Genomic DNA, 43,210 nt, shown 5'->3' with positions numbered 1-43,210 from the left:
GCCTTTAGGGTGGTTTTAGCGGTGGGGCTCACCTGTTCCCATTCCGAACACAGAAGTTAAGCCCACCAGCGCCGATGGTACTGCGAAAGCGGGAGAGTAGGTCGCCGCCAGTTTTTATTTAAAAGTCTCATACATTCATTTGTATGAGACTTTTTTTTGCAATAAATGCAAGATTCTATATTTAAAATTCAAAGTTCAAGATATAGGGTTGAACGTTTAACATTCGGTACGGATACGGGGGTAAGGTTAAGGTTAAGGTTAAGGTTAAGGTTAAGGTTAAGGTTAAGGGTTAAGGTGGGATTTGAGGGATGCGGGTTATAGATTCCGGCAGTTTTAATAAACCAATACCATATACATCGGTCTGGTTTAAAGGCGATAGATGCTGATTAGGCTTATTCAAGTATAAATCATCAAACATCATTTATGATTTATTACCTATTGCTCATTACTGATTACTCATTACTCATTACCAATTATTCTGGCTGTAAGTTTGTTTTTAGATACGCTTTTCCGGTAAACGAAATCCCATAGCCCTGATAGCAGCGGCATCCTTTTTTGTCTGGAATAATTTTTCTAAATTTTTATAAAGGGCCGGCGACAAAAAAGATACAGCGGATAGCAGGAAAAAGCTCCTGAGAAAAAAAGAGTGTAAGTTTAAAATCTCGTGGAGTCACGAGCACCCAAGCCATTCATTTTTAATCCATATTTCCATTGGACGTAGGCGAAAACCTGATAAAGTCTGTACTCGAACTTTATACAGTATTTTTCGGAAGGATCATACTGTATCGATGATTCTATAACGTTTCTGTAACGGCCTGATGTAAAATAGGAATTCCATTCTGTGACCAGGAAGGTGTTTCTGCTTTTGAGATAACTTTCAGAGTACTGCGAAATGGGTTGTGCGATAGCGTTTAAAAAATAATCATATTGGGTATCAATTACGGTGAGTTCCCATTCTCCATCGTCATTTTTTTCCGGTTTCATTACTGCTTCTTCTTCATCTTTCTGTGGCTTTTTCTGGGCATGATTAAGCATTGGAAAAAGTGTAAGGATGAATATTATAACTAAGTTTTTCATTGTGATTGTATTAAACAAATAAGGCACTCCAATAAGAGTGCCTTTTATGCTGTAAGTTGAGTTTTGTTATGGTTCCTTTTGAAGAACTACAAATGCAGGAAAGTGATCACTGTAGCCTCCTGTAAATTGGTCTCCGTTCCAAGAGCGGAACGGGTAACCGCGGTAATTTCCTTCTTTATTGACTAAATAGGGTGGCGCAAATACCTCGGTTTTGTATACAGAGTATTCTTTGGTTACTTCTTTTGAAACAACGTTTTGAGATACGATAATCTGATCAAATAAATTGGGTGCATCCTGATACGCCAGTGATGCCACACCTTTTTTATATAAAGGATACATTAAATTCAGATAAGGTGTGCTGTCACTTAAATCTTTTATGTTAGCCTGGGCTTTCAGATTGTTTTTTAAACTTGAACTGACCGGATCGTCGTTGAAATCGCCCATTGCAAAAAGTTTTACGGTAGGATCTTCCGCTCTTACACTGTCCATTTGCTTTTTAAGTAATTGTGCTGCTGCATTTCTTTTTGGAAGTGAAGCTGCCTCGCCACCTCTTCTTGATGGCCAGTGATTCATAAAAACGGTGATTTTCTCGTTGTCTAAAAGTCCGCTTACAACAAGAATGTCTCTTGTGTATTCTCTTTTTCCTTCTTCATTAAAAACTTTAAGTTCTTTTTTAAGTGAATTGGTTACTTTAAATCTTTTCTTCTGATAAATTAATGCAACATCAATTCCTCTGTAGTCATACGAGTTATAATGTACAATTCCGTAATCAAATTTAGCTAAAGTAGGGTGTTTTACCAAATCTTCGATAACCTGACGGTTTTCGACTTCAATAAGACCTACAACAGCAGGAGCTGTTTTGGTATATTGTGCTCCCAGTTCAGCAATTACTTTGGCTTCATTGGCTAATTTCTGCTTATAGACTTTTGTGTTATAATTTTTTCCGCTTGAAGGTGTAAATTCATCTGCTCCACTTTGGTAGCGTACTGCTTTTTTTCCTTTCAAAGATTCGTCATTCCAAACGCCTTCATATTTTTCTGATTCAAGAAATTTTATGCTGTCCAAAGGAATGCTGCGGTGAAAAGCAGGATTTTTTATGTCTTTCGTTCCATCAATATAATCTGCAGATTTTATGGTGTCCCAAAGGTTTTCTACGTTTAGAAAACCTACTGTAGCAACTTTTCTAAGCTTTCCCTGCTGTGCAAAACTAAAGGCTGTAATTACAAGCATTAGTATGCTCAATGATTTTTTCATTATAGATATTACGTTTAATTAATGTGCAAATTTAAATTATTTTAAAACACTGCGTTTTAAATATTTGTAAATTTATACCGCAAATTTTTATGACAAGGTATACTGTATTATTAAAATTTAACAATGTTAAGAAAAAGTAACATTAAAATAATTTTTAAATAAATAATTTAATTAAATTTGTGCCCCCAAAAGTTTTTAACTTCTTGAGAATTAGCTAGAAAGTATTAAAAAAGTATATACATGTTTAAAAAACTATCATTAATCTCTTTATTTACTTTACTTCCTGCATCCTACTATTATGCACAGACCACAGTCTATGCATATCTGAAAGATGCCGATGGTAAGCCTGTCGAAAAAGCGGAAGTAGATCTTAAAGGAAATGAAAATGATGTAACAGCAGACAAAATTGGATATTTCCAATTTGTAGACCTTATGCCGGGACATTATCAAATGGTCATTACAAAACCTAACTATGAAACTAAGGTAGTTGATTTTGATGTGACCAGTGATGAAAAAAGAAAAGATTTAGGTGTTATGGTTCTTGGTTCTGCTCTTACAGGTGCAGATCAGGGATTGGCAATCATCGACAGTGATGATGATGAAGATTCAAACAGCCAGGCATCTACTGTAGGGCTTTTACAGTCTTCGCAGGATGTTTTCAGCAGAATTGCTTCTTTTGATTTAGGTTTCTATTGGTTCAGACCAAGGGGAATTGATGGCAGATTGGGTGAAAATATGTTGAATGGAGTTTCTATGGTAAAATCTGATAACGGAAACGTAGATTTCGGAAACTGGGGTGGTCTTAATGAAATTACAAGATACCCTGAAATTTCTCAGAATCACGCTCCATCAGAATATGCCTTCGGTGGAAATTCTTCTGTAATTTATAAGAATACCAAAGCAAGCGAATACAGAAAAGGCTTTCAGGGAACTTATTCTATTACCAACAGAAACTACAGAAACCGTTTTTCTTTGAGATATACTTCAGGGATGAGCAAAAAAGGTTGGGCATTCACTATAATGGGTGCAAGAAGATGGGCCGAAGAAGGAATTCAGGAAGGTACTTTCTATGATGCTTACGGCGCCTATCTTGGAATTGAGAAGAAATTTAATGATAAGCATACCATGACTTTCAACTTCATTGGTGCGCCTTACCGAAGATCAACTTCGAGCCCGAGCACACAGGAAGTTTATAATTACAGAGGAGTTCATTATAACTCTTACTGGGGTTATCAGAATGGTGAGCAGAGAAGTGAAAGAGTAAGAAGAGGCTTCCAGCCGATTCTGCAACTTCAGGATTTCTGGAAAATTACTCCTAAAACCAATCTTTGGACTTCAGTGTCTTATCAGTTTGGAAAAGATAAAGGTTCACGTTTAGACTGGCAGAATGTTCAGAATCCTTCGCCGACATATTACAGAAACCTACCAAGTTATTATGATTTCTTAAATCCGGATGCATCGGTTCCAATTCCTGGAGGTACTGATGGTACAACAGCACAGCAGGCATTTACAACATCTTTGAATGCATGGCAGAATGGTGATGCCAATATCACTCAGCTTAACTGGGACAGACTTTACAGAAGAAATTTGGATCAAGCTCCAAAGAATTACTATGGACAAATGGGCAGAAGAGCTTTGTACTACATGGTAAACGATGTAAGTGACGATAAAATCTTCAATGCTGCAACCCACCTGACGCACAACTTTAATGACACTTCAAAATTTATCTTAAACGTTTCTTATCAGAATTACCGTACTGAGCAATACAGAGAGGTAAATGATCTTTTAGGTGCAGATTTCGTTTTAAACAGAGATCCTTTTGCAGCTACAAATCAGCCGGGAAAATCAGGATTGTTTAACGAGCTTGATGATAACGTTACGAAAAAAGTAGGTGATAAAATGACCTACGATTATATTTTCAGAAGACAGGAATTTAAAGTAAATCCTGGTTTTAAATTTACTTCAGGAAAGTTTGATGTATTTGTTTCTGCATTGGCAGGATATTCTTCTTCAAGCAGAGAAGGTCTTTTCAAGCATTACTTATATAATGATTCTTACGGAAAAGGTAAAAACTACAATTTCGTGAATTTTGGTTTGAAAGCACAGGCAATCTACAGACTAAACGGAAGAAACTTCTTCGTTTATAACGGTGCAATGTACAATCAGGCTCCTTTCTTGGAAGATTTATTCTTCAACCCAAGAGTAAATGGCTCTGTAGCTCCGAATATCAAGAGTACAGTCGTAAATGCTAACGATTTGAGTTATGTGGTAGCTACACCTTTTGTTAAAATGAGACTGACAGGTTTCCTGGTTAATACTGAAAATGAAACTACTGTGCAGAGATTCTTTGCAGATGGTATTCCATTGGCTGGTGTAGATGCAGACGGTAATGCGACAAACGTTCAGAGTGCATTTGTAACACAGGTAATGACTGATGTGAAGAGAAGAAATATGGGTGGGGAATTTGGTATTGATGTAAAAGTTTTCCCAACACTATCTTTACAGGGGGTTGCAAGTTATGGTGAATACACTTATCAGAACAATCCTACAACATATTTTGCTTCTGACGCAGTAGGTGCATTCTCAAACGGACTTTCTTATACCAATTTGGGTAAAGCGTATATTAAAGATTACAGACAGGGAGGTACACCACAACAGGCTTATTCATTAGGTTTAAGATATAACTCACCTAAATACTACTGGATAGGTGCCAACTGGAATTTCCTTGATGATAATTACATTGATCCTGCAGCCTTGGTTCGTACAGAGTCTTTTGTTCAGGGCGATTTTGGAACTCCTTTCAATAATCTTACCCAAGATCAGTTGAGAACTGTTTTGCAGCCGAACAAACTTCCGTCTGCACATTTCTTCAATGTAAATGCAGGTAAATCATGGATTATTGGAAAATACTATGTTCTTATTTCTGCTTCAGTAAACAACGTATTTGATAATACAAAATACATCACTGGTGGATTTGAGCAGGTTCGATACTCGAAATATGACACTTTCCAGCAGGATTACAGCAGAGAATTTACTTTGTTTGCACCAAAATACTGGTACACACAGGGAAGATCATATTTTGTAAATTTACAGTTTAGATTCTAACATTAATTATCTTAAAAATTACTACAATGAATATAAAAAAATACTTAAGTCTGGTAACAGGTGTTGCATTATCTGCAATTGCTATTACTTCTTGTACACAAAAAGATGAGTGGGAAACACCTCCTATCAATTGTGAAAATAAATTCCCTACAACCAATACCACTTTGGCAGCATTTAAATCATTAGCGCCAACTTCTGGATATCTGTTGATTGCAGATGACAAAATTTTCGACGGTTATGTAGTGTCTTCTGACGAAAGCGGAAATTTCTATAAAACAATTTCTATTCAGGATAAAGCTGAAAATCCTACCGCAGGTATTTCTATGGAAGTAGACAGATCAAGCAATTATGCAGATTTTCCTGTTGGTGCTCATGTAAGAATCAATGCAAGAGGGCTTAGACTAGGTCTGGATAGAGGAACAGTGAAAATAGGTTCTGTAGATCCTACTTACAACATCGGTAGAATTCCGGCATCACTTTTAAGCAAATATATCGCTGGTGTCTGCAACGGAAATGGTCTTGAAGTAGCTACAATTAAGCCTCTTGAATTAGCTGATATCAACGCAGCTAAAAACGAGCAATACATTAATATGTTGGTAAAAGTTCCTTCAGCTCAATTTACCACAGGAGATCTTTTCCCTACTCCAAAAAGTTTTATTGACTATGTAGGAGGTGCAGGTGTAGATACGGACAGAACTATTGAAGATGCTTCAGGAAATTCGGTAGTGATCAGAAACTCAGGATTTTTCAATGAAGGATCTAAAAAACTTCCTACAGGAAACGGTTCTGCTACATTTGTGGTAAGCAGATACAATTCAACATGGCAAATGTTGATCAGAAATTCTGCAGATCTTAATTTTGCCGGTACAAGAGTAGACTCTGCTCCTCCGAAAGGTGGAACTACAATTACATATTCAGGTGCTTTCTTAGAAAATTTTGAGAGCTATTCAGCGACCAATCTTGAGGTATATCCTAAATTTGTAAATGATCCATTGGTAGGAAACAGATACTGGCAGTTAAAGACTTTCAGTGCTAACAAATATATCCAGCTTTCAGCAAATGCGGGTTCTGGTGCTTATGTAACTTATTTTGCAGTTCCAATAGATTTCACTGCAGCAAGCCAGTTTAAATTTGATGTCAATGTTGGCTTTTTTAACGGAAATGTTTTAAAAGTTTATACTACTACAAACTATACCGCACTTGGTGATATTTCTACTGCCACAAAAACAGATATTACTTCCAGTTTTACTATTCCTCAGGCTCCAGCAGCTGCTTACGGAGTATTAACTCCAGCCGGAACATATAATATCCCTGCTGCACTTACAGGAAATGGATTTATCCTTTTTGAATATTCAGGTAATGCATCTGGTGCATCTACTACAATTCAGTTAGATAACATTCAGGCTTTGTAATCGAGAAAAGATTAAGATAAAAAAAGGAATCATTCGAAAGAATGGTTCCTTTTTTTGGTATATTATCTGTTTAAAATCAAAGCTTGTGAAGTTTAACTGAATTTTTTTCCGTCTCCATACTTGTACAGACTACCGACGAAATAAGAGTTTTTTTTTATTGTAAGTGCTTTTTTGAATATGTTCTAAAACTAAGTTTGAATCTAAAAATGTGATAGTTCGTCTTCCCTGGAAATATGTTTATCATTTTCTAAAATGATGCTAAATGGGTCACTTCTAAGGAGTTCAATATTTATGAAATAATAATTAGGCTACAAAAGATTCAGCTCCTTCACAGCTGTACAAACCTTTCCTTTTCGGAGCCTTTGATCAAATTAAACACAAAAAAACCACTGAATACTCAATGGTTTTATAGTTTTAAAGGGGGAAATTAAAATTTAGAAATCAACTTCGTTAACCTCTTTGCCACGCTGGAAATTCATTGTTTGCTGATTTCCCTTGTACGCAATATTTACTACATTGATCTGCTTCGGAAATGCTCCGAGTAAAATTGTATTCTTTATTTTAAGTGAATTTACATCCGAAACACCATTCGCTTCAAAATATACCCAAACTGTTTCTCCGCTCACCTGGCTCCCTGTAAAAGTGAGTGTTTTTGGTGATCCGTTGACGTACACATCGAAATTGTTATTCACATATTTCTTTACTTCAGCTTCAAATCCTGCTGTGTTTCTGTTGATTTTAATGGCATCAGAAATATGGCCCGTATTTATTTTTGAGGTAAATTTTAATGTTTTACTACCCTCGATATAATCTGCCTTTGTCATTGAAGAGTAAAAGTCAAAGACTGCGAAACTCATCAAGGAGAACAAAGCTAAAAATCCTGTTAAATATAAAATTTTTCTCATTTCAGTTAGTCAATTTTTAAATCATTTGTGTTCGGTTTAAAATCTCAAATTATGTGCCAATCAGAAGTTTACGTTCACGGAATACTTGTCGTAAAAGGCTTTGATATGTGCAACAGCCTCGTCAGCAGTGTCTACCACACGGTAAAGATCGAGATCGGGCTCAGAAATCATTTTATCTCTAAGCAAAGTTTCTTTAAACCAGTCCAGAAGACCACCCCAAAATTCAGAACCAACAAGTACAATCGGGAATTTCCCTATTTTATTGGTTTGAATTAAAGTTAAAGCTTCTGTGAGCTCGTCCAAAGTGCCAAAACCTCCCGGCATCACAATAAATCCCTGAGAATATTTAATAAACATCACTTTCCGGACAAAGAAATAATCGAAATTCAGAGAATACATTTTGTTGATGTACGGATTGAAATGCTGCTCAAAAGGCAGGTCGATATTCAGACCAATTGATTTTCCCTTGGCATTAAAAGCACCTTTGTTTCCGGCTTCCATAATTCCGGGACCGCCACCGGTAATCACTCCGAAACCAATTTTCGTAATCTTTTCGGCAATTTCGACAGCCATATTGTAGTATTTGCTGTCCACCGGTAACCTTGCTGAACCAAAAATAGAAACACAAGGTCCGATTTTAGCCATTTTTTCGTAACCATTCACGAACTCTGCCATTACTTTAAATACCATCCAGCTGTCCTTAGTCACGGTTTCATCCCATGTCTTGTCTTTCAGGCTGTTGTGTAGCTTTGTTTCATTAATGTCAAATTCAGGGTTTTGTAAACTTTCGTCCCTGCTTCCTTCAATTCCCATTCTTTTTTAGTCTCAAATTATAATTAAAATTTTTCTTTTTTAAATTAAACTCACGATTATCAATATAATATGTGAAAAAATGATGTGTTTATTTAAAATGTTTTTCAGCTTCAAGCACAGATTCCGGCCTTCCTACATCGATCAGAATGCGGTCATGTAAAAATCCGTGGATCTGCTCTGTCTGCATCAGATCAAGATACTCTTCCATCACCGAAAAGTTTCCTGTTCTTTTAATTTTATCAAAAATGACAGGATTTATGCAGTGAACTCCACTGAATGCAAACGGTTTAAAGCCTTTATTAAATTCTGCTAAACGCTGTTCGCCAGTTTGTACATTGAGCCATCCTCTAAGCACAAAATCATCATTAAAAAGAAGTTTTCGTGAGCTTTCACGATCTGACACTGCTAAAGTAGCAAAATCTTTCATCTTTTTGTGATATTCCACCAAATCATTGATGTTGATTTCTGTAAGAATGTCGGCGTTCATAATAATAAAATCTTCACCGTGATCTAAAAATCTTTTGGCAAAGACCAATCCACCGCCGGTTTCGAGAAGTTCTTCAGACTCGTCGGAGATCTCTATTTTAGCATTAAAATTATTATTAGATTTTAAAAAATCTACGATCTGATCACCAAAATGATGAACGTTGATTACAAAATCACTGATTCCGAAACTCTGCAGATATCTGATATTTCTTTCTAAAAGCGGTACATCATTTACCTTTGCCAAAGCTTTTGGATGACGATCTGTAAAGGGTTTCAAACGGGTTCCCCTGCCGGCTGCAAAAATTAATGCCTTCATGTAATATAGGTAATGAGTAATTGGTAATGAGTAATGTAAAAAATATAAGTAATAACAGCGAAGCTAAAGATATTACTTATTGCACATTACAAATTACTTATAATTAAGTTGGTGCTGCTCATCATGGTGCAGGCTGATTTCTACCTGTTCGCCATATTTTTCTTCGATGAAATGAGCGATTTTGATGGCTGAATATACAGATCTGTGCTGTCCGCCGGTACACCCGAAATTGATCTGAAGATTTTCGAAACCTCTGCCCAGATAATTGTCGATGTTGATGGAAACCATGCTTTTTATAAGTTCTAAAAACTTAGGCATGTCTGTTTTTGTTTCGAGATATTCCTGTACACCGATGTCGTTACCGGTCTGGATTTTATATTCTTCCACTCTTCCGGGATTCAAAATTCCGCGGCAATCGAAGGTAAAACCTCCGCCGTTACCAGATTCGTCTTTTGGAATTCCTCCTTTTTTGTATGAAAAACTGTGAATGTCTATGTGTAACATAATTTATATTTAAAATTAACCATTAAGGCTTAGTTAAGTTGTTAAGGTTCATTAAGGGTTCTGATAAATCAAAACTTTAGTCTGGAAGCATTTTGAAATATTCGTTTATAAATGGTTTTAATGATTTGGTAATATTTGTAGTGAAAAAATTTATCAATAAACCTTGAGTTTTTTTAAGTACCTTCATGTAAGTAAGTAATTGTGCTTCATGGATTGGTAGAACTTCTTCACTTGCTTTCAGTTCCAAAACGATACAGTCATTTACCAGTAAATCGACAATTAATTTCGTATTTATTTCTACGCCCTCATAGTTGATCGGAACATATAACTGCTGTTTAACATCGAAACCGTTTTTAAGAAGTTCAATTTTTAGGCATTCTTCGTAAACACTTTCCAGTAATCCCGGCCCAAGATTCTTATGAACTTTAATCGCCAAGCCGGTGATTTCATAAGATAATTGAGTAACACTTTTCTTTGTCATCATCTTAATATTCTTAACTTCTTAATTAAGGCTTAAAGGTTCAAAATCTCTTCAATTTTTAATCTTGTCTTTTCAGAATTGAGTTGTGTAATTACATTTTTCAACTCAGGATATTTTGTCATCTCTTTCCAGTTTTCTGTGAATTCTGTGATGTTTTGAATTCCTTTTTCTAAACTTGAAATGAAATGTGCTTTTTTCTGAACCAATCCTCTCAAACCGTAAGCACCCAAAACCTGTAAAAATCTCATCAGCTGAATTGGTTTTACCGAATTCTTTAGTTGAGCTTTTATTTCTTCGTTATCAAACTGTTTGATGTAGAAATCAAGCATTTCATTTTTAAAACTCTCAGGGAAATTGGCTTTTGCCTGAAATAAAAATGAAATCACATCATACATCAACGGCCCTTTCATGGCAGACTGATAATCAATGAATGAAACTTTGTCTTCATCATTCACCATAATATTTCTTGCCTGAAAATCGCGGATCATCAGACCTTTCGGCTCCAGATTTTCGATAAGTTTTACGATTTCTTTAAACTCTTTCAGCAAGGTTGATTTATGATATTCCAGGTCTAGAACGTCTGCGATGAAGTTTTTGAAATAGTACAGATCGTGTGTTACAGGAAGCTCATCATATCTTTCATATTCGAAAGTTTGGGTGTAGTCGATTTTTTCTGCAGTTTTAATTTGGAGTGTGAAAAGCTTTTCAAGGGTTTGTTTTACCAGACTCTGTACTCTTTCCGAAAGTCCTTGCTCTGCAATAATGTCTGATAAAGTCTTTTTTCCTAAAAACTCCTGAATGTAAAACTTTCTGTCTTCTGAAATGGCAAAAATCTCAGGTGTATTTAAATTCAGATTCCCGAAGACGTCAGAGAAATAAAGGAAAGCTTCGTTTTCTCTAAGATTTTCGTTGAAGGTGATAATGTAATCTCCCGTTGGGTTTGAAGCCTTGAAATTAACCCTTGCAGAACCGCTTTGAGCTAAAACTGTACACGCATCTGCGGGTTGGCCGAAATGGTTTTCGAAAAAATATTTTGCTTGTTCCTGAGTCATAATAAGGTAACAAATATAACGATTTACCACCGAATATTTTATCTTTGTGCTATGCTAAAAGACTTTAAACCTGTACTCGGGATTCTGCTGCGTTTCATCATCATTTATGTGGTGTTTATTTTGGCGTATCAGTTTTACCTGAACAGTTTTCAGGCGGAAGGGCTCGATCCTTATTCCCGAATGGTGGCAGATCAGGCGGCTTTTTTACAGAATCAGTTTGGGTATGTGACGCAGTTGTACAATGATGTCCCGAATGAGCAGGTTTGGTTTTATGTGAAAGAAAAATACGTCAGCAGAATGGTGGAAGGCTGCAATGCGATTTCCGTAATCATTTTATTTATGGCGTTTGTGTTTGCTTTTTATAAAGGTGCTAAAACTTTTTTGTTTACGCTGGCCGGTTTTGTTTTCCTGTACATCATGAATGTTTTGAGAATTGTCGGACTTAATATTGTGGTGAGAGATCATCCGCAGTACAGTAAAATCGGGCATGATTATATTTTTCCGGCGATTATTTACGGATCAGTTGTTGTGCTTTGGCTGGTCTGGATTAAATTTTTTGCTTTAAAAAAATGAAAATTGTAAGCTGGTTTTTGGTTTTGGTCGGAATCGCGGGAATTGTTTCTGTGAGAATTTTTGAAGATTCATTATTCTATGATCCTTTTCTGAATTACTTTCACGATGCTACAAAAAACGCCCAATTTCCCGAGTTTGACTGGTTAAAATTGATTTTGAGTCATCTTTTCAGATTTATTTTAAATCTAATATCGTCCTGTATTATCATTCATTTTATATTTAAAAATAAAAACTGGACGGTGCAGGGAGCTATTTTAATTGCGATTATTTTTGCCATTACTTTTCCGATCTATTTGTACTGTGTTTCAGACAGATTTGAAATCGGATATCTTTTTTCTTTTTACATAAGAAGGTTTGTGATACAGCCTTTGATTCTGCTTCTTATTATTCCTCTTTTTTATTACCGTAGACAGTTGCAGATGAGAAATGATGATTAAACAACTGAGTTCGGGTTAAGTTATAAGTTTAAATTTTACAGAGTTAAATCAATAGCGTCGCAATTTAGCCGACGTTCCATGTGATGAGCGTTACCTGGCTTCAGCCAAAACTTAAAAATAGATTTCGGCTGAAGCCCAATGTGTATCTCTTCATAAAAGCCCAATCTTTTAAGTGATAGAAGCTTTAATTATTCTGAACGCCAGATTAAATAGAGTAAAAAAGGACTTCCGTGTTCCTAGCCCAGATCGCAGCGGATACCCCACAGCAGGCGTTGGACAAGTGGAGGGATTCAGCGGTGGCATGTGCTGGCGCGAGGAGTATGAGCGGAGAGCTGGAAATAGCTCCTGAAAAAAATCAATGCTGATTGCTGGTTGTTTTAAAAGTTTTTTAAACTAAATGACCGTGTGTTTATCTACACTTGTCAAGTTTTCCGGTGTCCATTTTACACGCTGTACAAAAGGTAATTCTCTCACGGGGCAGTCGAAAATCTGACAAACCGGACACGAGATCGTCTTGCAGTCATCCATATGAAAATTGAATTCTACGGTTCTTTTGGTGTTTTTGGCAAGGAGAAGAATCACTTTTTCCATTTCCTGATGGGCTTCGCGGAGACTGTAGTAGTAGGGAAGGGTGATGTGCGCATCGATGTGGAGTGAGGAACCGAATTGCTGGATTTTCATGTTGTGAATGTCGATCCACTCGGTGTGTCTGTTTTTTTCTAAAAGGTCGATAATGTTTTGGAGAAGTTCAGGATTCTGTTCATCCATAATTCCGCTAAGTGACTTTCTCACAATTTTATAGCCTACGAAAATAATGTAGAGGCCGAAAATAAGGGCAACCACGGAATCAATCCAGTAAATTTTGGTGAAGTAAACGATAATCAAACTGATGACAACACCTAAAGTCGTGATAGTATCGGACTGCAAATGTTTTCCGGATGAAATAAGGACTAATGAATTTACTTTTTCTCCTTTTTTAATGGAAATATACCCTAAGATATAGTTGATAACAGCAGTGGCAGCGATGATGGCGATTCCCCAGTCGATGCTCTTCAGAATTCTGCCGGTCACCAAACTGTTGATGCCTTCGTAAATAATCATGATGCCGGCAATGGCGATGAGGGCACCTTCAATTCCAGCAGTAACGAACTCTACTTTCCCGTGGCCGTAAGGATGATCTTCGTCTTTCGGTTTTGAAGCTAAGTACAGGGAATACAGACCCATGAAAGCACTGATGACATTGACGATACTTTCCATTGCATCAGAAAAAACAGCATCGGAATCTGTGAGTTTCCAGGCAACAATTTTTCCCGCAAAAAGTATAATCCCAAAAGTCGCGATGAGTTTTTGGAAGCCAATTTTGTCTTTGTTGATTTTTTTTGTAATCATTATTATAACGATAATTTGTTATAAAAAGATTTTTAAAATTATTTCCCCGACCCTAAAGGGAGTAATTTTAAAAACCTTTTCAGAAAAATTTTGCTCCTTAATAAAGAGGTAGCCATAATTTCAAATTAGTAGCCAACAGCTTTAATATTCGATAAAAAAAAGAATCTCTTTCGGAGACTCTTTTTTGTTTTGTTAGCTTATACTAAGTTGTTTTTAACCAGGTATTCTGCAATCTGCACTGCGTTGGTAGCAGCTCCTTTTCGGAGGTTGTCTGCGACAATCCAGCAGTTGAGCGTTTTGGGTTGTGATGAGTCTCTTCGGATTCGTCCGACGAAAACTTCATCTTTTCCTTCTGAGTAGAGTGGCATTGGGTATTCGTTGTTCTTTACGTTATCCATTACAACAACTCCTGGAGTTTCAGATAAGATTTTTCTTACTTCGTCGAGATCAAATTCGTTTTCAAATTCGATGTTTACGCTTTCAGAATGGCCTCCCTGTACAGGAACTCTTACTGCAGTTGCCGTTAAATTGAATGTATCATCACCTAAAATTTTCTTAGGCTCTTTCATTAATTTAATTTCTTCCTTGGTATAATCGTCATCTGAAAATACGTCGCAGTGTGGCAAGGCATTTTTGAAGATCTGGTAAGGATACACTTTGTCAACAGAATCATCTCCTGTTATTTCTCCGTTCAACTGGTCTACGGCAGCTTTACCTGTTCCTGTTACAGATTGATAAGTGGAAACAATCACCCTTTTGAGATCATATCTTTTATTTAATGGTCCCAAAACCATAACCAACTGAATGGTAGAACAGTTTGGGTTGGCAATGATCTTGTCTTCTTTTGTCAGGACATCTGCATTGATTTCGGGAACGACTAATTTTTTAGTTGGATCCATTCTCCATGCAGAAGAATTGTCGATGACGGTGATTCCTGCTTCGGCAAATTTTGGAGCATACTCCAGAGAAGTATCTCCTCCGGCTGAGAAAATTGCGATATCAGGTTTGGCAGCTATAGCGTCGTCGATGCTTACGATAGTGTAATCTACCTGTTTATACTTCACCTGTTTACCAATAGACCTTTCGGAAGCTACGGGAATTAATTCTGTTACAGGGAAGTTTCTCTCTTCGAGAACTTTAAGCATAACTTGTCCAACCATTCCTGTTGAACCTACTACAGCTACTTTCATTGTTGTTTAAATAAATTTAAGTTAATAAAATTATGCACCGAAGACTCTCGCCCACGGAAATGCGTATCCAAATAATGCTACAGCAATAAGTCCCATTACCACAACCGGTACTGAAATTCTGTCGCTTGATTTTACTTTTTTGTTTACTATTGTCATTAAAACTGCCGCTATCAACATAGAAAAAGGGTGTTCTACATACTGAAATCTCAGTTCTGCATTCTTCATTACTCCGCCCATATCTAAACCTTTGCTAAAGTTGATGATCAGCATAACAATTCCAATCAAAAACTGAACATGGAAAAAGATCATTGTGAAAAGAGTCGTTTTCTTTAAAAACTTGTTTACCTTTCCGCTAAATCCGAACATTGTTGCCAAAAGTGCGATAATGAAAAGTGCCACCAAAAGCAGTTCCAAATAGGCAAAACCTTTGTGTGCGCTGAGTAAAATTTTGTAAAAGTCCATTGTTTATTTATTTCTAATTTTTCAAGCACAAAGATAACAAAAAAACCCGGCTGTGAGGCCGGGTTTTGTATGTAATAAAAGTGAATTTATTAGAAGTTGAAAGATAGAGTTGCAGACCAAGTTCTACCGTATCCGAAGTATACCTGGTTTTGCTGACTGATACCGTTCCAATTACCTGCAGCTTTGTACGTGTTGTAACTGTTTGTTAAAGTTGTAACCTGAGCAGCTGTCAAAGGTGTAGTCTGGATAGGCTTATTGATTTCAATATATTCATTTAAACCAAGGTCTGCATGAATATTTGAGTTAGATTCAGCAATGTAAGTTTTATCTAACAAGTTGTAAACATTTCCTCTCAAAGTAAAGAATTGAGATGGGTTTTTCAGTTTAACTTTAAATGAAATTCCTAAGTCTACTAATCCAAATGAAGGTAATAATAGAGATCCTCTGTTTTGAGATGCCTCATTTGAGAAGTTCAATACATTTAAGTTTGCATAAAGTTTATCTGCTCCTCTGTAAGTAGCATCAAATGAGAACCACTCAACTGGTTTGATTGTAAATCCTCCAGCGATTGTCGTCTGTGCAGAACTTCCTACTTTTACACCGTCCAAATAAAGTATCTGAGAATCAGATCCAATCTGTTCGTTGTTTTCAGTGAAGATATTTCCTTCCGCATTACCTTTATAATAGTAATCATTGAAAGAAACCATACCAAATAGTTCAAGCATTCTGTGAGGTCTTGCAGTAAGTTCTAATTCAACACCCTGATGGATTTCAGTGATTCCCTGAATGTTTGAGTATGCCTGAGTTGTTGTAATAGTATTTCCTGGATTTGTTGGATCTGGGTAAGTTTGAGTAAGACCTCCTCTTCTTTGGAATCTGTCTCTCCATTCAGTTCTGTAAACATTTAAGTTTGCATTAAAAATTGATGAACGGAAACCATAACCCCCTTCGATACCGAAGATTTTTTCGTTAGTCAAATTAGGATTCAGGAAATTCTTGTTATTTGGATAAACTGCATTTAAAAATGGCTGTTTTGAATAATATCCTACGTTTGCGTAAACGTTGTGATGATCATCAATATTGTAGTTAGCACCGGCTTTCACATTGTATCCTAAAATGTCTTTAAATCCTGTCTTAGTATTTAATGCTGGATTTGCAGCTGTAGGTTGAGCAATTGTTGCAGCAGATGTGTTTCTGAATCCAGCTTGTTGACCATTCAGCAAAGTTACTCCATCGATAATAAAGTGATCGATTCTTTGGAATGATTGGTTTGAAACAGCTCCCTGTACAAAAGCAGAAAGCTTATCATTAGAATATTCAATCTGACCAAAGCCTCCGTACCATAGTACTTCTCCGTCGTTATCGTAACCGATTTTGTCTTCTCCATTATTTAATTTACCACCGAACGGGTTTCCTGTAGCTCTAGGAGCAAATACATTTGAAACAACTCTAGGAGTTACAGTGTAAAGGTTACCTGGCGCTGTATAGAAGTTTTTGTTGGTGTTATCCTTATATCCAGAAGCTCCGTAAAGATCTGATATAATCTGGTAATGGTAGCCATAATAATATCTGTTATCAGTACCGATGGTAAAGTTAATATTATCATTAATCTTATGATTAAAACTGATAATTGCACCAAACCAGTTGTGAGAGTTGATAGATGATCTTCTGATAAGCGTACTTTGAGTTGCTGTTGCAGGATTATTTACATCTACTGCAGCATTCCCAGTAAAAATTGCATTGTAATCAATCTGACCTTCTGGAGTTACAAACCCAGTTACACCAGCAGTAGCTGTTCCAACACCAGTACGGATTCTACCTAAATCACCAGTACCACCACCTCTACCGAAAGAAGCATAAAATACTGAGTTTAATTTAGATTTTTCATTAAATTTCCAATCCCAGTTAAGAGACATTACTGGCTTGTGATAGTAGTTTACTCTGTTAGATAATTGGTCACCGTTTCTATCAAATCCCCAATCTGCATTATATCTTCTGTTAGGCGTTCCATCCTGATCAGCATTGTATCGGATGTAATTTTGAATCGTTGAAGAAGTGGATCTTTGGTTGTGCCATTGTGGAGCACCAGTGATTGTAAACTGTAAATCATGCTTTTTGTTTGGCTGATATCCTAAAGCAAAATAATAGTTATATCCTTCAAAGTCAGTTCCATTAGCATACATCGCTCCTGCTGCTCTCCCCATTAAAAATGATGAAGACCAACCTTTTTCAGATTTTCCTGTGTTGTATGAAAATACCGTTTTTAAATAACCCTCATTCGCTACCCCTACTGATACTTTACCACCTTGTCTTTTATCAGCAGCTCTTGTAATATAGTTGATTGTTCCTCCAACTGATGCGATTGCCAGTTTAGAAGATCCAAGACCTCTCTGAACCTGCATTGCTGAAGTAACATCAGATAGACCTGCCCAGTTAGACCAGTAAACAGCCCCATTCTCCATGTCATTTACCGGCATACCATTTACCATTACGGCAATGTTTTCCTGCGCGAAACCACGAATGTTGATTTTTGAATCTCCAAAACCACCACCAGACTTTGTAGCATATACAGAAGGTGTAGTGTTTAGAAGCTCAGGAAGCTCCTGGTTTCCTATTCTTTCCTGAATTTGTGCTTCTTTTATTGTTGAAACAGCAACCGGTGTTTTTCTATCCTTTGCGATATCTGCAACACCTGCAATTACAACAGTTTCGATATCTCTGGACTTATCGTCTTTCAAAGTATCCTTCACCTGTTGTGAATAATAAACACTAGCCGTTGATAAAGTAATCAGGACAGTTAATGTCGATCTGTTGATTAATTTCATAATCGTTGTAATAGTTAGAATTAATTTGGTGCAAAATTCATAAAATTATTCCTAACTATTGTTAACGCAATGTTAATTTTTAATCAGTCAAAATACTATGCAAATCATTGTTTTTCAGCTTAATATAAAGTTTTTGAATTTGGACGTGAAAAAAATCATATTATTTAATTTTTAACAAAATACCGTTGTTTTTGTTAAAAATGTAATGTTCTATTTAACCGCTTTCAAGCTTAAATCTATATTGGAAGCCGAGTGGGTAAGGGCTCCCGCAGAGATATACGTTACTCCGGTCGATGCAATTTCCTTAAGCTGATCTCTCGTAATTCCACCTGAAGCTTCGCTTTCACAAACTCCGTTGATCAGCTTCACAGCTTTCTTCATTGTCGCAACATCCATGTTATCAAGCATAATTCTGTCAACTTTTGCACTGATGGCTTCTTTTACTTCTTCAAGATTACGGGTTTCGACTTCTATTTTAAGTTTTTTCTTCGATTTTTTTACGTAATCTTTTGCCATTTTCACTGCATTGGTAATGCTGCCGTTATAATCGATGTGATTGTCTTTGAGCATGATCATATCATAGAGGCCGTATCTATGATTGGTTCCGCCACCGATTGCTACAGCCCATTTTTCGCAAACCCTGAAATTCGGAGTTGTTTTTCTGGTATCTAAAAGCTTTGTTTTTGAACCCACTAATCTGGAATCCCAATCCTGCGTTAAAGTCGCAATTCCGCTCATCCGCTGCATGCAGTTCAGTACCAGTCTTTCAGTGGAGAGAATGGATCTTGCGCTTCCGGTTACAATAAAAGCTGTATCACCAACTTTTGCCACCTCGCCATCTCTGATGAATCTTTCTACTTTTAAATTTTTATCAAACGTTTTAAAAATAATTTCTGCCAGTTCAACTCCGGCCAGAATGCAGTTTTCTTTTACCAAAAGTTTGGCGCTCTGCTGAAGATCTTTGGGAATAGTAGACAATGTAGAATGGTCACCATCCTGAATATCTTCTTCCAAAGCATTTTTGATGAATTGTTTTAAAACTTTATCTGTTGCGTATTCTGGTCTTTTCATTATTGTAATTTTTTTAGTTCGTTTTCAACCTCTTCAATTGATGGAAGATGAGATTTGAAATTTTCGGGTAATATTTTTTTGAGTTCGTAAGAAGATATTCCTAACGGTTTGTGAAGATCTGTAAGCGAATATTCGGCAATAATCTCATTTTTGTCTTTACAGATAATCATTCCTACGGTGGCGTTGTCGTTTTCATCCCTCATCTGTTTATCGACAGCAGTAACGTAGAAATTGAGTTTTCCGGCAAATTCGGGCTCGAAATGTCCTGTTTTAAGTTCTATGACAACGTATCTCTTTAATTTGATATGATAAAAAAGCAAATCTATGAAAAATGACTGATTGCCTACAGTGATTTCCACCTGTTTACCAACAAATGCAAAACCGCTTCCCAGCTCGATTAAAAATTTTGAAATATTTTCCGTCAACGCATTTTCAAGTTCTCTCTCTTTATAATTTTCTGTAACATTTATAAAGTCGAAAATGTATGGGTCTTTTAATGTTTCCCGGATAAGATCACTTTCGTAGTCGGGAAGTGTGTGTGAAAAATTATTGATCGCTTTTCCCTGACTTTCAATCAGTTTTCCTGAAATCATATTCAGCAAAACTGAGCGGCTCCAGCCATTTTCTATTGCTTTTCTAATGTAAAAATGAGCCTCTTCTGAAGTGGAGCATTTGGTCATTAAAGTAATGTGATGACCCCATGGAATTAGAAAAATATTATTTCTCAAATCGTCAACAGCTTGTTGACGATTTTGTTTGTCATCATTCCTGAATTCGTCAGAAACTTGTTGACGAATTGTATTTGATTCATTATAAAAGAGATAGAATCTTTTACAGTATTTTAAATTACTTTCAGAAAAACCCTTTATTTCGGGAAATTCTAAACGTAAATCTTTGCTTAGCTGAGAAAAAAAGCCTGAACCATAGGTGTTTTCAAAATTTCTTTCTGTGATTTCCTTTCCCAAATCCCAATACATTTCTATCAAAGCAGAATTCACCTGAATGGCCGCTTTGATCTGGCTTTGCTGAATTTTCTGTTTTAAATCTAAAATCCAGCTGATGTACTGTTCATTGCTTTTTTGCAGCATCTCTAAAATTTAATGAAATTCTAAATTTCGATTTGAGAATTTTAAATAATAATCAATTATGCCTGTACTAAATCTTTATTGTAGAATGCTCCTTTATTTTGAGTCATTTCCATAGATTGGATGATAATCAAATGGGCAACTGTTGTTAAGTTTCTTAATTCTGAAAGTTGAGGTGATAAAATAGAGTAGTGGTAAATTTCATCAACAGCGGCAGCGATTTCTGCATGTTTCTGCAATGCCATTTTTAATCTGCGGTTGCTTCTCACGATTCCAACTAAGTCGCTCATCATTTCCTGAAGCTGTTTTCTGAGGTAAGAAACAATCACCATTTCATCGATAATCTTCATTCCTTCTTCGTTCCATTCCGGAACAGCTTTTAAATCATCAAAATCAAAATTGTTCTCTTTTAATAATTCTATGGTTTTGATGGCTGCGTTGTGTCCAAAAACCAAACCTTCAAGTAAAGAATTAGAAGCAAGCCTGTTTGCCCCGTGAAGTCCGGAATTGGTGCATTCTCCAACGGCGAATAAATTATTTAAAGAAGATTGTCCGTCTTTATCCACATCAATTCCACCCATTAAATAATGGCAAGCTGGAACTACCGGAATTAACTGTGTGAAAGGATCAATTCCTTCATCTCTGCATTTTTTATAGATATTTGGGAAGTGTTCCAGAAATTTTTCCTGACTCATGTGGCGACAATCCAAACCTACAAATTCATCTCCCGTAACTTTCATTTCGGCATCAATAGCTCTCGCAACGATGTCTCTGGAAGCCAGTTCTTCACGCTCATCATATTTGTGCATGAATTTTTCGCCTTTTTTGGTTCTCAGTTTTGCTCCGTCCCCGCGAACTGCTTCGGAAATTAAAAACAACATTCCGTCGAGTTTGCTGAATAAAGCTGTCGGATGAAACTGATAGTACTGCATATTGCTCACTTTACCTTTTGCTCTCGCAACGAAAGCAATTCCGTCTCCGGTTGCGATAACTGGGTTTGTGGTGTTTTTGTAAACATGTCCTGCGCCGCCAGTGGCAACTAAAGTGATTTTCGAAGTAATTTTTTTTATAGATTTCGATTTTTCATCTAAAATATAGGCACCGTAGCAATTGATTTCACCTTCATTCAGTTCTTTTCCGGGAACGTGATGTTGGGTGATGATGTCGATAACGTAATGATGATCAAGAATCTCAATATTCGGACTGCTTTTAGCGGTTTGAAGTAAAGCTCTTTCAATTTCAAAACCTGTAATGTCTTTGTGATGTACGATTCTGTTTTCGGTGTGACCACCTTCTCTGCCTAAAGCAAATTCTCCGTTTTTCATATCGAAATTAGCGCCCCATTCCACGATTTCGTTGAATCTTGCAGGTGCCTCTCTCACGACCATTTCCACAACGTCTCTTTTATTTTCTCCATCTCCGGCACGCATGGTGTCTTCGATGTGTTTTTCGAAATTATCATTTTTAGAATCGGTAACTACTGCCAGACCGCCCTGAGCGTATTTGGTGTTGCTCTCGTCTTCATCAGACTTTGTGACGATGATGATTTTGGCATCGGGAAACTGCTCTGAAACTTTTATGGCATAAGAAAGTCCGGAAATTCCCGAACCGATCACTAATACATCCGCTTTTATCATATTCTTGCTTTAAGACAGTCGTCTAAAATAATTAAATAAATTTAAACAATTTATCGTTGGGTTTTCTTACTTTTTTCATGTGCTGGAACTCGTCTTCCTCTGATCGGTAGCCTAAAGCCAGCGTCACGGTTACTTTTTCGTTTTCAGAATCAATATTTAAAATTTCTTCAATCAAATCCTGTCTGAAACCTTCCATGGGGCAAGTATCGATCTTTTCAATGGCAGCTGCATACATCAGATTGGCTAAAACAATGTAAGATTGCTTTTCTGCCCAGTTGAGAATATCATCATGCTCCTGTGTGTTGAAATGTTTAGTAATGCTTTTTCTGAAAAGATCTAAATTTTCCACCGGATGCTCACGGACTTCTGAAATATGCTTAAAATATCCATCCAAGTACCCTTCTTCAACATTTTTTTTTGAAACTAAAACAATAAGATGCGAACAGGTAGAAATCTGTGAAGGATTGTAAAAGGCGGGAATGAGTTTTTCTTTCATACCGCTGCTTTCCACTACCAAAATTCTGTACGGCTGAAGTCCCTGTGAGCTTGCAGCAAGCTTTCCGGACTCGAGTATATTTAAAAGCACATCCTGAGGAATGCGCATTTCTGGGTTGAATTTTTTTACAGAATATCTTCTGCTTAAAGCTTCCAAATAATTCATATAACAAATTTAAGAATTGAATGTGAATAAACTGTCTTTTAAACGAAATATCTATTTAGAAATTGTCTAAACAAAAAAGCCGCTCCTTTTTATAGGAGCGACTTCGCTAATTAAGTATGAAAAAAAAATTATTCTCTGTTTTTCACCACGATCCATCCTGAGAATTTCACCGGTGTTCTGTTTTTGTTGTTTTCTGTCCATGTTACAGAGTACCAGTAGCTTCCGGTAGGAACTTTTCTTCCGCTGGCAGTTCCGTCCCATTTGTACTGATTGGTTTTGTCTCCCTGGTGAATCTTGGCTCCGTATCTGTCGTAAACATTGAAGACAAGATTGATTTTATTTCCTAAAGCTGAATAATCAATATAATCATTCATTCCATCTGCATTCGGAGTGATTACATTTACCAGATTCGGTACAGTTACCACAACTTGAATTGGCTCACACTTATAAGCATCTCTTACGTAAATCGTATATTCTCCACGGGCGATATTTTTAAATTCGTTAGAATCCTGCCAATTATTGGTATTGTCTAATGAATATTGATACGCTGGTGTTCCTCCTGCAGCATTTACAATAATTGTATTGTTTGAAATTTCAACGTAGTTAATGACAGGCTGATCAGAAGGGAAGATTTTTACCGCCTGAGTTACCCAGCACTCACCAGTTTTTAATTTTACCCAGTAAGTTCCTACACCAACTCCGCTGATGGTTTGTGTGGTTGCTCCTGTGCTCCACTCGTATCCGTCGAATCCTGTTCCTGCATCCAGCGTGGTTTTGTCTTCGAAACAGATAACTTTATCAACCAAAACGGTAGAATATACCGGAGGAATTACCTGTAAAGTGATTTTGGCAACTCCATAACATTGATTATTGTCACTTACTCTTACATAAACTACTCCGGTAGGCGCAACGTAATTGTTGATTAGTGTGATTTCGTTCGTATCGTTAATGGCATCTGTAAGTGATGGATAGTAATTTTTTACTGTTCCCAGTTGTAGTGTTACAGATGGCGCAGCTAAGTTGAATGTTCCCATTGATGGGTTCGTCTCAATTGAACATGATCTGAGAATGGCATCATTTACAACTACGACAGGGTAGTGGTTTAAGGTTATTTTAGCATTATCGATACATCCTTGAGGGGTAGTTACCTGTGCGTAAACTGTAGTTCCGTTTGCTGCAGGGTATGCAGGCCAGTTCATAATTTCATTGGTTCCGGCATTCAACGCGGCTAAAGTTGGGTAAAAGTGCTTCGTGACACCTTGTATAGTTGTTACAGCAGCATCATCAAGATTAAAGATTCCGACACCTGCATTGTTATTGTTACATTCTGTAAGTGTGACATCAACTGCATCAAAAGGTTGCGGGTTTAATACTATCCTTCCGTCGCCGTTGTCGCAAAGGGTTGCCGAAGGATCACTTACGATTACAGTGATGTTGGTTGCTCCTGTGTAGGTGAAGTTTGTTGGATTTGGAATTGGCGTTCCGCTTCCTGTTACGTAATAAGTAATCGTGTAGTTTGCAGGATTGTTTACAAACTGTGATGCATAAGCTGTAAGATTTATTGCGCCATTTCCTGTACTTGGATTAATACAAACATAAGGAGTGATTGTATTAGTAAAGATGGGAACTTTATCAACAAATATTTTTACATTTTTAATAGATTGTCTTGCACTTGCTGCTCCGGTTGCTGATGAGAATCCAAAATATCCTGTTGTCATTCCAATTGCTCCGCCGGATGGAGTGAAAGATTGGTTGGTAATGGTAACGCCGTCAATTTTTATGTGGATAAGCCAGTTGTTTGGATTGTTAGGATCAGTCTCACCATTTACTTCAACGTGCTTATAGTTTGCTCCTACGAAAGGTTGTGTAGGATTTAGATCAGCTGAGTGATAGGTGCTGTTAGCGGTTGTATTGTATTCTATATTAGGATTTCCTGCAGGCAGATTGTTGGTTCCGTACAATACGTGTACTTTACTCATCTGTCCTTCTGTAGAGTTGTTGAAAATATCAAATGCAACCATCAATCCGTTGGCATTTGCCGGAATCCCCAAGCCTCCACCTGCAGTAAAGCCGGCCGGTGGATTAGAAAGGTACCAAAATGTCAATCCGTCTCCTCTTCCGTAAGAAGTAGTTCCGTTTCCGTCGATTCTGAAATCAAATTCAACTTTCCACTTATCACAATATTTCAGGTTGATAGGTTCTGAAAGTTTGATAGCGCCAAACTGACTCGTCTGATCCGGTGTCAATCTGATAAAGTCTGTGCTCACAGTGGCTGCCGAAACAAGATCCCACCCAGTAGTAACCACAGGATTTCCTGTCAGCTGATACGTCTGAGCTCTGTTAAGGTTAAATAGAAAGCATAAAGTGAGACTAAAAAATAATAAAGTTTTTTTCATTTAATTATTAGATTTTTGATTAGGTAAATGTATAGGTTTTGTCAAACAATAAATTGTCTGAAATAACTTTAAAGTATCAAATGTGTAGCTGAGGAGCCTGTTTCTGCGATAGAGAGGCGGTAATAAAAATCACTCCTTACATTAAGAAGTGATTTTTTTAGGGATTACTCCCTGTTCTTTAATAAAACCCAGCCGTTGTAAACAGTCTGTGTGTTATTTTTGTCGTTTTCGTTCCAAGAGATGGTGTACCAATATGTTCCTGTAGGAAGTTTTTTATTGCCGGAAGTTCCGTCCCACTTGTAGTTTCTGATTTTGTCGGCCTCATATTTTTTGTTGCCATATCTGTCATAAACTATAAAGACAAGATTCTTTTTGTAGGCAAGCGCAGTGTAATCAATCACATCATTTACATTGTCACCGTTAGGAGTGATGGCATTAAGCAGGTTTGGGACAGTCACCTGAATCTGAATCGGTTCGCAATTGTAAGAATCTTTCACAAATATCTTGTTTTCACCTCTTGGTAATCCCGTAAATACATTTGACGTCTGCCATGTCGTACCATTTAAAGAATACTGATAAGCCGGAGTTCCGCCAGATACATTTACTGTAATTGTATTATTTGTAATATCTAAACTTGAAATTGTAGGATTTCCGGCAGCTCTCACAGAAACAAACTGCATGGTAAAGCATGCTCCGGTCTGAAGTCTAACCCAATAGCTCCCCACAGGAACTCCTGTAATGGATTGTGTTGTTGCGCCAGTGCTCCATTCATAACTTACAAAACCGGGTCCCGCATCTAAAGTAGTGCGGTCTTCCATACAGATGATTTTATCTTTTAGAACTGCAGATCTTGTAGGTGGTATTACTACTAATGTAATTTTTCTGATAACCCAGCAAGAATTCGTACCTGTTATTTTTACATAAACTACAGAGTTCGATGCATTGTGAGTGGTAGGGTCAGCAATAGGATTGGTATTATTTAAAGCATTTTCTAATGTTGTAAAATAAACTTTTGTAATTCCCACTCCTGAAGAAACGTTTGCTGTGGTAAGGTCAAATGTTCCCATTAAACCAACTTCGGTTTTAAAGCACGTCTGCAAAGTTGCATCTGTAGCTGTCGGAAGAGGGAAGAAGGCTAATGTGATTTCAGCATTTCCGGTGCAGCCTTGTGGGGTAGTTACTTTTACATAAACTTTCCCTGGGGCAGAAACATAAGAAGCTGGGTTTGTGATTTCGTTTACATTGTTATTCAGATCCTGAAGAGTTTTATAGTATTTTTTTATTGCTCCGGGAGTGGAAGTGACTGCAGCTGATGTAAGATTAAACGTAGCTGTTGTTGCGTAATTATTATTACACGTCGTCAACGTGACGTTACTTGCGGTAAAATCACCTAAAGCCAGCTGGATTCTTCCGTCGGCATTGTCGCAAAGCAAACCTGCGTTATCCTTTACACGAACAATAATGGTTGTAGCAGCATTGTACTGAAATGTTGCCGGAGTTGCAATAGGAGTAGGATTTCCCTGAACGAAATAAGTAAAAGTAAAGTTGGCTGGGTTAGCTACAAACTGATTGTTGAATGATGTTAAATTCACTGTTGCAAAACCAGTCGTTGGATTCGGGCAGTTGGATTGTGAAATTGTAGGCTGAAGAATAGGAACTTTATCGGTATAAATTTTTACATTTTTAATAGAATGTCTCGATCTGTTTCCTCCGGTTGACGCTGAAAATCCAAAATATCCCTGCGTCATTGCTGCTGCTGTTCCCGATGGTACAAAAGGCTGGTTACAGATTACTGTATTGTCAATTTTAATCTGAATCGTCCATCCCGTCGGGCTTGCGGTGCTTACTTCGGCAGTTACTTCTACATGCTTGTAAGTTGTTCCCTGAAAAGGCAATGTTGTATTGAGATCCGGTGAGTGGAATGAACTACCCGCAACGTTAAAATATTCCACATTGTTCTGGTCGGTGGTGTTGGCAACCTGTCCGTAAGCCACGTGAACCTTACTCATCACAGCTGTTGTGGTGTTATTGTAAGTGTCAAAACCTACAATCAATCCTACTGCATTTTGCGAAACACCTAATCCTGAACCTAAAACACTCGCTACGGGCGGGTTTTGAAGATACCAGAAAGCAAGTCCGTCACCATTTGCGGTTTGGTTGGAATCCATTCTGAAGTCAAATTCAACTCTCCATTTATCACAAAATTTAAGGTTGATAGGATCATTTAGCCTAATTGAGCCCGATTGATTATTGGTGTCCGGTGTAATTTGTACAAACGCATCAGTACCATTCACTGCCGTTGTAGTAGGTGCTACCATTGTCCATCCTGTTGTTACAACAGGGTTTCCGATTAGCTGATATGTTTGGGATTTGAATAACGCACTGAAACAAATGAGAAAAAGTGCTATATAAGACAATAGATTTTTATTCATATACAAGGGAACTTTGGAATTGAGCCGTAAAGATATAAATAAAAAGTCTATATAATGAAAATATATTATTAATTTTATGATAATTGATGATTATCCTTCAAAAAATAATAAAGATGATAGTGAATTGAATAACAATCTATTTTTTCATTTTGATTCATTAAAAATAGTGAAAATTATATTATTTGTCTAAATTACTGTAAATCAATATGATTTAAATTTTAAAAAGACCGCCGTTTTCGGGATTCTCAAAATTTATATCTATCTCAAGATTAGTTCCTGCAGCCGCCGCTACAGCAAGTTTATCGCACAGTTCGTTTTCAAAATGTCCCGCATGGCCTTTAATCCAGTGGAATTTTGGCTGATAAGTATTGTAAAGCGGAATCATTCTTTTCCAAAGATCAGGGTTTTTTACATTTTTCCATCCCCGTTTTACCCAACCTGAAATCCAGTTTTGATTGATGGCATCAGAAACATATTTGCTGTCTGTGAAGATATGAATATCGTTATCTGCTGACTTTAGTTTTTCCAGCGCAACAATTACCGCAAGAAGCTCCATCCTGTTGTTGGTGGTTTTTCTGAAACCTTTGGAGAAAGTTTTCTGGTAGTTTTTTTCAGGAACTCGCATTACAATTCCGTAACCTCCTCTTCCGGGGTTTCCACTGCATGCACCGTCGGTGTAAATTTCGATTCTCAAAGTATTAGGTTGAGGTTAAGGATAAGGTTGAGGTTGAAAGTTATGAGTTTGATTTTCAATTTTGGATTAATTTTAAATTAGATTTAAAAAGGAAAATCTTCTTCATCATCAAAATCATTCATTGAAGAACCTGAAAGTTTGGAATTATCTGGTAAATCAAATGCTGCACCCGGCTGAATAGTGGTTTTGATTTTTTCGAAACCGCTTGGTTCATTAAAATTACCTCCTGCATGCATATTGAACGCTTCTTCCACATCCCCAAATTTTGCAAAATGCTTCAGGAACGACAATCTTACGTCTGCCGTGGCACCGTTTCTGTGTTTCGCAATGATCAATTCCGCCTGATTTTCGGTTGAGGTCTCTGCGCCTTCCTCATCATTATCCCAGGTTGTAATTTTGTAATACTCCGGTCTGAAAATGAAAGATACGATATCTGCATCCTGCTCAATAGCACCGGATTCTCTCAAATCTGAAAGCTGAGGTCTTTTCCCAGGACGTGTTTCCACACTTCTTGAAAGCTGGGAAAGTGCAATTACCGGTATGTTGAGTTCTTTTGCGATGGCTTTTAAAGATCGGGAAATCATTGAGATTTCCTGCTCACGGTTTCCACTTCCTTTTCCGCTGCCTCCACCGGCGGTCATCAGCTGAAGATAATCGACCATCACCATCTTTACGCCATGCTGCATTACCAGTCTCCGGCATTTTGCACGGAAATCGAATATAGAAAGTGATGGGGTTTCGTCTATGTAAAGCGGTGCATTTTCAAGTTCAGAAACGTTAGAGAATAATCTCTGCCATTCCTCATCATCAAGTGTTCCTTTTCTTAATTTTTCAGATGAAATTCTGGTTTCTGAGGCAATCATCCTGGTGATTAACTGTACGGACGCCATCTCAAGAGAGAATAATGCCATCGGAATTTTATGACCTACCGCAATATTTCTTGCCATGGAAAGAATAAAGGCTGTTTTTCCCATTGCCGGACGCGCCGCAATGATAATAAGGTCAGAATTCTGCCAGCCTCCAGTTTCTTTATCAATATCCCGGAAACCTGAAGGCACACCTGAAAGTCCCTCTTTGTCTTTTAAAGATTTAATGGTTTCAATCGCCTGTTTCACTAAAGAGTTCGCCGTATCAAATCCTTTTTTAATGGTACCATTAGTAATTTCAAAAAATGACTGTTCTGCTTTATCTAAAAGTTCGAAAACATCGGTAGATTCTTTGTATGAGGAATCGATAACATTGGCTGAAACATTAATAAGGCTTCGGAGAATATATTTTTCAAGAATTACTCTTACGTGATATTCGATGTGCGCGCTTGAACTTACTCCCATCGTAAGTTCGATGATATAATGATCACCACCTGCCAGATTCAGTTTTTCTTCTTTTTTAAGTTCCTGAATAACGGTCATGATGTCAACAGGATGGTTACCTTCATAAAGTTTTAAAATAGCTCTGAAGATTACCTGATGTCTGGGATCGTAGAAAACATCCGGCGTCAGAAGATCTATAGAATGATCTAATCCTTTTTTATCAATAAGAAAAGTTCCGATTACCAATCTCTCAAATTCTATTGCATTGGGAGGCATTTTCCCATCTGAAATGGAAAGCTCTCTGGCAAAGTTGCCCTGGGTAAGTGATGATAATGTTTCTTTCTGCGCCATGGTGCAAAGATAATTTTTTTAGCAATGAAATAATAAATACTAATCCCCAATTTGCAATGATAATATTCATAAAGTCTTTTGTTGTCGTGTTTTTGGTGTTAATAAAAAAAATCACCTTCAGAGTTTGAAGGTGATTTTAAAATTTATTTATAGGAATTTATTCTCTGTTTTTTACAAGAATCCACCCGTCGTATTTGATTTGGGTCTTGCTTTTATTATCCTCAGTCCATGTAATGCTGTACCAGTAGGTTCCTGTAGGAATTTTTTTGCCTCCCGAAGTTCCGTCCCATTTGTAGTTTCGGATTTTATCAGCTTCATAGATTTTGTTTCCGTATCTGTTGTAAACTGTAAAGATTAAATTCTTTTTGTAAGCTAATGCCGTGTAGTCTACCACATCATTTACATTATCTCCGTTTGGTGTAATTGCATTCACTAAATTAGGAACTGTAACTGTAACAATTACAGGATCGCAATCGTAAGAATCTTTTACATAAAATGTATTTTCACCTCGAGGCAGTCCTGTGAAAACATTTGAGGCTTGCCAGTTTGTACCATTAATTGAGTACTGGTAAGCAGGAACTCCACCGTTTGCAGTTATAGTGACAGTATTATTAGCAATATCCAGCGATGATACTACAGGCTGATCGCTTGCGTAAACATTCACATTTTGTATAGTATAACATTTTCCCGTCTGAAGTTTTACCCAATAAGCTCCTACAGCAACCCCCGTAATACTTTGTGTAGTGGCACCTGTACTCCATTCATAGCTTAGGAAACCAGGGCCGGCATCTAAAGTGGTTCTGTCTTCCATACAGATGGTTTTGTCCTTAAGAACAGCAGATTTTACAGGTGGTAGTACAACCAGCGTGATTTTTGTAATTGCCCAGCATCCATTACCGTCAAATACTCTTACATATACATCTGTACTTATTGTAATATAGTTGTTTGCCGGAATAATCTCGTTTACACCATTAGTTGCATCTGCTAAAGTTCGATAAAACTTTTTAGTAACTGGCGACATTGATGTAACCATAGCAGAAGTTAGATCGAACTTCGCTTTTGTAACGTCATTTTCAATAAAGCAAGATTCTAATTTTGCTTGTGTAAGGATGATAGTTGGATAAAATTTAAGTTGAATCTGTGCGATGAACGAACAGTCATACTGATTTACGGCTTTTGCATAAACAGTTTTTTCTGCAGAAACATAATTTCCTGCATTTGTAATAGGAATATTATTATTTAGATCTGCCATCGAAGCATAATATTTGATCGTAAGATTTGGGATCGATGTTGGATTTATTGCTGCTGCTGTGAGGTTGTATGTCGCAGTTCCTATATTATTATTGTTACATTCGGTAAGTGTTGCATTACTCAGCTTAAATGATCTGTCTATAAAATTTACCGTACCAAATTCTCTACACTGATTAAGGAAGCTTGTAGGGCTTACTGGGTCAATATAACTGATTGCATAAAAATAAGTATTATTTGCGTTGACCATTATAGGTGTAGTAATCGGGCTAACTTCATCTAGTGCATTAGACGAATTCAAATAATACTGAACAATAAAGTTAGGATTTCCATTGATAATGCCAGGCGATAAAGTATTGAAATTAAATAAAGTTGGGTTTTCGCAAATTTTTATAGGTAATGGTGCTACAAAAGGATTTGGTTGGTAGGTGTGGGCAAATTGATTGTCAAATGGAGTCAATAGCGTTGCTGTTCCACCAAATGACAAAGAAAATCCGTTTGCAGAACTCACGAAATTATCTACCAGTAATATATATTCTTCTCCAGCGAGAACGTTCAGTTCAGCTTCAAAATAAGTGCTTGTCTGAGCCGCTAAACCAGTGTTTCCTGTCGGAGAAGCTCCTGCGTAATTACATCTGATTGGTGTAAGAAGTGATGCTGGTGTACAAGTGGGATTTGGCCCATAAACTGCAAAATCATAGTCGTCAGAGTTTACATTTGCGTCAATAACAAAATTTAAAGTTCCTGGTGTTGCAATCTTAAATTTATACCAAACAGAAAAGTGTTCACCACTTTTAAGGCATAGAGATGCGGGGACATTGGATGTAGGCAGTTCCTGATTTCCATTTCCCGTAGGGGTGTAATTTATGTTAAGATTCCCACATACTGGAATTGCAGTAGCACAGTCTGACTGCGAATAATATAGTTGTGATGATATTAAAATAAAAAGAAGTAGTAGTTTTTTCATCTTAAATTAAATTTTAACAAAGTTAATTAATTTTTACTTAAAGAGTTGTGATAATGAAAAGAAAATAAAAGCCGCACAAAAAATGCGGCTTTATCTTGTTGATTTGGTAAATTATTCTCTGTTTTTCAGCATTACCCATCCTGAGAATTTAATAGGAGTGCTGTTTTTATTGTTTTCATTCCAGGTAACAGAATACCAATAAGTTCCTGTAGGTACTTTTTTGCCACCAACAGTTCCGTCCCATTTGTAACCATTATTTTTATCTGCCTGATGAATTTTTGTTCCATATCTGTCAAAGATGTTCAGAATTAAATTCTTTTTGCCGGATAATGAAGAGTAATCAATCACATCATTTACGCCATCTCCGTTTGGTGTGATTACATTGATGATGTTTGGAACAGTGATATCTACTACAATTGGCTCACAGTCGTAAGCATCTTTTACGTAAACTGTATGGTCGCCTCTGTTCAAATCTTTAAATATATTTGAATCCTGCCAGTTGTTGTTATCTAAAGAATAGCTGTATGCCGGAGTTCCTCCTATTGCAATTACCGTGATGCTGTTGTTTGAAATTTCAATGTTTGAAACTACCGGTTGTTCAGAAGGGAATATTTTCACCTCCTGTTTTGTCCAGCAATCGCCTGTCTGTAATTTTACCCAGTAAGTTCCTACGCCCACACCAGAAATCGTTTGTGTAGTATCTCCGTTGCTCCACTGATATCCGTTGAAGCCTGTTCCTGCATCAAGTGTGGTTTTGTCTTCCATACAGATTACTTTGTCAACCAAAACAGTGGAATAAACTGGTGGTAATACAATTAAAGTAACTTTAGCTACTGTGTAGCAACCGTTTGCGTTCATTACTCTTACATACACGAAGCCTGTTGGAGCGATATATGTTCCGAAATTGATAATTTCATTAGTCTGGTTGATAGCATCTGTTTCTGACGGATAATATTCTTTAGTCATTCCAGGATCTAAGTTTACCACAGCACTTGCAAGGTTGAAAAGTCCTGTTGAAGGATTTGTTTCAATGAAACACGATCTGAGTGTTGCCTCAGTCACCGTTACTGTAGGATGGAATGCCAGTTTTATTTCAACAATCGTTACACAATTAAACTCATTCGTTGCTTTCACAAAAACAGAACCTGCTGCTGCTGTGTATGCATAAGGAAGTGCAATCTGGTTTGTACCTGCATTCAGTGCTGCCATCGATGGGTAATACTGTAATGTAAGGTTAGGTGTAGCACCAATCGCCGCTGCGGTAAGATCGTAAGTAGCTGTTCCTGTATTATTGTTACTACATTCCGTAAGCGTAACCGGGGTCAGCTGGAAAGATTTATCTAAGAAATTAATAGTATTAAATTCCCTACATTGATTGAGGAAACTCGTTGGCTGCGTAGGGTCTACATACGATATTGCGTAAGTGTATGTATTTGCTGCATTTACAACAATAGGTGCCGTTATAGCATTGATATCATCTAATGCATCCGTAGCAGTTCTGTAATATTTAACAATAAAATTGGTATTGTTATTTAAAATCTGTGCAGATAATGTAGAGAAATCGAAAGTTGCAGGATTGCTGCAGATTGTGATTTCACCATCCTGGTTAATACCGGGCTCTAAAAAAGGAAAGGGCTGATAAACCTGTGCAGAGTTATTATCAAAAGGAGTAAGCAAAGTTGCTGTACCTCCGAATGATAAAGAAAACGGAGCTACGGTAGGAGAGAAATTATTGAGCAGTAAATAATAAACCTGCCCTGGCAGTACATCAATATATTTTACAAAACCGTCACCCGCTGCCGTTTCTGTAGTGTCTGTAGCGGTCATATTCAATCCCGTGAGAGGAAAGAATGCGCTTCCAGATCCAGCGTATGAACATCTCAACGGTACTGCATTTACGTTTGCACAGCTGTGATTGGGCCCGTATAATGCCCAGTCATAGTCAATGCTGTTTGCACCCGGTCCTGTAGGAGTTATCACAAAAGTTAAAGTACCCGCAGTCTCGATGCTAAAGGTTAACCATAGAGAATTACTTTCTCCGAAAAGACAACCTCCCGATGCTGCTTCCGGAATATTTCCTATTCCTCCTGGTGTGAGTGCAATGTCGGAATTTCGGCACACCGGAATTGCTGTTGCACAATCTTGCTGTGCCATCATCAGCTGGGTAACAAAAAGGGTGAGAATTAATAAATATTTTTTCATTTTAATTAACGTATTAATGTTAATCCGAAGATTATTTAGTTAAAGAAAGTAGCTGTTTTCCCCAGTTTGGAGCAGTTTCTGTTTCGAAATCTTTTGCGGCTTTCGCATACAGCTGAGCAGAATTAAGGTTTAAATCTGAAAATTTTGCCGCCATTCCTGCTTTCAATACAGTCAATCTCGGGTTGTCAGGCGATAACGCTTCAGCTTCAGAAATGATTTTTATGATAAGTTCTTTATCTTTCTGAACGTCTGGTGAATTATTGAGCTGAATTCTCTGTAATCTTGCCAGACCAACCAAAATTTTCACATCTGCATTGTCAGGCTGCGAATCGATGATGCTTCCAGCGTATTTTAATGCCAAAGCATTAGATTCAAAAAGCGATTGAGGAGTTGATTTTTTAATTAAACTTTCAGTTTTCAAATATTGAACAACTGCAGAATAATAATGCGCCTGCCATCTCTCGATAGAGGTAGATTTTGAAAATTTAGCAAACAGAGTTTCGTATTCTGAAGCGTTTTTTGCGGCATTGATAAGCGCAATTTCGTTTTCAGACTTTTTACCAGTGGTATTCTGTGCCGATACTACTATTGATGCTGCAAATATGTATAGAATGAGTAGGAATTTATTCATTTTTTATGTATATATAAAACAAATTTATATAAATTGCCAGTACTGAACAAATTTTTCAAACGTTTATTTAAGAAATTGTTAATAAAAATCCCTTGCTATTGAAAAAAAATAATTTTTTCGCTTTAATATTGCATTTTTCTCAATTTTGGATTTGTACTGCCCACTAACACAGCGATAAGCACAGTTAAACTACCTCCGATTACTACAGATCTTACGGCACCGAAAAGCTTTGCTGCAAGTCCGCTTTCAAACTGTCCCATTTCGTTGCTGGACATGATAAATATTGAATTTACACTTAAAACCCGTCCACGAATATGATCCGGAGTTTTCAACTGTACAATAGTTCCGCGAATTACTACAGAGATTCCATCCAACATACCACTCATGACTAAAAATAAGAATGATAACCAATAATAATTTGAAAGTCCGAAACCGATAATGCAAATTCCGAACCCTGCTACAGCAACAAGCAAAATTTTACCCTGATTTTTTCTAAGCGGAACCAAAGCCAACGTCGTGATAATAATCATTGAGCCAATATCTGAAGCGGCATTTAATAAACCTAAACCGTCAGCTCCGGATTTTAAAATATCAGTTGCAAAAACGGGAATCATCGCCACCGCTCCTCCAAAAAGTACGGCAAACATATCCAGATATAGAGCTCCGAGAATTTCTTTAGTTTTATAAATATAAGAAACGCCTTCGCGAATGCTTTCCATCACTTTTACGCTTCCTTTTTTATGTTCAGAAAACTGTTTGTTGAGCTGCCAGAAAAAAATGGATGAAATGGTAATCAGAATTACAACCGTTAAGACCGTCCATTTAATGCCGTAGAATTCAATTAAAAATCCGCCTGCTGCATGACCGCAAACTGATGATATCAAAAATGTTGCCTGATTTAGTGTAATGGCATTCGGAAGATTGATTTGTTTTACAATTTTAGGAATCATCGACGGAACAATCGGCCCGATAAATGCCCTTGCAATTCCGGTAAAAAAGATAACAGCGTAGATAAAATAGGTAATCTGATGACCTGTAAAATGAAGTTCAGAACTGTAGAATGCCGGAATCAACAAAAGGCCAATCAGGAATACGTAAGCGTAAGTACAAATAAGTAATAGTTTCTTTTTCTCGTTGGTGTCAATTATATGTCCCGCGTACAAAGCGCAACTTACTGCAGGAATTACTTCAGAAAGTCCGATAAGTCCGATGGAAAAAGGATCTTTTGTCAACTGATAAACCCACCATCCTAATAATGTAGCGAGCATTCTGAAAGCCAAAACAATAAAAAATCTTCCGGTAAGAAGATTTCTGAACTCAACATTTTTCAATGTCTGCAGCGGAGAAAGTGAAATCATATACAAAAGTAGCCCTAAAAATTAATTTAGAGCTACTTATCATTTATTTTAATGAAAATTAAATCATTTTTTAATCTGCTCTGTTCGAGCTGATCACGATTGCGGCAACTGCGGCTGCGCCGATCACAACTGCACCACCAGTTACTCTTGCTGTAGAACGGTCTTTCACAGAGGCAACAGCACTTTTCGGGATTGTAACTTCTGTACTGTCTTTTTTACCTTTTGTACCTACGATGTTATCGCCAACAATGTTTTTGAAAAGGATTTTTTCTTTCGGCGAACCGTCTTTTTTCTCAACAATGTAGATTTTTCCGGTTTTAAGATTAGAATAATTGTTTTGAGAAATATCTTCGCTATACTTTGTAGTTGCACATGACGAAATCACGAATAATGATGTAAGCAGAGAAGATTTTATTAGTACAGATGCTCTCATTTTAATTTTTTAGTTTTTCAAATTTATAATTTTTTTCGAATATATCTTTTGGGAATTGAAAAAATGTGATTATAATTTATATATTTCAAGTAAATCTGCCAGTTTTCTGTCATTGGCAAGTCTCGGGATTTTGTTTTGTCCGCCCAGTTTGCCCTGAGATTTAGCATATTCATTAAAAGCATTCTTTCTGAGTTTCGAGATTTTAAGCTGCTGTAAAATATTTCCGGAAATCAAATCATCGTAATACGAATTTCTGTTCCTTAGCTGAAAATCAAGTTCTTCTTTGAATAAATTTAAATTTGCAGGCTCTTCTTCAAACTCTATAAACCATTCATGATAAGGAAGTTCACTTTCGGCATTCACTCGGGGCGCAAGATGAAATTCTGTAATTTTTGCTGGATATTTCAGAACGGTAGATTTCAAGGCTTCTTCTACTTCAAATGCAATAACGTGCTCACCAAATGCTGAAGTGAAATGCTTTGTCCTTCCACTCACCAGAATTCTGTGAGGGTTTTTATCAGTAAATCTCACAACATCGCCGATGGAATAAGCCCAAAGTCCTGAATTTGTGGTTAAAATTAAAGCATAATCTTTATTGAGTTCCACATCCTTTAAAGTCAGTCTTTCTGTATCAGGTTTTCCATATTGTTCTAAAGGAATAAATTCGTAAAAAATACCGTGATTGGTTAAAAGTAAAAGTCCGTCTTTGGTGTAATCATCCTGAAAGGCAAAAAATCCTTCCGAGGCTGGAAAAGTTTGCACAATATCTACTTTTCCACCGAGAAGAAATTCCATTTTATCTTTGTAAGGCTCGTAGTTGACGCCACCTGTGACAATCAGCTGAAGATTTGGGAATAGCTGCTTGATTTTTTTACTGTGCTTTTCGGTCAGTTTTTCAAAATACATCACCAGCCAGGGCGGAATTCCGGAAATCAGAGTCATATTTTCGTGTTCTGTTTCTTCCACGATTTTATCAACTTTTGTTTCCCAGTCTTCAATCAGGTTGGTTTCCCAACTTGGCAATCTGTTTTTTTGGAGGTAATTTGGGATATGATGAGCGACAATCCCTGAAAGTCTACCAGTTTTAATTCCAAAAACCTCTTCCAGTTCAGGACTTCCCTGTAGGAAAATCATTTTTCCGTTAACGAAATCGGCATTGTTTTTTTTCGCAATGTAATGAAAAAGCGCACTCTGAGCTCCCTTCACCTGAAAAGGCATTCCTTCTTTTGAAATAGGAATATATTTCGATCCCGACGTAGTGCCCGATGTTTTCGCAAAATATTCGGGAGTTTCAGGCCAAAGAATGCTGCGTTGACCTCTTTTAACTTTTTCAATGTAAGGTTTCAGATCCTCATAATCATTGATTTTTACTTTGTCCTGAAATTCTTTGATGGTTTTAATATCTTCAAACTGATGACTGCGCCCAAAAAGTGTTTTCTCAGCAGTTTTTACAAGCGATAGTAATAATTCTTCCTGCAGTTTTTCTGCATTGTTTTTAAAATTTTCAGTTTGCGAAACGTGGCGTTTTGCCCAGGCTAAAGCAATATTTTTCTTCAGGAAATTTAGCATGGTTCAAATTTATAAATAAAGCGATAATTTTTGAAGATTTTATTTCAACAAAAAACCGGAGAAAATCCCCGGCTTAGTAAAATTGTATTGTTCAATGACAATGTATGGTTGATATTATTTGTTCGTCTTGTATCTTTTGTCTGGCGTACCGTCTTTTTTCAGTTTTTGATTTTCTTTATACCTTTTATCAGGTGTGCCGTCTTTTTTCATTTTTGCCGCTGGCTTTGCTGCGGGTTTTACTTCTGTTGTTTTTACAACTTTTGTGGTTTTCTGTGCTGCTTTGGTTGCAGGTGTTACCTGCTGAGCCTGTGCAACTCCTAATCCGATGATTAAAGATAGTGCTGTGATGAATTTTCTCATTGTTGATATGTTTTATGATAACCAAATTTAGTTAAAAACTGGAAATGTTTTATCTAAAATTAAACTTTAACTAAAACTTATAAAAACTTAAAAATAAATAAACCTGTCTCATAAAAAGAAACAGGTTTAAATTGTAATGCAAACTTTGAATTATCTTGTACAGTCGGCAGTCCAAGTCTTACCGTCTTTATTGTAGACGATATTCAAATCATTGTTATCAATTCTGATGTACACCAAAGCATTTGATCCCACCATTACCAAAGTGTTGTCGCCTGTTTTCTGGAACTCTAATCCGTTTAAGTCAGGAATTCCGTTACTGAATGTAAAGTTGTATTTTGTTCCGCTGGCAATTTTGGTCACAAAAACACTTCCGTCATTAGTGCTTATATTGGTGCTTCCGTCATTAAAGGAAACACTTCCCTTGTAAGTTCCCGCAAAAAAGTCATTGTCTGCCGGGTCGTCGTCATCCTTGCAAGAAGATAAGCTGATTGCTGTGAACATCACAAGCACTAAGACACCGAAAATTTTCATTAAATTTTTCATACTACTTAAATTGTTTGGTTAGGTTATGTTCTTTTCCAAACGACGTGCCGTAACGATAATTAGTGAGGTGTATTTAACGAAAAATTGTGAAAATTGGGTGTTTTTAATAATTTGTAAAAACATTACTGTCTTTTAATTTTGTTTTAGTACAAATTTTTAAATATTCAATAAATTCTCTACTAAAGACAATCTACTTTTGAATAGTAATCTTGAAATTCTGAATTAAAACTCCGTTTCGGTCTGTTACATTTACCATGTAGTTTCCATTTTGAAGCAGGTGTTCAAGATTTAAATGATGTTCATTGTTTTGTGATTTTGAGAGTTCTTTTTTATAAAGAACTCTTCCTGATAAATCAAAAATGCTCAGATGCAAGTTTTCTTTCCTTAAAATTTCGCCCCGAATGCTGAAGTTTCCTTTGTTTGGATTATCGTACAGGTCAATTTGTGATACTTTCGTAATATCTTTTGTGTCTAAAGTTTTTAAATTAAATTTTACTAAAAATGCACTGTTTTTCTGAGCATTTACGGTCGGGAAAGGATCTGTATACTGATTTTGCCAGCTTCCTGGCGTTGTATACAGATTGGGGCTTCTGGTGTCTCCATAAAAATATAGTGATTGATTATGAATGGCTATGTTCCATGGCTCGTCGGCTGACTGGCTTGTTCCTCCGTAGTAAGAAGTCCATTGCAGCACACCGTTAGTATTGAATTTTGAAAAAAAATGATTGGTAGAATATGTGCCGTTTTGCTCTGGTAATTGCTGGTGCACGAGCGGTGTAGAAATAATATTACTGGCTCCCCAGGTTTGGGCGCAAATGTAAATGTTATCTCCGGATAGTGCAAGCGGTTGCTGTGAACTTTGTGCTAAGTCTGTTCCTGTTCCGCCAATGTAGGTGCTCCAGATTCGTGCTCCTGAATGATCGAATTTTGTTAAGAAAAGATCCATGGCACTCGTGATTTGCGGTTTGTGACTTCCTGGCGTCCCATAGAAATTTGGATTAGGGTTAGTGCTCGAGTAGGTTTCATCTCCCAATACATAAAGGCCGGTCTCGTTAACTTCTATTGTTCTTATCGAGCTGCTTCCTGTGGGACTTGCGTAGTAGGTTGCCCAGGTTCTTGTGCCATTGTCTGCATTAAATTTGATTAGGGAGAAATAAACTGGAGTTGTTTGAAAAGCAGCGGCTGTAGGTATAATGATTTGGTTGGTTTGAGGTACCTGTGAGTTACCAAGATAAATAGAATTATTATGGAACTTGAGCATTGAAGCGTAGCCGGGGTAAAATGTTCCCCATAATTTCTGTCCGTCAGGATTAAGTTTTACAAGAAACCCACAATAATTATTTCCCATAGAGGTCATATACTGGAAGTTATCGAGATATGTTCCAGTTGTGGGAACGTTCTGTCCGTTGTACGTAATGCCAGAAATATAAACGTTTTGGCTGTTATCTGTAATTATTCTTGAAATACTCGGCTGATAAGTCGCCCAGATAAGATTATTATTTGCGTCATATTTTGAGATAACATACTGAGTGGCTGTTGTTCCCCACGTTCCGGGTGTGATGGGCACAGGAGTGCTTGCTGTATTGAGGAAGTACTGGTAATATCTGTTGTCGAGCTGGTCTACAAACATCAGCTCTTTTGTATAACTGCCCGGATTGTTGTTTTGCTGCTGATCATAATGATAATACAGCAATGTTCCGTTGCTGTTGAATTTTGCGGTATAATTAAAAGGGCTGTAAATGTTCGGTGCACTTTGAAAAGTTTGTCCGCCATTTAGTGAAAATTGCTGAAAATAAGATTCCGGAAAACTGCTTTGGTAGATCAGGCCTTTCGTGTAGATATTGTCCTGAGAATCAAAAAAAATCTGCTTCCCATTAAAAGTTCCTGAAAAACTTTTAGCGCCGACAGGTCCAAAATACGTTCCCCAGGCTCTTTCGTACTCAAAGTTGCTTTGTGCTTTTACAAAGACAGTCATGGCGATTAATAGAAGAAAGAATAAAATTTTAGACATATAAATCACTGTTTGTTGTAAAATTACAAATTATAATCAGAAATAATTGCGGAATATCTAATTTAATTCTATTGTTGAACTAAATTTCCGAAAATAAGTTATTTAAGAAGCAAAAAAAAGAAAAAGAGATTTTCTTTGCCTTGAAATTGGAGTGAAATTCTTTAAAATTTTCTTAAGAAAAATTATTTCTCATTTAAATTCAGCCTAACTCCAACATTAATGTAAAGCAATTGTGATCTGGAATAATATTTATTAAGCTCACTGTCTTTAAATTCAACCTGAGAATTGTAGAAATAAATTTTAGGCGAAGCAAAAACTTCAACAACTTTATTCTTAGAAAATTTGTAAGAAACCTCACTTCCTAATAAAAATCCGGCAGCAGTTTCTCTGTAATCATCTTCAATATACTGAGATTGGTTACTGAGCCTCATGATTCCTGCACCTATCTGACCCTGCACATTTAATCCGTTTTTAAAAGGGTATTTGTAAAGAAAATAAGCAGAAAAATTGGTGAGCTGCGGTTTTTCCAAATCTCCATAAACACTTTTGTTTTTCACTTCAGAAAAAGCCTGGCTTAGTTCCAGACCAAATCCCATGTTTCGCTTGAATACAGTTTGAAACGTCAGTCCGAAGCCGAAAAAGTTTTTGACGCCGTCTTTTAAATAGTTGTCGCCCATCGGAGTTACACTTACAACATCAATTCCCAAAGATGGCTGTGGTTTTTGACCGAATGACAGAGCAAAGCAAAAAATTGCAATTGAAAGTAAAAATCTTTTCATTGTTTGATCATTATGTTTGAGAATTTCACGTGTTGAAAATTTTCCGGAAGTACAATGGATAAAGAGTCTTGTGCTATCATACAATCTTCTGAATCTGTACTGAAACTGGTTATTTTTTTACCGATATAAAGATGTACTGTCTCTGCAACATCTGGTGCACCCATTTCGAAAGTCCCATCGCTTTTTGTGAGTGCATTTGAGATTGGGTAAGAAAAAGTTTCCAGTGAAACTTGTGCTTTGCTAAAGGGTTGATTGTTAAAGGTAATTTTCCCTTCCACAAACACTCTCGAATTGTTAACATAATCTGTTTCGCAGGAAATTAATGCGAGCAAAATGAGAATTACAGGTATAAATTTAAAATTCATAAAAAATATTTTCACTAATGTAATCTTTAATACTTAAATCTCAAAATCGTGAAGATGAATTTTTGTTCAATATTAATTTGCGTATTTTTGCAGCAGATTACGGTTTCAGGAACAATTCTTGAAATCGCTTTTGTCGTTCACACTAAAATTACTATGCAGCTAAAAAATATAGATAAAGTACTGCTCCCATCTTTGTTGAAAAGCGAGTTTGGAAAAGATATTTTCACGGTTTTAGAAAAAGAAAATCACATCTCTGTAAAAGGTTTTGCTGGTTCTGCCGCTTCCATTTTTACAGCAGAACTTTTTCATATTCACAAAAAAACGATTCTTTATATAATAGATGACAAAGAAGATGCGCTTTATGTCAATACAGAAATGGAAGATCTTCTGGGTAAAGAAAAAGTGCTTTATTTTCCGGCAACACATCTGGAGCCTTATCAGGTAGAGAAAACCCAAAATGCCAATTTGGTTCTCCGCACCGAGGTTTTAAATAAAATCAACGCCGGCAAATATCCGAAAGTGATTGTTGCCTACGCCGGAGCTTTATCTGAAAAAGTTTTGAAAAAGGAAGATTTCAAAGCCATTTCTCATCATATCAAAGTAGGCGATCAGCTTGATTTTGATTTTGTAGATGAACTGCTGAATCATTATCAGTTTAATCAGACCGATTTCGTATCAGAGCCTGGCGAATTTTCAGTTCGTGGTGGTATTGTTGATGTGTATTCCTACTCCAATGAAAAACCTTACAGAATAACTTTCTTTGGAAATGAAGTAGAAAATATTAAAACTTTTGACATTGAAACACAACTTTCTGTCTCTAAAGTAG

General features: G+C 36.9%; 36 protein-coding genes and 1 rRNA gene (1 of these 37 only partly in view). 6 read left to right on the top strand and 31 right to left on the bottom strand.

Annotated elements, in window-relative coordinates; translation table 11 throughout:
* Nucleotides 1-5 precede the first annotated feature (5 nt).
* Nucleotides 6-113: ribosomal RNA gene (gene rrf / locus IC610_RS18380) — 5S ribosomal RNA — on the top strand.
* A gap of 541 nt (nucleotides 114-654) precedes the next feature.
* On the opposite strand, the gene IC610_RS18375 is transcribed toward rrf, so the two are convergent.
* Both IC610_RS18375 and IC610_RS18370 read right to left on the bottom strand, forming a co-directional pair.
* Complete coding sequence (locus tag IC610_RS18375) at nucleotides 655-1,077, bottom strand: DUF6146 family protein (protein WP_191738145.1); 423 nt, start codon at nucleotides 1,075-1,077, stop codon at nucleotides 655-657.
* Between the two features lie 66 nt (nucleotides 1,078-1,143).
* Complete coding sequence (locus tag IC610_RS18370) at nucleotides 1,144-2,331, bottom strand: endonuclease/exonuclease/phosphatase family protein (RefSeq protein ID WP_191738144.1); 1,188 nt, start codon at nucleotides 2,329-2,331, stop codon at nucleotides 1,144-1,146.
* Nucleotides 2,332-2,571: 240 nt separating this feature from the next.
* Between IC610_RS18370 and IC610_RS18365 the strand changes: the two genes are divergently transcribed.
* Both IC610_RS18365 and IC610_RS18360 read left to right on the top strand, forming a co-directional pair.
* Nucleotides 2,572-5,436, top strand: coding sequence for a carboxypeptidase-like regulatory domain-containing protein (locus IC610_RS18365; protein ID WP_191738143.1), 2,865 nt, complete (start codon nucleotides 2,572-2,574; stop codon nucleotides 5,434-5,436).
* Between the two features lie 26 nt (nucleotides 5,437-5,462).
* Nucleotides 5,463-6,848 carry a DUF5689 domain-containing protein gene (locus IC610_RS18360; protein ID WP_191738142.1) on the top strand — a complete coding sequence of 462 codons (1,386 nt, stop codon included), beginning with the start codon at nucleotides 5,463-5,465 and terminating at the stop codon, nucleotides 6,846-6,848.
* A gap of 434 nt (nucleotides 6,849-7,282) precedes the next feature.
* Here IC610_RS18360 and IC610_RS18355 read toward each other — a convergent pair whose 3' ends face one another.
* From IC610_RS18355 to IC610_RS18330, 6 genes are all read right to left on the bottom strand, one after another.
* On the bottom strand, nucleotides 7,283-7,753 hold the full coding sequence (locus IC610_RS18355; protein ID WP_191738141.1) for a DUF6702 family protein: 471 nt from the start codon (nucleotides 7,751-7,753) through the stop codon (nucleotides 7,283-7,285).
* A 60-nt stretch (nucleotides 7,754-7,813) separates the two neighbouring features.
* A complete protein-coding gene (locus IC610_RS18350) occupies nucleotides 7,814-8,566 on the bottom strand; it encodes an LOG family protein (protein ID WP_191738140.1) in 753 nt (250 codons plus the stop codon).
* Between the two features lie 88 nt (nucleotides 8,567-8,654).
* Nucleotides 8,655-9,368, bottom strand: coding sequence for a nucleotidyltransferase family protein (locus tag IC610_RS18345; protein WP_191738139.1), 714 nt, complete (start codon nucleotides 9,366-9,368; stop codon nucleotides 8,655-8,657).
* 93 nt (nucleotides 9,369-9,461) lie between these two features.
* Nucleotides 9,462-9,872: a RapZ C-terminal domain-containing protein gene (locus IC610_RS18340; protein ID WP_056074601.1), complete on the bottom strand. Its 411-nt coding sequence runs from the start codon at nucleotides 9,870-9,872 to the stop codon at nucleotides 9,462-9,464.
* Nucleotides 9,873-9,948: 76 nt separating this feature from the next.
* The gene (locus IC610_RS18335; protein ID WP_191738148.1) at nucleotides 9,949-10,353 is read right to left on the bottom strand and encodes a GxxExxY protein; all 405 of its coding nucleotides are present in this window, start codon (nucleotides 10,351-10,353) and stop codon (nucleotides 9,949-9,951) included.
* A 32-nt stretch (nucleotides 10,354-10,385) separates the two neighbouring features.
* A complete protein-coding gene (locus IC610_RS18330) occupies nucleotides 10,386-11,405 on the bottom strand; it encodes an aminoglycoside phosphotransferase family protein (RefSeq protein WP_191738138.1) in 1,020 nt (339 codons plus the stop codon).
* Between the two features lie 51 nt (nucleotides 11,406-11,456).
* Between IC610_RS18330 and xrtF the strand changes: the two genes are divergently transcribed.
* Together xrtF and IC610_RS18320 are read left to right on the top strand one after the other, a co-directional pair.
* Nucleotides 11,457-11,978 (top strand): exosortase family protein XrtF, encoded by a 522-nt coding sequence (gene xrtF, locus IC610_RS18325; RefSeq protein ID WP_191738137.1) that lies wholly within the window; start codon nucleotides 11,457-11,459, stop codon nucleotides 11,976-11,978.
* Nucleotides 11,975-12,415 (top strand): exosortase F system-associated membrane protein, encoded by a 441-nt coding sequence (locus IC610_RS18320; RefSeq protein WP_191738136.1) that lies wholly within the window; start codon nucleotides 11,975-11,977, stop codon nucleotides 12,413-12,415. The genes xrtF and IC610_RS18320 overlap by 4 nt, the downstream gene beginning before the upstream one ends.
* A gap of 393 nt (nucleotides 12,416-12,808) precedes the next feature.
* On the opposite strand, the gene IC610_RS18315 is transcribed toward IC610_RS18320, so the two are convergent.
* The 23 genes from IC610_RS18315 to IC610_RS18205 all read right to left on the bottom strand — a co-directional run bounded on the left by IC610_RS18315 (nucleotide 12,809) and on the right by IC610_RS18205 (nucleotide 42,384).
* Complete coding sequence (locus IC610_RS18315) at nucleotides 12,809-13,804, bottom strand: cation diffusion facilitator family transporter (protein WP_191738135.1); 996 nt, start codon at nucleotides 13,802-13,804, stop codon at nucleotides 12,809-12,811.
* Nucleotides 13,805-14,001: 197 nt separating this feature from the next.
* Complete coding sequence (locus IC610_RS18310; RefSeq protein WP_191738134.1) at nucleotides 14,002-14,994, bottom strand: aspartate-semialdehyde dehydrogenase; 993 nt, start codon at nucleotides 14,992-14,994, stop codon at nucleotides 14,002-14,004.
* 30 nt (nucleotides 14,995-15,024) lie between these two features.
* A complete protein-coding gene (locus IC610_RS18305) occupies nucleotides 15,025-15,456 on the bottom strand; it encodes a hypothetical protein (RefSeq protein WP_191738133.1) in 432 nt (143 codons plus the stop codon).
* Between the two features lie 89 nt (nucleotides 15,457-15,545).
* Nucleotides 15,546-18,281: a TonB-dependent receptor gene (locus tag IC610_RS18300; protein ID WP_056074590.1), complete on the bottom strand. Its 2,736-nt coding sequence runs from the start codon at nucleotides 18,279-18,281 to the stop codon at nucleotides 15,546-15,548.
* 210 nt (nucleotides 18,282-18,491) lie between these two features.
* Nucleotides 18,492-19,352, bottom strand: a complete 861-nt coding sequence (nadC, locus tag IC610_RS18295) for a carboxylating nicotinate-nucleotide diphosphorylase (RefSeq protein ID WP_056074589.1) — start codon at nucleotides 19,350-19,352, stop codon at nucleotides 18,492-18,494.
* Complete coding sequence (locus IC610_RS18290; RefSeq protein ID WP_191738132.1) at nucleotides 19,352-20,440, bottom strand: PDDEXK nuclease domain-containing protein; 1,089 nt, start codon at nucleotides 20,438-20,440, stop codon at nucleotides 19,352-19,354. Before IC610_RS18290 ends, nadC begins: the two co-directional genes overlap by 1 nt.
* Nucleotides 20,441-20,496: 56 nt before the next feature.
* Nucleotides 20,497-22,074: an L-aspartate oxidase gene (gene nadB / locus IC610_RS18285; RefSeq protein WP_191738131.1), complete on the bottom strand. Its 1,578-nt coding sequence runs from the start codon at nucleotides 22,072-22,074 to the stop codon at nucleotides 20,497-20,499.
* Between the two features lie 31 nt (nucleotides 22,075-22,105).
* Nucleotides 22,106-22,735, bottom strand: a complete 630-nt coding sequence (locus IC610_RS18280; protein WP_191738130.1) for an NAD(P)H-dependent oxidoreductase — start codon at nucleotides 22,733-22,735, stop codon at nucleotides 22,106-22,108.
* A 128-nt stretch (nucleotides 22,736-22,863) separates the two neighbouring features.
* The gene (locus tag IC610_RS18275; RefSeq protein ID WP_191738129.1) at nucleotides 22,864-25,131 is read right to left on the bottom strand and encodes a T9SS type B sorting domain-containing protein; all 2,268 of its coding nucleotides are present in this window, start codon (nucleotides 25,129-25,131) and stop codon (nucleotides 22,864-22,866) included.
* 164 nt (nucleotides 25,132-25,295) lie between these two features.
* Entirely contained in the window at nucleotides 25,296-27,563 is a 2,268-nt protein-coding gene (locus IC610_RS18270; protein WP_191738128.1) for a T9SS type B sorting domain-containing protein, read from the bottom strand.
* Between the two features lie 211 nt (nucleotides 27,564-27,774).
* On the bottom strand, nucleotides 27,775-28,257 hold the full coding sequence (gene rnhA / locus IC610_RS18265) for a ribonuclease HI (RefSeq protein ID WP_191738127.1): 483 nt from the start codon (nucleotides 28,255-28,257) through the stop codon (nucleotides 27,775-27,777).
* A gap of 83 nt (nucleotides 28,258-28,340) precedes the next feature.
* Nucleotides 28,341-29,918, bottom strand: coding sequence for a replicative DNA helicase (gene dnaB / locus IC610_RS18260; protein WP_191738126.1), 1,578 nt, complete (start codon nucleotides 29,916-29,918; stop codon nucleotides 28,341-28,343).
* 157 nt (nucleotides 29,919-30,075) lie between these two features.
* On the bottom strand, nucleotides 30,076-32,133 hold the full coding sequence (locus tag IC610_RS18255; protein ID WP_191738125.1) for a T9SS type B sorting domain-containing protein: 2,058 nt from the start codon (nucleotides 32,131-32,133) through the stop codon (nucleotides 30,076-30,078).
* Nucleotides 32,134-32,244: 111 nt separating this feature from the next.
* Nucleotides 32,245-34,335, bottom strand: a complete 2,091-nt coding sequence (locus IC610_RS18250; RefSeq protein ID WP_191738124.1) for a T9SS type B sorting domain-containing protein — start codon at nucleotides 34,333-34,335, stop codon at nucleotides 32,245-32,247.
* Nucleotides 34,336-34,366: 31 nt separating this feature from the next.
* Entirely contained in the window at nucleotides 34,367-34,966 is a 600-nt protein-coding gene (locus IC610_RS18245; protein WP_191738123.1) for a hypothetical protein, read from the bottom strand.
* A gap of 122 nt (nucleotides 34,967-35,088) precedes the next feature.
* Nucleotides 35,089-36,324 carry an MFS transporter gene (locus IC610_RS18240; protein WP_191738122.1) on the bottom strand — a complete coding sequence of 412 codons (1,236 nt, stop codon included), beginning with the start codon at nucleotides 36,322-36,324 and terminating at the stop codon, nucleotides 35,089-35,091.
* 70 nt (nucleotides 36,325-36,394) lie between these two features.
* Nucleotides 36,395-36,757 carry a hypothetical protein gene (locus tag IC610_RS18235; RefSeq protein ID WP_191738121.1) on the bottom strand — a complete coding sequence of 121 codons (363 nt, stop codon included), beginning with the start codon at nucleotides 36,755-36,757 and terminating at the stop codon, nucleotides 36,395-36,397.
* 69 nt (nucleotides 36,758-36,826) lie between these two features.
* Nucleotides 36,827-38,326 (bottom strand): GH3 auxin-responsive promoter family protein, encoded by a 1,500-nt coding sequence (locus IC610_RS18230; protein WP_191738120.1) that lies wholly within the window; start codon nucleotides 38,324-38,326, stop codon nucleotides 36,827-36,829.
* A 114-nt stretch (nucleotides 38,327-38,440) separates the two neighbouring features.
* Nucleotides 38,441-38,686 (bottom strand): hypothetical protein, encoded by a 246-nt coding sequence (locus tag IC610_RS18225; RefSeq protein WP_191738119.1) that lies wholly within the window; start codon nucleotides 38,684-38,686, stop codon nucleotides 38,441-38,443.
* Between the two features lie 150 nt (nucleotides 38,687-38,836).
* Nucleotides 38,837-39,229 carry a hypothetical protein gene (locus IC610_RS18220; RefSeq protein WP_191738118.1) on the bottom strand — a complete coding sequence of 131 codons (393 nt, stop codon included), beginning with the start codon at nucleotides 39,227-39,229 and terminating at the stop codon, nucleotides 38,837-38,839.
* A gap of 190 nt (nucleotides 39,230-39,419) precedes the next feature.
* Nucleotides 39,420-41,240: a T9SS type A sorting domain-containing protein gene (locus IC610_RS18215; protein ID WP_191738117.1), complete on the bottom strand. Its 1,821-nt coding sequence runs from the start codon at nucleotides 41,238-41,240 to the stop codon at nucleotides 39,420-39,422.
* 182 nt (nucleotides 41,241-41,422) lie between these two features.
* Nucleotides 41,423-42,019 (bottom strand): outer membrane beta-barrel protein, encoded by a 597-nt coding sequence (locus IC610_RS18210; protein WP_191738116.1) that lies wholly within the window; start codon nucleotides 42,017-42,019, stop codon nucleotides 41,423-41,425.
* Nucleotides 42,016-42,384, bottom strand: a complete 369-nt coding sequence (locus IC610_RS18205) for a hypothetical protein (RefSeq protein ID WP_191738115.1) — start codon at nucleotides 42,382-42,384, stop codon at nucleotides 42,016-42,018. The genes IC610_RS18210 and IC610_RS18205 overlap by 4 nt, the downstream gene beginning before the upstream one ends.
* Nucleotides 42,385-42,537: 153 nt before the next feature.
* On the opposite strand from IC610_RS18205, the gene mfd reads away from it, so the two are divergent.
* Nucleotides 42,538-43,210 carry the 5' portion of a transcription-repair coupling factor gene (gene mfd, locus IC610_RS18200; protein ID WP_191738147.1) on the top strand. The gene runs 2,708 nt beyond the window's last position, so only the first 673 of its 3,381 coding nucleotides appear in the window; it begins with the start codon at nucleotides 42,538-42,540; the stop codon falls past the right edge of the window.

The organism is Chryseobacterium caseinilyticum (assembly GCF_014837145.1).
GTDB lineage: Bacteria > Bacteroidota > Bacteroidia > Flavobacteriales > Weeksellaceae > Chryseobacterium > Chryseobacterium caseinilyticum.
The sequence above is the reverse complement of the archived record's forward strand: the minus strand, read 5'-3'. Positions and strand labels throughout refer to the sequence as shown.

Excerpts from the sequence above, each read along its gene's own strand:
- IC610_RS18230 (WP_191738120.1), bottom strand. The coding sequence starts at position 38,326 with ATGCTAAATTTCCTGAAGAAAAATATTGCTTTAGCCTGGGCAAAACGC.
- IC610_RS18350 (WP_191738140.1), bottom strand. The coding sequence starts at position 8,566 with ATGGGAATTGAAGGAAGCAGGGACGAAAGTTTACAAAACCCTGAATTT.
- IC610_RS18330 (WP_191738138.1), bottom strand. The coding sequence starts at position 11,405 with ATGACTCAGGAACAAGCAAAATATTTTTTCGAAAACCATTTCGGCCAA.
- IC610_RS18305 (WP_191738133.1), bottom strand. The coding sequence starts at position 15,456 with ATGGACTTTTACAAAATTTTACTCAGCGCACACAAAGGTTTTGCCTAT.
- IC610_RS18345 (WP_191738139.1), bottom strand. The coding sequence starts at position 9,368 with ATGAAGGCATTAATTTTTGCAGCCGGCAGGGGAACCCGTTTGAAACCC.
- IC610_RS18235 (WP_191738121.1), bottom strand. The coding sequence starts at position 36,757 with ATGAGAGCATCTGTACTAATAAAATCTTCTCTGCTTACATCATTATTC.
- IC610_RS18280 (WP_191738130.1), bottom strand. The coding sequence starts at position 22,735 with ATGAATTATTTGGAAGCTTTAAGCAGAAGATATTCTGTAAAAAAATTC.
- IC610_RS18315 (WP_191738135.1), bottom strand. The coding sequence starts at position 13,804 with ATGATTACAAAAAAAATCAACAAAGACAAAATTGGCTTCCAAAAACTC.
- IC610_RS18270 (WP_191738128.1), bottom strand. The coding sequence starts at position 27,563 with ATGAATAAAAATCTATTGTCTTATATAGCACTTTTTCTCATTTGTTTC.
- IC610_RS18245 (WP_191738123.1), bottom strand. The coding sequence starts at position 34,966 with ATGAATAAATTCCTACTCATTCTATACATATTTGCAGCATCAATAGTA.
- IC610_RS18225 (WP_191738119.1), bottom strand. The coding sequence starts at position 38,686 with ATGAGAAAATTCATCACAGCACTATCTTTAATCATCGGATTAGGAGTT.
- IC610_RS18220 (WP_191738118.1), bottom strand. The coding sequence starts at position 39,229 with ATGAAAAATTTAATGAAAATTTTCGGTGTCTTAGTGCTTGTGATGTTC.
- IC610_RS18375 (WP_191738145.1), bottom strand. The coding sequence starts at position 1,077 with ATGAAAAACTTAGTTATAATATTCATCCTTACACTTTTTCCAATGCTT.
- nadC (WP_056074589.1), bottom strand. The coding sequence starts at position 19,352 with ATGAAAAGACCAGAATACGCAACAGATAAAGTTTTAAAACAATTCATC.
- IC610_RS18210 (WP_191738116.1), bottom strand. The coding sequence starts at position 42,019 with ATGAAAAGATTTTTACTTTCAATTGCAATTTTTTGCTTTGCTCTGTCA.
- nadB (WP_191738131.1), bottom strand. The coding sequence starts at position 22,074 with ATGATAAAAGCGGATGTATTAGTGATCGGTTCGGGAATTTCCGGACTT.
- IC610_RS18290 (WP_191738132.1), bottom strand. The coding sequence starts at position 20,440 with ATGCTGCAAAAAAGCAATGAACAGTACATCAGCTGGATTTTAGATTTA.
- IC610_RS18320 (WP_191738136.1), top strand. The coding sequence starts at position 11,975 with ATGAAAATTGTAAGCTGGTTTTTGGTTTTGGTCGGAATCGCGGGAATT.
- IC610_RS18370 (WP_191738144.1), bottom strand. The coding sequence starts at position 2,331 with ATGAAAAAATCATTGAGCATACTAATGCTTGTAATTACAGCCTTTAGT.
- IC610_RS18250 (WP_191738124.1), bottom strand. The coding sequence starts at position 34,335 with ATGAAAAAATATTTATTAATTCTCACCCTTTTTGTTACCCAGCTGATG.
- IC610_RS18240 (WP_191738122.1), bottom strand. The coding sequence starts at position 36,324 with ATGATTTCACTTTCTCCGCTGCAGACATTGAAAAATGTTGAGTTCAGA.
- IC610_RS18300 (WP_056074590.1), bottom strand. The coding sequence starts at position 18,281 with ATGAAATTAATCAACAGATCGACATTAACTGTCCTGATTACTTTATCA.
- IC610_RS18215 (WP_191738117.1), bottom strand. The coding sequence starts at position 41,240 with ATGTCTAAAATTTTATTCTTTCTTCTATTAATCGCCATGACTGTCTTT.
- IC610_RS18355 (WP_191738141.1), bottom strand. The coding sequence starts at position 7,753 with ATGAGAAAAATTTTATATTTAACAGGATTTTTAGCTTTGTTCTCCTTG.
- IC610_RS18365 (WP_191738143.1), top strand. The coding sequence starts at position 2,572 with ATGTTTAAAAAACTATCATTAATCTCTTTATTTACTTTACTTCCTGCA.
- IC610_RS18360 (WP_191738142.1), top strand. The coding sequence starts at position 5,463 with ATGAATATAAAAAAATACTTAAGTCTGGTAACAGGTGTTGCATTATCT.
- IC610_RS18275 (WP_191738129.1), bottom strand. The coding sequence starts at position 25,131 with ATGAAAAAAACTTTATTATTTTTTAGTCTCACTTTATGCTTTCTATTT.
- IC610_RS18340 (WP_056074601.1), bottom strand. The coding sequence starts at position 9,872 with ATGTTACACATAGACATTCACAGTTTTTCATACAAAAAAGGAGGAATT.
- IC610_RS18255 (WP_191738125.1), bottom strand. The coding sequence starts at position 32,133 with ATGAAAAAACTACTACTTCTTTTTATTTTAATATCATCACAACTATAT.
- IC610_RS18310 (WP_191738134.1), bottom strand. The coding sequence starts at position 14,994 with ATGAAAGTAGCTGTAGTAGGTTCAACAGGAATGGTTGGACAAGTTATG.
- xrtF (WP_191738137.1), top strand. The coding sequence starts at position 11,457 with ATGCTAAAAGACTTTAAACCTGTACTCGGGATTCTGCTGCGTTTCATC.
- dnaB (WP_191738126.1), bottom strand. The coding sequence starts at position 29,918 with ATGGCGCAGAAAGAAACATTATCATCACTTACCCAGGGCAACTTTGCC.
- IC610_RS18335 (WP_191738148.1), bottom strand. The coding sequence starts at position 10,353 with ATGACAAAGAAAAGTGTTACTCAATTATCTTATGAAATCACCGGCTTG.
- IC610_RS18205 (WP_191738115.1), bottom strand. The coding sequence starts at position 42,384 with ATGAATTTTAAATTTATACCTGTAATTCTCATTTTGCTCGCATTAATT.